The organism is Mycoplasma hafezii (genome assembly GCF_049942695.1).
In the GTDB taxonomy this organism is placed as follows: Bacteria; Bacillota_I; Bacilli_A; order Mycoplasmatales; family Metamycoplasmataceae; genus Mycoplasmopsis; species Mycoplasmopsis hafezii.
The window spans coordinates 749728-807398 of the sequence record NZ_CP187940.1; the positions used below are offsets into that span (position 1 = coordinate 749728).

Genomic DNA, 57671 nt, shown 5'->3' on the forward strand with positions numbered 1-57671 from the left:
TAAAGCTAAAACTTGATTTTTAGTATTCTCGTCGTTGTATTTAGCGTGTCTAAGCATTGTGATTAAAGCATCGTATCAATTAATTAAGTAATCTTGTGCTTCAAGTAATGCTTCTTTACCACTAAGTTGTCTTGGTAAGTAATCTTTAGTTAAGTTTTTAATTTCTGCATCTAATTCTTTACCATTGTATTCTTGAGCTTCTTTAAGTTTTGCTTCAGTTTCTTTTAATTTGTCTTCTACTTTACCTTTAGCAATTTTAAATGAGTCTAAATCAACTTTTAACTTTTCGTTTTCTAATTTAGTTGCTTCACTGTCTTTGATAACATCTTTGTATTTAAAGTTAGCGTTGCTAAGAATGTGAGCAAGTTCTGTTGTTCAGTTGTTAACTAATTTTTTGTGGAAAAGTTGTAATTCGTAGAGTGCACCATATTTATCTGCTGAAGTTTTTGCGTTGTTGTAATGTTTTTCAATTTCATCAGCTGCTTTAGTTCTTTCAACAAAAAAGTCTGGAGCCATTTCTGTTTTATTAATTGTGTCAAGTAAATTTCTAGTATCTGTTAATTGAGCTTTAAAATCTTGATCGTATTTAGCTTCTTGTGCTTTTTGATCATCATTACATGCTACTAACATTGTAGGAGTAAACAATAATCCTGCTGCACTTGTGATTAAAATTTTCTTTTTCATAAGTTTTCCTTCGTTTATATTTTTATTTCTTTTTAATAACTGTGTTATTATATCAAAAAAACCTTATTTTTGAATAAGGCTTTCTGTGGTACTTTAAGTAAGAATTTTAGTGCTCTTCTTCATCTAAAAGCTTTTCAGTTAACTCATAAACAATATAACCACCTTGAGCTATTTCTAGGTTTCAAGAGTGATTTGTTGCTTGGTAACTAAATAGTTCTTTAAAATGAAAATCACGTGAAATTTTGTTAGCAACTATTTTTGTATTTTGATAATTGCAAAAAGCAAATAAAAGATATTTATTTTTTTGTTCATCTTTTCTTAAAATAAACGAAGTTGGATCGGTAGTATCAACTACTAATTCAGGATTTAAAAACGTTGAGCTTTTAGTTTCTTTTAAAAACGGATACTTAATTCTTAAATCAGTTAATGTTTGAATTAACTTATATGTTGAATTAGGTTCATTAATGATATTTTCTACTGTATTTAAATGTCTTGAGTAGGTTTGCAACACATAAGTATAATCAGCATTTGTAGTAGAGTTGCTAAAGAAACAGTTAAATTTTTGATTATTTCATCTTAGCGGCTCTCTTAAGCTTGGATCGCCATACTTTCTAGTTCCGTAATAATTAAGTTCATCACCATAATATAAAATTGGTTGTCCAGGTAAAGCAAATAAACTTAAAAGTGCTATGTGCAAGGCTTCAATTTCTTGTGCAGTAATTTTTTGATTAAGTTTAAAACTACTTAATTTTTCTGCTTGAATGCGATAATTATCAATTCAACGCAACATATCATGATTATCTAAAAATGGCACTCAACCTGATTTTGAATGTACATTTTCATATAATTCAACAATCTTTTTGGTGTCTGAATAATTTACTCTTACATCAGGATTTAAGGCAAAATATTTATATCCATCATAGGTTGTGTTTAAACCATAAGAACCTTTATAAATCAAGTATTTTAGAGCTTTAAGTGGTGAAGAACCAATTCATTCACCAATCATATATACTTCATCTCTTTTTAATTTTTTAGTTAGTTTATTTGATGCTTGACGTAATTCATAGAAGATCTTAGCTTCGTTGTATTTGGTTTTTTCTTCGTTTTCACTTGAGAAGAATTCAGCGATTGCATCATATCTAAATCCATCTACTCCTACAGCAATTCAGTATTGTTGAATAGCAATTAACTGTTCTATTACATCTTTATTATTTAAATTTAAATCTGGCATTCCAGCTCAAAAACGACCAATATATTTTAGATTGCTTGCTGCTTGTTTTTGAATATTTCAAAATCTTTTTCGAACTACTTCACTATCTTGTTTTACATCAGCATCATAGTGTTTAATATCAAATTGGTAAAACTTTTGATAATATTCATCACCATTTAAGGCTGCTTGAAATCATGGGTGTTCATAAGAAGTATGATTAAACACTAAATCTAAATAAACTTTAATTCCTTTATGGTGTGCTGCTTCTAGAAATTCTCTAAAAGCTTCCATTCCACCTAATTGTTTAGCAACTTTTGTATAGTCAATTACACCGTAACCGTGATAACTAGGTGATGGATGTAATGGACTTAATCAGATTTGATCTACACCTAAATTATCAATATAATCTAATTTTTCTTTTAATCCAATAAAATCACCAATTCCGTCATTATTACCATCTGCAAAGCTATATGTTAATACTTGGTAAATTACACCTGTATTTTTAAATTTCGCTTTGTTTAATGGAGCAACACTTTTTACATTCTTATAAAGATTTTTATAATCTAATAAGTACTCATTATAGTTTTGTTTATAAATTTCATTATTCCAATTACCTATTTTATTAAGGTCGTTTGCTCTTAAATATTTTTTATACATCAACTTATCGTATCAACTTAATTTCTTTACTTGCATACTTAAATTTTAGTCTTTTTAGTGTACTTAAACTTAATAATGATGCTCGAGCAAGTAAAATTACACCCATAAAATTAACAATTATGAAATAAATTTCAGTTTTTTGTATCTTTTTTATTGATTTTTTAAAAACACACTAAAATCTCATAAAATATTAATTGATATGTTATAAAAATAATTTAAATTAAATGGAGATTTTTTGTATGAAATATTACATTTATGAACTAAAATATGTATCAATTGCTTCTTTTATAATTACCATTACATTTGTCGCAAATCTAGTGGCATGACCTTTTATTTTGTATGTGCAATGAGGTACAGTGATATTTTTAATATTAGGAATTTTTAGTGCTTGCTTTTCTCTGTTGTTTATAAAAAGCGGAACTAGTTTTCCTATTTATATTTTTGTAAGATTGAGAAAATTGCAAAATCATCCTGAGTTTCCATTTGAATATGAGCAAAATAAATTTTGAATTGGTTTTTGAAAAGTATTTTATGCATATGAATGAATACACGTAGATAGAGGGTTATAATAGCATTATATTGCTAATATGCTATCAAATACAAATAATTTTAATATGTTAGACATTGACAAAACAATTAAAAAGCTTAAAAAAATTTCAATCTGTTCATTGATATTTTCTGTTATTTATCACATAACTATAATCACGGTATTTTTTGTAATTTGAGCTGTCTCAGATCGCGATTCTTGACCGGCATTAATGCTAGCAATCGTGATGTGTTGTATGTCGCCTACTACTTTACCATCGCTTACCAGACTACCAATTTTTATTTTTGTTAGAAAAAATAAACTACATAAGAATTTAGAATTTCCATTTGAATTTGAAAAAAATAAACATTGAATTCGATTTTGAAAATTATTTTACGCAAGGACATATATACAAGTTGAAAGAGGATTATAAAAATGACAACATCTACTATTATTATAATTGTGGTAGTTGCTGCAATTTCATTGTTAATTATTGCATTGCTTTGTTCAGCAATTAAAATTGTGCCACAAACAAATTTCTGAATCGTTCAAAGATTTGGAAAATATCACAAAACATTAAGTACAGGAATTAACTTCATTGTACCCATTGTAGACCGTATTGTTCTTAAAGAAACAACTAAAGAAAAAGTTTTTGACTTTCCACAACAATTAGTTATTACAAAGGATAATGCTACTATTAAAGTTGATACGGTAACATACTTAAAAATTATTGACCCTCAACTTTATGCTTACGGAGCAGAAAGACCTATTTTTGCTATCGAAAACCTTACAGCAACTACCTTAAGAAACCTTTTTGGTGAATTAGAATTAGATCAATCTCTTACATCAAGAGAAATGATTAACACACGTTTAACACATATTTTAGATGAAGCTAGTGACGCATGAGGAATCAAAGTTAACCGTGTTGAAATCCAAAACATTGTACCACCACGTGAAATTCAAGAAGCGATGGTTCGTCAAATGCAAGCCGAAAGGGATAAACGTGCTGCTATTCTTGATGCAGAAGGAATTAAACAATCTCAAATTTTAAAAGCTGAAGGTAATCGTCAAGCTACTATTTTAAATGCAGAAGCAGAAAAAAGCAAAAAAGTGCTTGAAGCTGAAGCTGAGAAAGCTAAACTTATTTTAGAAGCTGAAGGGCAAAAACAAGCTATTGATATTATTAATAGTGCAAACTTAACAAATAACATCTTAAACTTAAAAGCAATTGATAAATTAAGCGACTTAGCAAAAGGGCAATCTACAAAATTATTCATTCCAGGTAGCGTTAAAGATTTTGCTGCACAGGTTGCTGGTGTTGCTGAAATTTTTAATTCAGTTAAAGATGAAAAAAATTCTAATAAGTAAATTAACAAAATGAAAACCACCATATCTAATGGTGGTATTTTTTATGTTTTACTCATTTCAGTAATAGGTTTTTAATTTTTTTAATTTCATAACAATAGCTTCATATAATTTCGGATTAGATTGCTTAATAAATTGTAAGTCGTAAATATAGTCTGATGAATATGATTCATCTTGAATCCCTTTTATTTGATAAATATTCGAATCTAAATAAACAAATTTTAAACTAGGAAAGTCCTGAGAATTAAAATAACTTGTAGCAACATAGAATTTCTTAGTCATAATAGTTGTTTTTTTAACTTTTTTAATCATTAAATTTTGTTTAATATAATCATCTTTTAAAAGATCATCAATTTTTGATTTAATATCCAAACCGATCTCTATTTCTTTATTAGTATCATTACTTTTAGTTAAGATACCATTGCTAATTTCCTTAAAAATTGGATAATAAAGTCTTAAATAATTATCAAACACTTCTCTAAAACTGTTTTGATCGTTTGATGCTGCAAGAAGTTTACTAAATACTATATTACTTGTTAGCTCATTTTTAAGCTCAAACCCTTTAATAAAATGGTCATCGTATTTTAGCTTTAAATTATCTAAATAAGCTTGATGTGCAGTATTTACATCTACTTCAATTTCATAAAGATTTACGTTCCGAATATCATTAAGTTCATTCATTAAATATGAAAATACATCATTTAATTCTTCACGTAATTTTTCAGCATCCACATCTTTTTTACTTTCTCATGAAAACTCACGCGGTTTCATAATTTCTTGAAGAATAGCCATTTGATAAAGATTATCAAAAAAGGTTGAATTATGCTCAGCATATTTTTTAGCAAATTCTTCATTTAAATCAACTCTTTTTACTCTAATTTCTTGAATATCAAAATCATTATCTTTTTTATTAATTAAATTATTTTTGATTTTGTCTGAATCATATTCGTATTCATCATTTCAAAAAAGATCAATTGCATTGTTATCAGAAGGAATTTCATCTTGTACATAATAAGCTAAAAATGGTCAATAAACTTTAAGACCCTTTTTAAAATTATATTCGTTTGAATAATTATTATTGTATTCATAAAGGTTTCTTGCAAAATTACGAAGATCTTCATTTAGATTTTTGTTTGTCTGCAATACTTCTTTTGAACTATCTTTTAAGCTTACTGTTAATACATTTTGATAAGAAAGTGGCTCTAATTCTTCTACTAGAGAATTATCTAAAATTTGATAATAATTGTTGATTTTGCTATTTTGAAAAATTTGTAGTATTCGCTCTTTATCATTAATATTTTTGTATTTATTCGCTAGTTCTGCAATTGTTGAAATTTCTTCATCTTGAGATTTTGAATTCTCTAAAATTGGATAAGGATTACTCATAGTCGAGTCATTATCTACGTATCTATATTGTCTTAATAATACTAGGAAGTTATTAATTATGTTAGCCTGAATTCATTGTTCTTGAATATTTTCATAATTTCAAAAGTCCTGATTAGTTAATAATTGATGCTTTGAAAAAATATAATTTAAAACATCAACATACATTAGTCGATTTTGCTTATATTCTAAAGCTTGTGGGCTAAGTCCGTGGTTTTTATATTCTCCTGCTTTAAAAATTTCAAGAATATATTTTAAACTACTTAAAATATCTTTTAATGGTTCTAATTTGTAAATTGGTAAAGTATCAGTGGTAAATTTGATTTGAAGCTTTTTATCATCATCTAAATATGTATTTACACCATCTATAAAATTATTTATGTTATCTATTTCTGCTTTAGTATATTCTACTGAAGATTTTATTTTATTACTGTATTGTAATTGTTTAGTTTTTATCAACTCAATTAATTCTGTTTGTTGATTTGACTCTTCTTGTTTAACACATGAAATACTAACCAAAGGAGTTGCTACTGTCGCTGCAGTCAGTAAAGCACCAAGCCATTTATATCTCTGTTTTACTTTCATCATTTTATTTCTTCAATAACCCTTTTTCATTAAATAATTTTTCAAACCCTAGATTTTTAATAGATGCAATTTGTTCTTCAGTTATTTTTGTATTGCTAATTAATTGATTAAACAACTCTTGTTGTTTTTCAATAAAATCGGTAATCTCTGTATATTGCGAATCACTTAAAATATCTAATTCAAAATTATTAGTTTGATAAAAAGTCATTAAAATACTTTTACAAATATCTCAGTATGTATTTAAAAATTCTTCCACTGCTTGAATCAATTGTTTTTGTTCGGTATTTAAAGCTTTATTTCCTTTATATAAAGCCACATCTTTACTATAACTTTGTAAAGAATCATACATATTCACGTATAAAAGATTTGGACCACTTAATGAATAACATAATAAATAACCATTTAGTGCTTCTACCGAATTAAAATATACAAACTCTGTCTTTTTATCTAGTCTATCTTGATAATTCGCAGTAATTTTTGTTTTTAATTCATTGGCCACCATCATTACACTTTGAATTCCTGAAGCTAATTTCAAATATTGCAGATCTGAAATATCACCATTATTCACTGCGTGTATTTGAGCATCAATGTTAAGTAGATTTAATTCGTAATTTTTCAGCGAAATAATAATATATTTATACTCACCATTTACCTTAGTATTTTCTTGTTCTAAATTCGTTATAAGTTGTTTTAGATTTTCTTCTTCTTTTTTATATTTAACTTTATTTGGTTGTAAACAAGAAACTGAGACCACAGGAACTAGTGTAAGTGCGGAAACGCTCGCAAAAAGCGTTAAAAAAGTTTTTTTATATTTTTTTAGCATAATAAAATTGTAAACAAAAAAACGCGATTTTTCGCGTTTTTCAAATATTTTCATTATTTAACTTGAGCAACATTTTCAAATGCTGGATCAATTTTTAAATCTTTAGGCAGTTCTGTTTTAACGTAGTTTTTAAGTACTAAATCGTGTTTAATAAAGAAGTTTGAATCAAGAATATCAAGTGGTCTGAATAATCTTCAATCTGATTTATTTTCCGGTTTATCAGATACACAAAATTCAACTCAGTAAGTTGGTTTTGAAACCTTCTTAATTTCTTTTTTAACTTCTTTAGTCTCTTTATCTGAAGCTTCAGCTTTTGCGTCTTTTTCTTCTTTAACTTCTACTTCTTCTTCGGTTTCGATAGTACCTTTAATTATTTGAACGTTGTTTACTCCGACAGAGAATAAAGCTTTTGCATATAATTGGTTTAATGAATATTCATTACTATATGAAGTTGAAATACCTTCATTAACAATTTTAATAATTCTCTCGTAGTCTTGAGTAAGTTCTTTATTTGATTTAACAGTTTTCATAATTTCTGCATAGATTTTATTTAATTCTTTTGTTAAAGTTTCTTTTTCTTGTGCAGAAGTTGATTTTCTGATTTGTTCTCTTTTAGCTTCGACTTCAGCTTGGAAATCAATCATTTTAGCCTTAATAGGTTCAAATTTCTTTTGTTGTCCAATAAGTCAGTTTAACTTATTTCTAGCTTTGTCAACAGCTTGTTTTTTAGCTTTCTTTGGATCTTTTTCATATGCACTAATTGCATTATCTAATGCTTTACGTGCACGTTCAATAGCTAATTCATAAGTAATTACAATACCACCATTTCTGTAAAGTCCCATAAATCATAATCCAGGATTATGTTGAATGAAAGCAATCGGATCTTTAGAGAATTCAGCAATTTCGTAAGTTGGTAATGTATCTAATAAATCATCTTTGTTGAAGATACGGTGAGCATCATCAGGTGTAGATGAAGTAACATAACGGTTTTCTAATAAGTTAAGTGGACCAAATCCAAGAATAGCACCATTTTTTTGTGCTTCTGCAGTATCTTTGTATTTAAATGGATATGTTTGAATAATATTAATAAATTCTTGCAGAATTTCTTCTGGTTTTGGATTGCTTAAAATATATGAACCATATTTTTCACTAAGGTTTTTTAAGAATGAATCATAAACGAATGAAGGAATACCATTAAGTGAAATTTTTTCTGGATCTTTAAATGTAAATGAACCATTTTTTCCTGTGATTCATCATTTTTCATCATTCTCACTTTGATTTTTAATAATGTAATCTGACATAAAAGGAGTGAATTTAATGTAGTTTTCTACAATATTTTGCACTTCTTCTCTAGTTGTTGGTTGTTGACCAGCATAATCTTCATAATCAACGATTAAAGTTGAACGGTAAGCAGCATTTAAGTTAGTTTGAACTGAAATTGTAGGTTCAATTGAACCACGTTGAATATTTCATAAAGTAACTTTTGGTTTACCATCTGGTGATTTCATAAAGATTTTGAAGTTATCTTCAAAAGCTTTTTGAACACGTTGTACAACTGGTCAGGTTTTTTCTGCTTTTTCTTTACCAATTTGTTGGATTAATTCATCTTTAGTCAAGAGTTTATATGTATATTGACCAGTAATTTGAACTACATCTTTAACATACTTAATAGCAAAATCATTGTTTGCGTATAAAGGATCTTGTCCGATGTATAAATCATAAGAAGCGAATGTATAAGACACTTTCTTTGAAGAATATAAATTATCTTGTAAATCTTTTAAGCTTTTATTACCTAAATTTGATAATTTAGGTCTGTTTTGTTCTGTCATTGGATTATTTACTACATATTGTTGTGCATATTTAATATAAACTGAATCATTATATAAACATGACACTGCTGATAACGGAATTGCTGCAGTTGATAAAGCACCTAAGCTGATAAGTAGTCTCTTTTTAAAATTCTTTTTGAAATTCATTTTAATAGAACATTTCTGTATATTTAAGTGATTTAAGTCCTGAATAAGTAATAATAGAACCTAAAATTGTAATTAAACAACAGAATGCTAAACCTCCTATCATGTATGATTCTGTTACATAGTATGCATTAGACACTTCGATTGCAACTGAAACGTCATTAAATAATTTAATATATCCTTGAACTTCGTGAATACCAATTGATAAACCGATAATTCCTACAATACCTAAGATTGTAAAAATAATTCAAGTGTAAACTTTTCTTTTGTAATCTTTCATAATCTATCCTTTAATTGTTGAACCTTGTCTACTAATAGCTCTCATAATGTTCTTTCTGAAGAATAAGTATACAAGGAACATAGGAATAACAGAAATAACAACAGCAGCTAATTTAATGTTAGTTGTTAATGGAATATCAGCAGCACCATCAATTCTACCAGCGTTAAATAATCAAATTGACATAACTTCATATTTTTGACCGTTGATTGTTGAAAGAACACTTGGTCAAAGGTATGAGTTTCAAGATGCAAGAGATGTAAGAATAACAATAGTTAATGTTGTAGGCATAACCATTGGGAATGCAATTTTAAATAAGTATTTAGCTCCACTTGCACCGTCGATTAATGAAACTTCTTTAATTCTTCCAGGGATAGCTTCAAAGGCATTACGATACATGTTTGTATTAAAAATACTTGCTGTGAATGGGAATGCCATAGCTAATAAGAATGTAAATCAGTTAACATATAAGTTTGTTTCCAAAATCATTTTGTATTGTCCACCAAGAAGTGCAACTTCAGGGAGAACAAGAAGTGATAACGCAATAAATCAAGCAAAGTTCTTACCACGTCAGTTTCTAAGTGCAAATGCATATCCCATTAAGAATGTAATTAAAATCTTAAAGAAGACAGAAACTAAAACATTACCAAATGTAATAGCAATTGATAAGAAGTAAGATGTGTTGAATGCTCTTGCATAAGTGTTAGCAACCACTTTGCTTCAAGAAGCAATAATTTGTGAAGGAACACCGTTGCTATTAATTTCAATAGTTGTACCGTTACCAAAGTTTGGTAATAATTGAAATTCTTTTGAAAGAGAAGCAGCTTGCGTATCATCCATAAATGAGATTGAAAGCATTAAGAAGAATGGGAATAAAATAATTACTCCGAAAAATGATAATAATAATATTTTAAGTAAAGATGAAATGATTACTTTACTTACAGATCTTTCATGGACTTGAGAAGAAACACGTTCTTGATTTTTCTTAAGTTTATTTCTTAGAAACTTGTTCTGAATTCTTAACTTTAACTCAAACATTTCTTTCTCCTAAATTATTAAGTGTTAATTGTGCCATGAAGAATCCACCACGTACGATTGATGAATATGTAACCCCAACGATAAATAAGGCAATTGATGCAGCACCAGAAAGTGCTAATTTACCTGTTGTGGTTGTGTAATATACATAAAGCATAAGTGAAGCACCACCATTTTTAAGTGCTAGTGCAGGTTGGTTGTTGAACAATGCAAGAGGGAAAACTTTTAATCCACCGATAATTCCAAATGTGATTAAGAAGTTAATTGTGCTTTTAATTGAAGGAAGTGTAATTGAGAAGAATTGTCTAAATTCACTACATCCATCAATTGAAGCTGAACGGTAAAGGTTCTTATCAACTCCAAGCATTGCTGTTGTATAAATAAGAATGTTAAATGCTAAACCACTTCAAACTCCATTACCAACCATTGGGAATAAAGCGTTAAAAGTGAATTTATCATTTGAGTTTAATCAGTCTGTGTTACCACCAAAAATACCATTAAATAAACCAGCTGGGCTGAATACTTGAATGAAAACAAGTGAGACAGCAACGACGTTGGTAATATAAGGCATAAAGAATACTGATTGTCAAAAACCTTGTGCAGATTTTCTATAAAGTTTCGCGATAACTGATGAAACTGATAATGAGATTGTCATTGTAATAGGTAAAACGAAAATACCATAAATAAATGAGTTTCTTACACCGACTGCAAAGTCTTGGTCAGTGAATACAGTTACGTAGTTACCTAACGTAAAAGAACCTGTAGATGTGGTTAATGAGTTGACTATGTTATATAACATCGGAATGATTGTAAATAAGATAATCAATGTTAACCCAGGTGCTAATAACATTAATGGTTTTCACACTGGAGTTCTTCTATCTAAAATAGAGTGTGATAATGTAAACTTTCTAGAAGCATCTTTTTTAAGTCTTTTTGTGTATAAGAACGGAATCTTGTTAACAATACCATTAAAAATGCCACTAGTTTGCTTCATATTCTACCCTTTCTTCTGTATGGGCGTCAAAAATATGTAATTTACGTGGAGGTAAATCGAAGTAAATTTTATCTCCTACATTGAATTGGAATTTGTTATTTAATAAGAAGTTAATGTTTCCAACACCTTCTAAGTAAACAACTAATTTACTTTCTTTACCAAAGTTTTCTTGAACTACTACATCACCTTCGAACATGTATGGTTGTTCTGCAGTTTTAATGATGTAATCTTCTGAACGCACCCCAACATTAAGTGATGTTCCATTTGGAACTTTTACTTTAATTCCAGGTATTTCTTTACCTGCAACAAATAATTTATCATCAATAAATTGAGATGAAATAAGTCCCATTTCAGGCATACCTAAGAAACGAGCAACGAATTGGTTTTTAGGTTTGTTGTAAAGTTCAATTGGAGAACCAATTTGTTGTACTTTAGCCATAGACATACATACAACAATGTCACTAATAGACATAGCTTCTTCTTGGTCGTGAGTAACGAATACTGTTGTAATACCAAGTGATTGTTGAATTTGTCTAATTCATTGACGTGTAGAAATACGTAATTTAGCGTCAAGGTTTGAAAGTGGTTCGTCCATTAAAAGAATTTCAGGTTTTTTAACAATAGCACGAGCGATTGAAACACGTTGTTGTTGTCCCCCTGATAATCTTGTTGGTTTCTTTTGTAAGATTGGAACAATTTCAACACGTTGAGCAACTTCCATAACTTCGTTGTGGATTGCTTTTTTCATTGAAATGTCATCTTTAGCTCATTTTTTAATTTCTTGTTTTTGTTCATCACTTAAAGTACTATTAGCTTCATTGTTTCTAAGTTCTTTAAGTGCTGCTGTTAATTTATATTTCTTTTCTAAAGAATTTAAAATTGTTCTAAAGTTCTTTTCAGCAACTACTGGTAAACGTTTTGAATCTTCTAATAATTCTTTATATTCAGCGTTTGTTTTAATAGTTTCTTTAAATTCTTTTTTAGTAGCAAGATATTCAGCTTTTAATTGAGGAAGTAATTCACTGTATTTAACTTGAATTGCTGCTCTTTTTAAAGCATGTTTGTATCTAAATTCTGTTTTGATAGCTAATTCTTCAAGTTTAATAATTTTAATTCTGTCTTTTAATGAAACAGTTTTAAAATCGTAACTAATTAACTCAGTTGCAGCTTGTGCTAAGTAATTTAATCTTTCTTGAATTTCTGCTTCAGATTTTAAAGTAACGTATTTTAATGTTTTAGCAGTATATCTATCAAGAATTTCAGCGTGATGTACTTCACCTAATAATCCTAAAGATAATTCTGTTTGATATTTTTCTTTAGCAGTAGCAATTTTTTGCTTTGTATCAGTTCTTAAGTTTTTAAGTACTTTTAAAGTGTTTTTAGCTAAAACTGAGTACTCTGATTGTTCGTGAACTTGAGCTACTTTATAAGCTGTATGAGCTTTTTCTGATTTATCTACTAAATGAGCATATAGTTCATTTAATTTATGTGAATATAATGATGCTGTATCATTTCATAAATTAAAAGCATGCTTAAGTGATTCGATTTCTTCATTTGTAGCATTAAGATTTTTTAATAAAATTGCTTTAATTTCTGTTTGTGCTTTTAAGCGTTTTAAAATAGTTTTAGTTTGTCAGTTTTCATCATTTTTTAAAGGGAAAGCGATATTTGCATAAACACTCATGTGTGGATAAAGTGCATAGTTTTGGAAAACGAAACCAATTTTACGTCTTTGAGGTGTAAAATCTGTAACATCTTTCCCTTTAAATAATATTTTTCCAGATGTAACTGTTAAAAGTCCAGCAATTGCGTTAAGAGTAGTAGTTTTACCACTTCCAGATGGACCAAGTAATGTAACTAATTTTCCTTCAGGAATTTTAAAGTTAGCATTATCTACAGCTAATGTTTCACCAAAGTCGATATTTAAATTTTTTAATTCGATTGCAGGAACTAATTCTTTTTCTGCAGCATCGTAATATTCTTTGGCATACATTTCAATTCTGTTTAAATCTTTTTCAGAAACTTTAACCTTTAAACTTTTGAAATAATGTGTCAAAAGACTTTTTATTTTCATATGTACCTTTCGTTTTATCAACCATAATCTTAATTAGCTTTTTCAAGAAACTTCATAACATTTTCTCCTGAATCTTTTCAGAAAATTTGTCATCCATTGTTCTTTTTACTATTATACAGATAAGTTACAACACTTTGAATATTTAAACCATTACCTATATAGTGGAAAAATCCTCTAGAATTATCGATTGCGATATTAAACGCATCGTAAATGTGTGGATAAACATCGTGTTCGTATGTATTAGGTAAAACAATTAATTTTTTTCATGTTTGACCTGTTTCATATGGATATGTATATCCTGCTTTAGTAATTTCAGTTGCATAAGAAACATCAAATGTTCCTTCTTCAGTTCCATAGAATAAATCACCTACAACTCTTCCGTAAGGGTCTGAATTTGATGAAAGATATACTCTAACATTTCTTCCTTTAGGGAAAGTTTTTTCTGCATATACTGTAGAAAGCATAGCGAATTGATATTCAAATGGAGAAGATTCAACTGATTTTTTAGAATCACCAACTGCTTTTTCAGGTGTATCAATTCCAACTAAACGTAGTTTTAATTTACCTTGATTTAATTGAATACTTCCTTCTTTTACATTGTGATATTTAGTAGGTTCGACAGAAACTGTATCACCATCAGCAACACCAGTTACTACACCATCAATATAAGAAACATTTTCTCAGTCAACTTTAATGTGTGTGTAGTTTGCAGGATCAATTGCTACTTGTTTTCTGAACTCACCTAAAGTTGGATTAACATTAACTTCATGAGAGAATGTTAATTCTGCTGATAAAGGATAAGAAGCTGAAGTTCTAATATTTACAGCTTGATCACCAAAGAAAGCATTATAAAGTAATGTAATTGATGAATTAACTTGTTTTACGTCAGCAAATCCATCGTGAGTTCAGTTTTTATAACCTGCATCTATACTTTCTTTTTCTTTATCTCCGTAAACACCTAAATTTAAATTCTTTCCTAAATTAATTAATTCAACTCTGACAACCATTGGTTGTTCTTCAGAAATCTTTTTACCATATTTAACTTTAGCGGTGAATGCAATATCAATATTTTGAATATCATTTGGAATTTCGTTGGGTTGAATATTTAAAAATAAATTATTTGTATTATTTAAATTAGGAACTGCACTAAGTAATTTTTCTTTGATTTGTGAATTTAAAATTTCATTAATTTGTTTTCTAAATCCAGTATTAAATTTTCTTGATTCTCCAATATTTTGAGCACCTTTGTCATTTCCAGCATACATAACGTATGATGTTTTTTTGGTTTTTGAATCATAGTTTTTTTCAACGATGATGTTAAATTTTTTAGCATCATTTAAGTTTACTGTAATGTCAGCAGGGGTTTTAGGTTGTGGAACTAATAAGTCCACTTTTGCAGGGTCGCAACCTTCTGCAGACACAGGAATAAGAGCGAAAGCACCAATTGCTGGTGCACCTATTGTTAAGAGTTTTTTAAATAATTTCATTTAAACTCCTTTACTCTTTTTTGTTTTTGAATAAAAATATAATTTGTCGAACGACAAATTATATTTATAAAAATTAGTTTTATTGTTCTTGTTTAACTTTAAGATCTTTTGTGAAGTCTTCAAATGTAGGAAGTTTTTCACTACCTGAAGCTGCAGCTTTTTGAAGAGCGTCTAAACCAGCTCTAATTTGGTCTCTGAATGTATCAGATTGTGAGTCTGCAGGTTCTTCGTATAATTTAACATTTGAACCTTCTTTGGCTGTTTCTTTAAATGAGTCAAACGCTGTAAATAAGTATTTGTTTGATCCAAATAATGTTTTTAATGTGTTAGCATCGTAGTTTTCGTAACCTGCAACTGGGAAAATATATCCAAATGCTTTTTCAATGAATTTAACTGGTGTAGTTGTATATTCCATTGTTTTTCCGTTGTATGTGTATGTAAATTTAACATCACCAGATTCAACGATTCATTTAACGAATAATCTAACAGCATTATCTGAATCTTCATTTCCTCTAACACCGATTAATGAAGGTCCTTGTCCAAAGACATCACCAACTTTTGTTTCATCACTTCAGAAGTAAGGTGTAGGTAATGCTCCTAATTCATTTTCTTGTAATCTTCTTGATCCATCGATAAATTCACTTGTAAATCCTAATGATTCCATTGCTGTTTTAAGAGCTGGTGTTACAGTTTCGTTTGAAATTGGTGAAGGAACACCATCTTTAACTACGAATGTTCAGTAAACTGTTTCACCATCACCGATTTTTACATTTCCAGCAAAGTAAGGACTTGATGCAAATTTTTCAACAAGAGCTTTATCTTTTAATAATGTATCGTTTTGAGCAACATCAAATCAGATTGCATTATCACCAGCTTTGCTATATACAGCTTTAAATTTAGCTTCGTCTTCTTGTGTATTAAACACAATAGCAAATTTATCCTTTTTAGGATCTAATTGTGTACCAGCAGGAAGAAGAGGGTTATCGTATCTTCCTACATAAGCAACTGCACCTTCACGTTTTTTATCTTCCTTATCAGGAGTGTTTGCAATTGTTCTGAAAATGTTTCTGTTGTCTTTAATATCATAGTTGAGTTCAAGAACTTTACCGTTTTTGAAAATTCATCCTGTTGAGTTTTTGTCATAGAAGTTGTGTGCATATCCAGCTGTTGAACCTGTTGAGAATGCAAATTTGTGTTGTTTTTGTTCTGTTGATGAGTAAACTCCACCAGGTTGAAGTACTAAACCACCTGATTTAACAGCAGCTGTAATTGCTTCATAAACTTTTTGTGCATTAAGTCTTGCTACAGAAGCTGAACCTGGTAAAAGGTTATCGAAGTTAACTTTTTTAATTCCGTCAACAATTTGCATGTAGCTGAATGTATCTTCCATTTTTCCGTTTGCTAAAGAGAATAAAGCTTGTCCAAATAATGCAGGTGGACCATCAATTCCAAATACGTGTACTCCAGCTTCGGCTGGTTTACCTTCGTTATATGAGTTTTGGAATAATTTTTGCATGAATGAAGAGAATTTTAATAATTCGTCATATTTTGTAAAGTATGATTTACGGAATACAGCAAATGATTTATCTTCACCTTTAGACATTTCTTCAGAAACTAAATCTTTAATATTGTTTACAGGTAATCCTCATTGTGTTTTAACACCATCGAAATCGTCTTTTCCTTCTTTTTCTAAATCAGCGTAGAATGCTTTTGTTTCTTCATCATCAGCGATTTTTCCACCGTTATCTACTAAGTTTTTAAGTAAGTAGTATAAAACAGGTTTGTTAATAGCTGTAACGTTTGTACTTTTAAGCATTGGAAGAACATATGTTGAGTTATTAACAACGTTAGCAATTTCGAAGTTTTGTTGTTGGAATTCTTTTGAGAATTTAGTAATGTCTAAGTTAAATTCAGGTTCTGGTGAGTTGAATGATAACAACATATTATATGCTGCAAGTGTAGCAGCTGTAGGTGGATAGTTAATAATAAGGTTAGGCATTGTTTTTGATGCTTTAGAACTTAAATCACGTCTAATTGAGTCTGAACCTTGTGTATATCCTGAACCTAAACCTTTAAGTTTAAGTTTTTTAAGAGCAGGTTGTGTTGCTTTGTTTTTATCTACATAGTCATTAAAAGCATCACGTAACCCTTTTAATGCAGCACCTTGAATACCATTTTCTGAGAATGTGCTACCTAATGTGATTTCTGCATTGTTTTCTAATGTAAATGAATTAGAAGCTGAAGGGTTTGCACCATCGGCAGCATTAGCGATACGATGAGCTTCTGTTAATCCAGCAGCAGTATCATCTACTTCGCCACCGCCTCCTCCTTCACCTTCTCCTTTGTCCGGTTTACATCCTGCAGATAAAAGAACAAAAGGAACAACTGGCAATAATGAGCTTGCTCCTAAAACTAATTTTTTTCAATTGATTTTCATAGTTTTTTATCTCCTATTTAAAGTTAAATAACTAACTTTAGTTTGCAAAGATATTTATATCTTTGATGTTAATATTCAAAAATTATTTACAGTAATATTATATTTAATATTTTGATGAATGCAAAAAATACGTAATATTAATAAAAAATTTCCATATATTTCCATATTTAATATAAAAACCAGCTTTTTGCTGGTCATTTTTTATTTTTGTAAAACTTTTGAATATAAACCTTCAACAAATTTTTCATATGTTTGTGGTTTTTTACCATTTGTTCCAAGAATTGTGTTTGTAACTGCATCAAAAGCTGCTCTTAATGAGTCACGGAATGTAGTTGAACCACTTGCTGCTGGTTCTTCATATAAAACAACATCTTTGTCTAATGCACCATTTTTAAAAGTATTAAATGATGTGATTAAGAAATTATTTTTTCCGTACATTAATTTGATTTCTTCATCAGTTGTATTTTCATATCCTTTAATTGGAGTGATGTAACTGAAGCTTTTTGCAATAAATTGTTTTGGAGTTAATAATTGGAATTTATCTGGTTTTTTAGGATCGATAATGAATTTAGCTTTTTCGTCAGTGATTAATCATTTAGCAAACGCTTTTGTTGCTAAATCATCAATTTCATTTGATTTAACTCCAATTAATGATGGGCCCTGAGTAAAGATAACTTTTGTTTTATGTTCTCTATCTCATTGTAATGGAGCTGGTAAAGTAATTAATTCATTTTCATTTAATTGGTTTGTTGTGTTTAATAATTGAACTGTATATCCTAAAGATTTAGCAAAATCTAAAATTTCTGGTTTAGCATTACTATTATTTAATTTTTCTGTTTTTGCATTATTAATAATAAATAAGAATGCTTGTTTTTTATCATCACCACCTATTTTTAATGTACCTGCATAATTAGGATGAGATTTCATTTTTTCAATCATCTTTGTGTCTTTTAATAATTCTGAATTTAATTTAAAAGTAAATGTTAAAGCATTGTGAGATTTATCAATTGCTCCCTTAATTTGTTCTTCATCTTTTTCAGATAAAGGTTGTATATCATAAATTCCAATTTTATGTGTTTGATTATTTAATGAATAAATAGGACTTTTGTATTTACCTAAAATTCCTAATTGCCCTTCTGCATCAGTTTTATCTAATGTTCTAAAAGACTGATAATTAGTTGCAATATCATAATTTACATCAAATAAAGTGTTTGTTGGAGAAACAAAACGATATCCTTCATCACCGTTTTTATAGTAGCTGTATTCATATCCAGCTGTTGAACTAAGTGCAAATGCAAACTTGTGTAATTTTTGTTGGTTAGAAGAATATGCACCACCAGGTTGAATAATAATAGCACCATCTTGAGTTGCTTTAACTAAATCGTTATAAATTAAACGTGCATTTTGTGATGCAACGTCATTATTTTGAAGCCCATCAAAAGCAACATCAATTACACCGTTATTTGTATATGAATAACTGTGTGTGTTTTTTAAATCACCCTCTGCAAGTGAAGCCATACTTGCTTCAAATACAGCAGGCATATCATCAATACCAAACATGTGAACAGCTGCTTTATATGGTTCATTTTGGTTGAATGAATTAGCGAATAATTTTTGAGCAAAGCTGCTGAATTTTAATAAGTCTACATAATTTTTGAATATATTTACATCAAAGATAGCTGCTGAATTACTTGATGTTAATTCTTCTGCAATAATATCTTTAATATTTAAGACCGGAATGTCTCATAAGCTTTTAACACCGTCTCAGTCACCTTTACCTTTTTCTTCTAATAATTGATAAAAGTCTTTAGTTTCTTGATTATCTGCTAATTTACCACCGTTATCTAAAATGTTTTTAACGATGTAGTAAAGTACAGGTGCATTAATTGACATAATGTTAGTACTTTTAAATAATGGTAATGAATATGTTGATAAGTTTTCAATATCTGCAATTTGGAAGTTTGCATTTGAAAATTGTTTTGCAAAGTTAGTAATATCAACGTTTAATTGTGGTACTACTGAGTTAAATGATAAGAGCATATTTTTTGCTGCTAATTTTGAAGCAATCGCATTATAGTTAATCGCCATATTAACAAATGTTTTTGTTGATGAAGCTCCTGCATTTAAGTCAAGTTCTAATGTATTTGCTGCATTAGGATATCCTGAACCTAACACTTTAACAACTACTGGTTTTAAAAATGGATTTTCTGCTTTATGTTGTGCTACGTATTCATTGTAAGCACTTACAAGTGCAGCAATTGCTTTACCTTGAAAACCAGATTCAGAAAAACTAGTTCCTAATAAGATAGATTCTCTTTCATCAATCATAAAACCTGAACCTTGAGAATTAGCACCATCCATAGATGCATTAATTCTACTTTTTTCATTTGTCCCAAATAAATCTGTGTGAGCTAAATCTTTTTCAGAATCAAATTCAAAAGCATCTGCATAACTATCATAAAGCTCTGCAACTGTTGTACCAGCTACTTTATGTTCTTGTTTGTTTTCTTGTTTATCGCTTGCTGGTTGTTGATTTTCATCTTTACAACTAGTAGCTACTAAACTAGTTGTAACTCCTAAAGTTCCTGTTAATGTTAATAACCATAAATATCTTTTTTTCATAATTATCTCGTTTCTCCTTACTTCACTTTACAAATTAGCAAGGAAACTTATTATACTCAAAATCAGAAACTTCAAAGCAAATTTTTAAAGTTGTAAAATGTTAAAAATTTGTGCTAAAATAAAGCCTTTAATTTAATAAAAAAAATACATTTGATACGTTTTTACACGTAAAATGTACTTTTTTCTATTAGGTAAAGATTTTGAAAATAAATTAATTTTTTACAAAAAATCTTTTTTCTATTTTTTAGGAAATTATTACCATATTAGTTTTTATTTATTTTTTGGTTTCTTATTAGTTTTAACAAGTCCATAAATTGTTAAGCCAGCTGAAGTTCCTAAAATAGCAAGTACTAATCATCAGTATCACGGTAAACGATCAAGTGGCATTCTATCAGTATTCATTGCTGATTGGAATACTTTTGATAAGTTTTTATAAACTTTTGAACTAGTTAATTTCTTCATTGCTTTTACATCTTCTCAAGAATAATCTTCTTTTGATTTATTTACAATGTTAAAGTAATTACTGTTTTTAAGTTCTTCTTGAAGTTCTTTGTAAATTGGACCTAAATTTTCAACCTGATTAATTGCGTTGTTAAATGCTGTTTCATCATTATTTAATAAAGCATTAACAATATCTTGTAAAGCTCGAGCATTATTCTTAAGTTGATTTACTTTATCGTTATATTGAGTTACTAATGGATTATTTGAATCTGTAGCTGTTAAATCTTTTAATTTGTCTATTGAATTATTAAGCTCAGTAACAACTTTGTCATATTCAGGTTTATCTTGTGCGTCGCTATTTAAGAATTTATCCATATCTAAAGTAGCATCTTTTAAATTATCAAGATTATTTAGAATGTTTGAAGCGTCTTGTAATTTAGTTTGATCAACACCTTGGTTAATTAAATCTTTAATTTTGTTTTGTAATGATTCAATTTCGTTTTGTGAGTAATTACTTGGATTGCTATCTAACAATTCTTTAACTTTTTCATTTACATCATTTGCAGCATTTGTAGCGTTTGTAATTTGTTCTTTGTAATTTTGTAACACTTTATCTGCTTCTTCTTTAGTTTTAGCATTATTTCATGCTGCTTTAATTTCTTCTTTATATTTATCTGAAATATCTTTCATTTCATTTAGAATATGATCGATTTTATGAACTTTTTTACCATCACTAGTAAACTCTTGGTCTGAGAACTTGCTAATTTCATCTTTTAAATCTTTTAATTTATTTAAAAGTTCTTGCAATTTATCAGTTGCACTAGCATCAGTAGCAGTTTCTTGATCCGAAACTATTTTTTGTTGTTCAAGAGCTTCTTTTAAGGTTTTATTATATTCATCTTGTAAAGCTTTAGTTGAGTTATAGAAGCTATTAGAATTCTTAAAGTTTTCAAAGTCTTTAAGTTGATTATCAGCATCAGTCAAAATATCTTGATATTTATCTTTTCCATTTAGAGCTTCTTCAGCAGCTTTAAGATTATTTAATAATTGATTAATTTGGTCAGCTTGGTTAGTTTCGTATACTGGTCCAGTTGCTTTATTTAAAACATTATTAACAGTATCTAATAGTTTTTTAAAGGTTTCTTGTTTATCCGGATCAGCATAAACATAATTAATATTACTAATTGGATTACTTAAGTAGTTTGGATCGAGTTTGTTAATGTAATCTTGAGCTTGTTGCATTGCACTATTTAAAGCATTAGCTTGAGCAATAATTGGTGTAATAGCATTTACATCCTTAGCATTAATAATCGCTTGTTGTAACGCTTCTTTTTGAGCGTTATTTAAGCTATTTAATTTATCTAAATCGTTTAATGCATTAACTTTAGCATTACTTAATAATTGTTTTTGAGTTTGAGCATCAATTTGTTCTTGAGTTGCTTCTGGATTATTAGCAACAGTTTGAGAATCATTGGTTGCTGGTGTGAATCCAGAAACTGGATTAGTTAACTCTGGAGCTTGTTCGATTGCATTATTTAATGCATTAGTATTCATATTGTGTTGTAATACATTAATATTTTTAAGAACATCTTGGTAACTTGGATTATCACCAAGAGCTTCAGCAGTTTTAATTGCATCTTTTAATGCATTTGATTTATCTGGCATTGCTTGAGCTTTTTCCAGAATTTCTTTTAATGCGTCTTTTTGTTTATTTAACTCATCATTTAATTTGTCTAACACATTTTGTAAAGCTTGAGCAGCTTTATCATAATCAGCTTTAGTTAATTCGTGATTATCATTTAATGCATTAGCAGCAGCAATAGCATCAGCCAATTCTTTTGCATGTGTATGATCTGGATTTTTTGGATCTCCAAAGGTTGGCAATAACTTATTAGCTTCTTCTAATGCTTTAGCAAGAGTATTTCGATCAATTCCATTTAATAAATCTTTAGTTTGTTCTTCAATTTGTGCTTGAGTTTTTTGATCAGGATTTGCTAGAGTTTGATTTGCAGCAGCAATTTTGTCTAATAATTCTTGTGAAGGATTAGTAATTGCTTCTGCTTGATTTTTAGCATTATTAAGTTCGTTTAATGCAATTTGTTTATTAAGTTCTTCAGCAACTTTGTTAAAGGTTGCTTCTGGTTCATCTTTGTAATTTCCGTTTGGATCTCGTAGCATTGCTTGAGCTTGTTTAATTACGTTTTGCAATTCAGGTCTTTGTGGATTTTGTTTAAGAGCATTATCATATGCTTCATAAAGTTTTTCTTTTTTAAGTGCTTGAGCTAATTTTTCTTGAGCAGCTACATAATCAGCACGATGAGAATTTGGATTATTTAATGTGGTTGTGATTGGATTAAGAATATCGTTAACAAATGTTTGATTTTGTTTTAATGCATCCGGAATATTTGCCATTGCATTTTGTAAATCATTTTTAGCTTCTAAATCTCTTAATTTAGTAATTTCTTTAACTAAATTAATTGCTTTAGCATTTGGATCCGCTAACATTTCTTCAGCTTCTTTGATTGCATTACTTAAGTAATCTTGCATTGGAGTTACTGTTTTAGCTTTAGCAATTTCAGCTTTTAAAGCATCTTTAATTTGTGAAATTAATTTTTCTGCAACTTGAATTTGTTCATCAAGTTGATCAGCAGCATTTTGATAGTATGGTTGATCTTTAACAGGGGTTTCATTCATTATGTCATTTGCTGCATCAATAGCTTTTTGTAATTCATTCTTACGATCACTAATTGTCATTTCGGTATCTTTTAAGTTATCAGGAATAACAATTGAACCACTATTTAATAATTGCATAACTTCGTTAGCTTGAGCTATTTTTTTAGCAAGCGGTTCACGCACTTCATCGTTTCTTAAATTTTCTGTAGCTTGGTTAACTAATTCATTTGGAGTTAAAGCAGTGTTTTGTAAGCTTGAAGTTTCTAAACTTGGTTGAACTTCTTTAAGTTTGTTAGCAACTTCTTCTGGTGATAATTGTGATTGATCTCCAATTGCATCTAAAATCTTTTTAGCATCATTATAAGCAGTTTGTAATTTAGGAGTTTTATCAGTAATTTTATCTGCTGAGTTAACTGCTTGAGCTAAGTGGAAAATACCACCAGCTAAATCAATATTGCTTGCAGCTTGTTTGACTGCATTAGCGTGTTCTTGAGTAATTGGATCAGTATCTGGAGTTGCAGCTGAAATTTGATTTAAGATTTTTTCAGCTTGAGCTTTCATTTGGTTGTATTGTTCTTGTAATGCTTCTGGTTGATCTTTTGGAATAGCATTAATTTTATCCATTGCTTGATATACTGGCTCAAGATTATTAGCTTTATTTAAAGCATTAGTTTGATTTGCAATTTCATTTTGTAAGTTGTTTGCATCATCTTGGGTAAATGGATTTTCAGCAAGTTTATTTTGCACTTTATTAATTAAATTATTAACATTTTGTAATTCATTATTAAGTGCTGTAGAAGCATTTGGATTAGCTTGTTTAATTTGCTCAGCTCTTTGTTTTAATTCATTTAATTTTAATGCTGTTTCTAATTTGTTAATTTGTTCAACAACTGAATCATTAGAAGCTTTTACATCACTTGCAACTGTTGATGCATTATTAATTAAATCATTCATTCAAGGAGCGTTTTTAGCTTTTGCTTCATTAATTAATTTGTCAAGCTTTTCTTTATTAGCATTTAATGTTTCAGCATCCTCAATTGTTTTTTGTAAGTCTTTTTCTGCTTTAGCAATTTCTTCAGGTGTAGCTTGCATATTATTGTAAATATTTTGAGCATTTTGAATTGCTTGTTGTAATGCATCATTATGTTCACCGTTAGGAATTGCGTTTGCTTGGTTAATTAAATTAGCTAATTTTTCTTTTTTAATAGCGTTATCTAATTTTTCTTTAGCAACAAGATAGTTTTGAGTGTCATTATTTGTTAAAGCATTATTAGCTTCAGTAATAGCATTTTGAAGTTGTGAAGAAGGGTTAGTAATTTTATTTACTTCTGCTACTGAATTTTGTAATTCGTTTCTGTTAATTGCATTTTGTAAGTCTTGCACTGCTTGGTTTACTGCAGCTTCAGTATTGTTGTTAAGTAATGATTGGTTTGCAGCAGCAATTGCTTGTTGTAAATCAGGATTAATTGGATTTTGTTTATTTGCTTCTGCAATTTTTTCATAAAGAGGTTTATTTAACAGTGCATGTTTAATTTCTTCTAATTTATTTTGCAATTCAGTTTCATTGTGTGGTGATTTTAATCACTCATTGGTTTGTGTTTTTAAGTCTTGTAATGCTTGTGGGTCTTGAGTTGTAATTTTTGCTAATTCTTTTTGGATTGCTTGTTTAAGCAATTCGTTTTTAAGATTTTGTAATGCATCTGCAAGTGCTTGAGTTTGATTTGTAACTGTTTGGTTATCTGCATTTACACCTTGAGCACCAGCTTGAGCAGGAGCTGTTGCTTGAGCTTGTTTTAAAGCTTGTTCATATGCTTGTTTTGCTGGATTATCATTTGGAAGCTCATTATATGAATCAGTATTATTTTTTACAAATGTATTTGCATTATTAAGATCGGCTTTAAGTTTGCTCATTGATTCGTTTAATGTTTTAGCTTTTTGTAAAATTGGTGCTAAATCATGAAATTGAGTTACGTCTTTAGAATTAATTTCATTGATTAAGGCTTGTTTTTGAGCTGGGTTTAGCGAATCCATTTGGTTAATTGAATTAACAGCTGCTGCTTTTAATTTACTTAATACATCATTATAAGCAGTTTGTTTTTCGGTTGCATTAATTGTAGCTGGAACTTTTGAAACATCTGTAGCTTTGTTAAACGCTTCTTCACCTAAAGCTGTCTTAATAGCAGGATCAATTTGACTAATTTCTTGTTCAAGTTGAACTTTATAACCGTTTAATTTATCATATTCAGTTTGTAAAGTTTTAACTAATTGCGTTACAGCTTCTGGATTAATATTTGCAAAGTTTTCTACATTAGCACCACTTACTGCATTATAAGCAGCAAGGAATTCAGCTCTATTAGTTGCTAATTTAAGTAATGTGTCTTCATTAGGTTGATTAACATTTAAAGCATTACATTTTGTAAGCAATTCTCTTAATTTTTGATCGGCTTCATTAAGTTTTTGAGCATTGCTTGCAAAATTATTTAAAGTAGTTAAGTGTAAAGTGCGAATATCCTTGTTAAAAATTGGTGGTAATTCATTTTCAGGTTTACTAAAGTCAGAAATTGTTGTATCTGTAAATAAATTAGTATTAAGTGTTTCATCCTTAAGTGCTTGTTTTTGAGCGGTAGTTAAGTATGTAAGTGGATTAGTTGCTGAATTGCTTAAATCATCAATTAATCCTTGTCTGTAAAGATTAATTTGTTCAAGTTCATAAGCAACCCCTCTAACTCTTTGCAATCAATTTGGTTTATTTGGATTAATTTTAACTAATGAGTAGAAATTAATTGAGTCGCTTTCATTCTTTAAGAATGTAAAGGCAGCAGTTTTTTCTGCATCTGAAACATCTTTAAAGTTTTCATTTACAAATGCTTGTAATTTAGGAATAATAAATTCTTGATTAATTTTTGTATAGAATTTTGTATCAGCTTCATTTTCAAAATTAAATGATTGCGGATTCAATTCACCTGAAGTAACCAATGATTGAATGTATTCTTGAGCTTGTTCTTTAGTAAAGAATGCTGTTCCATCAGGAAGCACGCTTCCATAATTTTCTAACACATAAAGTGGATAATCATTTACAGCTTGATAACGTCCATTTAACTGAGTAACTAATTGTTTAATTGAATCAATTACATCAGTTACTTTTGTAGCATCATAGAAGTATTCATTATAAACAGCCGCTTGACTTGGTGTCATTAATTGTAATGCAGCAGGTAAATTAGCAGGTTGTTTAGTTGTATCAGAAAATCCATTTGCTGTATTAGGGAGTGAAATTTGTAAAATGTCTTTTGCTGTAACTAAGAATGCTAATAAAGTTTGAGCTGGTGATGATAATTGAGCAGGTTCTGTATTATTATTTCATTGTTCTGCTTTATCAAAGTTTCCAAGTCCATAAATTTGTCCATTACCAAACACATAAGTATTTGGAGTGTATTTATAATCAACTACAAATGGATTTTGATTATTTGCATCTTGCACTGTTGGTACAAAATATTCATTAAATAATTGTTGTAATTCTTGCATTTTAGCTTTTAAGTTAGTAGCTTCTGTAAATGCATTATTTAATTCGTTTGTTCTATTGTTTTCAGTAGCTGTTGTATCAATTGAATAAATTAAAGCAGCATAGTAATCTATTTGTGCAGCATTTAACCCTGAGTTAGCTTTCGAGGTTTCAGCAAATTTATCACTCATTTCTTTTAACTTATCTAAATCATCAGCAGTATTAGTTGCTTTTGTTTTTCAAGTTTCAAGTAAATTATTAGCATCAGCAATTGATGTAATATTTTGTTCAAGTGCTTTAGTAAAGTCTTCTAGCAATTTATCTTTAGCTTTAAATGGTGTTCAATCAGCAGTTTTTACAAATTGAGTAGTTGCTGTTGGATAAGGTTGATTTTTATTTCTAGCAGCATCTTGTCAGTAGTAGTTTACTGAAGCACTGTCTATTGTTGTGTTTGGAATAATGTAATATTCAATTCCCTCTAATGTTTTAGAAATTAAATCTGGGTGTGAGCCGTTTGGTAAATATACTTGCACACCATCAATGTTTTTAGTTGCACGAGTTTCTACTTGAGTAATAGAGTTAGTATATGGTGTTTGTGCAATTGGTGATTGATAACGATATGTATCATTTAAACTAGTTTTAGTTTGAGCAGTAGTATTTAAGAACTCAGAATATTTAATTAATAATAAAGTAATTTGAATTTTGAGTTCACGTGGTTGGTAATTTTCAAGTAATTTATAATCAGGATTTGTGCTAGTTAAAATATTATTTAAAGCTTTGATTACCACAGCTTTTTGTTCATTACTTACAGCTGTAAATCCTTCTACTTGTGCAATAGCACGTTTGATATCTGCATTTAAACCAGCATAATCTGTTGCAATTATTGGAGTAAGTTCATTTAATTTAGTTAAAAATTCATCTAAACTTGTTTGAGTGTATAAATTACTTTGGTTAGGTACTGCTGGTACATTTTGAGCTACTTGATTTACTAAACCATTTCTTGTTTTAATTAAATTATTTAAACCATCTAAATCAGTTGCAAATTTATTTCAAGGTGTACCTTGAGATAAATTATTTGCATTACTCATATCATCTCAAAGGTTGTTATATTGTGAGTTAGTAATTACTGGTTGATATTTATTAATAACTCCGTATGTATTAGTTAATGCTTGATCGATTTGAGTTAGTGTATTGATGTATTTAATTCATGGTTCTCTAAATTGTTCACCACTAGCAATAGAGTTAGTGATATTTTTAAAGAAGTAGTCTTTTAATTGTGTCTTACCACTTGCTGTAAAGTTTTTAAGATTATCAATTTGTGTTAGTCCTTGTTTGATAAATTCATCAGTAGTTAGTGTTGAACCCTCCGCATACCCTTGACCTTTGTATGCTTTCATTTGGTTAAATAATGCCACAACATTATCTACAAGTTGTTTTCCTTTTTCAGATGATTGCACACTATTTGTAATTGGATTTGTAGAAGTAAATTTAGGTACTTCTAATGTTTTTCATTGTTGTAAATCTAAAATTGCAGTAGCTAATGCTTTTCTTTGGTTTGGATCACCAAACATCATATATGTTTCAAATGATAATGGTAAACTTTGTCCACTAGCACCATCTAATCATTGATTTAATTCAAATGTTAAATCTTGATTATTATTAGTGTTATAAGTGTTAAGTTTAAATTGGTAATTACTATTAGTTTGAGTTAGTTGTGTATTTCAGAATCCAGCACCATTAATTAATGGAGCTCAAATATTTACATCATAATTTGTTTGTTTTAAATCATTAATAAATGTTTTTCAACGAGTTTCTGTATAGTTAGAAACAGTTCAGTCATTAAAAATAGCATTACGTATTGCTTCTATTTGTTCTTGATTTAATTGTTGATTATCAAAATTGTAGCTTCCTTGCGACTTGTAAATACTATTAGAGCTTGCTGCAATAGCACTATGATTTGATGTGTTTAAACTTACATCATTCAATGAAGCTAATTTTTCAAGTCCTACATTTAATTGTGGACTTGAACTTTGATTATCATAGCTTCATTGATCAGCAACTATAAATTTAATTTTACTTTCTAATCTTAATGAGTTTTGGTCTAAATAAATACCACCAACGTTATTATTAATTCAACTATCTGGTCCAGTGGTTAAACTTGAAGTATAACCAACTTGGTTTTTAAAGAATTGTGAAGTTTGTGGATCGTCATAAGTTCTAACTAATTTTAAATTACTACTGTTCATTAAATCATTGTATGTTTTAATTTCAGCAGGTCATTTTGAAATATCAGTATTAAAAATTAAATCAATGTCATAACTTGTTGCACGATCATCGTATGTTTTACCTTTAGCTTGTTGAACTTCTTCTTTTGAAACAGATGCAATTAATGTGTCTTTTCAATATAATTGATATCCATAGTTATTTGGTAAATATGAATTCTTAATATTTCTGCTGTTTGAAGCATAACTTGGCACTGCTTCTTCAACGATATTTAACTTAATTGTTCTGTGATTTGTTCTGTTTTGTGAAATAGAGTGTGTTGCAATAATATCAGTTCAGTTTTGAGATGCCACAAAGTGTGTCCCACGGTATAATGATAAAATACCAGTTACACCAGATGGTGCATTGTTTTGCATAAATGAGTAGCTATTTTGATTATTTTTATCTGTGAATAAGTATTGGTTATCTGTAGTTTCGAATTCAACAACAATAGCAGGTTGTTGTGGATTGTTTACGTTTCATTGACCACCCATTGCTACAGATCCAGCTAATAAACTACCTAAGTTATTTAAGTTTTGATTTAATGCAGAGTCAGCACCCTTAGCGTTAATCACATCTTTAATAAAATCAAATTGTAAGAATTGTGGGTTTGTTTGTGGATAATATCCATTGCTTGAGGCTGCTCTACTATATAAACTTTCTTCAATACTACTTAGTGGATTATTATTGTTGTCAGTTGTTAAGTAGTAAAAACCATTAAGAGCATTAGCGTTTCACATTACTGAATTTCATAGTGGAATTGTTGGCGAAATAGAATTATAGTTTCATCAATTAGTGAAACCACTGGCTGGTATTGTATATTTATTTCCTTGTTGCAACTGTGTACCAACTTTATATGTTGTATATGTATCGTATTTTACATTATTAACATTTGGAACATTTATTTCAGTTGGAAAACTTGGTTTAACTGGAGAACCTTGAGTTTCAAAATTATACGTAATACCATTAAAACCATTTGTTTGATATGGTTGACGGTTTGCACCGTGATAAAGCACAGATACACTTAAGGAGTTGTCAACAATTTGTAAATCACGTGTTAAAAGGATACCAAAACGAACGTTTCCATATACGTCAGATTGAATATAATCTGATGAATTATTCATATTAGGAACACCATTTCAACTTGGTTTAGCATATAAACCATTATTAAAAGTAATTCTTCAACGTCTATTCTTTCCAGAAATGTCATAGTTTGAAGGTGTTTCACCATTTTTATATTCAGTAATGTCTTGAACTAAAACGGCATTACCTCAATATTGATTGATTAATGGTTGAATACTTTCTGGATATACAGTAAAGAAGTTTGGTTGATATTGTTGACCAATTGCAGTTATATCATCAGTGTAAACGTTGTTTCATCAGAATACAGTTCTATTTGCAACTGGTTTACCAACGTATTGATATGGTGAATGACCATCATCATCGCTAAAATCTAAGAATAAATCAGTGTTATTCTGAGAACCAGATTTAATTAATGTGATGTAATCATTGAATGCAGATTCAACTGTAAATTCATCACTATTGGACTGATTTTCATTGCTTCCTGTTCCGGAAACAAGAGCCCATGGTGCAGTAAAAATTGATGCAGCACCAATAATTGGAAAAATATATTTCTTAGTTTTCTTTTTCATAATATTCTCTCTTTTGCAAAATAAATTAATTTTTTACATATAAATTATATACAAATACCACTTACATATCATTTAATGCTAAAAAATGCCAAAAAATGAATAATTCGTTCCGCAAGTCAAATTCGTTTAAATTCAAAATAAAAAAATTTTAAAAATATATAATTTGTCTATGAAAACACTCAAAGAAAAATTATCAGATATTCCTCTTGGATTATCTGGTCTCTCTCTAGGTACTGTAGGACTTGGAGGTGCGTTAAGTGCTTTCGCTTCACAATTTAGTAATTTAAAAAATTCTCAAACAGGAATTTTAGAAACTCAGTTAATTGTGCAAGTTATTACAGTATTTTTATGTTTAATTTATTGCGTATTAGTTTCATTAAAATTCGCACTAAATCATAAACAATTCTTATTAGACCTAAAAACACCAAATGCATCTGGTTTTGTTCCAACATTATTTATGTCAATTTGTTGCATCGCTAATTTTATTGGATGAACCATTGCAAAATACGGTGATGCATCAAGCTATTTGATGTTAATTCCGAACATCTTAATGCAAATTGGATTTTTAGGTCAATTAATCTGTTTAGGTTTCTTCTTTAAACACGTATTTTTAAAACATGATTATAAAGAAGACGAAGCATTTGCTTCATGATTTGTCCCACTTGTAGGAATTGGGATTTGCTGTGGTTTTACTGAAAATCTTGGTAATTTAATCCCAATTATGTACTATCAAATAATTTGAATAGTAGCATTTGCCTTTTATTTATATATTATGCCTGTGGTTCTTTATAAATTCTTATTCAAACCACATAAAGATATGAAGGATATCCCTTCAATGTTAATTTTTGCAGCTCCTCCTAACTTACTTAGTGTGGGCCTTTTAACAAGTTTTAATCCAAATATTTTAAGTAAAGGTATTACACCATCGGTTTTAAACAATGAAAGTTTATATCAAATCTTAGGATTTTTAATGTTACTTTGTTGTGCTGTTGGTGTAGCACTATTCTTATGTATTACACGTAAAGTCCTTAAACAATCAAAATTCTTATTTAGTTGAAGTTGTTTAACATTCCCATGTGCAATTACAACTACAAGTATTTTCAAATATGCTCAATACTTCTTTGTAAGTACTAGAGTTACGAACTTTGCAGCTTTTAGTTATACATTAACTACTTTAGGAGTCATCTTCTTATTATTAGCGACTGCAATTATTGCTTATGTAAACTGAAAATACATTAAACACATCTTTATGGTATTTAAACCTAAACCTGAAAAAGCATAAAAAACACTCTAAACTATAGAAATTAATTCTACACTTTAGAGTGTTTTTTTTGGTGCGCAAAGAGGGACTCGAACCCTCATGCCGTAAAGCACTAGAGCCTAAATCTAGCGTGTCTGCCAATTTCACCATTCGCGCTTGATAAAAGATTAAAAAAAATAAGCTTTTATGCTTAATGGTGCCGTCTATAGGACTCGAACCTACGACCTACTGATTACAAGTCAGTTGCTCTACCAACTGAGCTAAGACGGCATGGTGGAAGATGAGGGGCTCGAACCCACGACCTCCGCCTTGTAAGGGCGATGCTCTCCCAACTGAGCTAATCTTCCGTAAAAATGGCAGTCTGTACGGGGATCGAACCCGTGTATGCATGGATGAAAACCATGTGTGTTAACCGCTTCACCAACAGACCATAATGGCGCCGATTATTGGGATTGAACCAACGACCAACTGGTTAACAGCCAGCTGCTCTACCGCTGAGCTAAATCGGCATTTATTTGCTAATTGCTTATATATTATAGCACAAATATTTTTATTCAAAATATTTTTTTAATAATTTTTTTCTCAGCTAATAGCATCGTTGAATTTGCTTAATTATTATAACAGCAAAATTAAAAATCAAAGAGAAATTTTTATTTTTTTTAATTTTTATTTGAATGAATAATAAGAAACAAAAACGATACAGACAAATAATATGACATATTACTATTAATATAATATGCTCAATTAAAATATTCTATTTTAGAAAGTGAAAAATATTGTATTTGAGAAATAATATAATTATAGTGTAGGAGAATATTATTCTATCTACAAATTAAAAACAAGGAGTAATTATGTTGATAACTCAAAATATAGTTGTTCAAGATTCGCAATCTGTCGAAGCTGAAACACAAAAAATTCTAGAAGAGTTAAAAAAACTAAACAAATCACAATTAGTAGCTCACCTTCAAGGTATAAGAGAAGAGGCAGAGGATAGCTTAGCAGCAGTGACACTTTTAAAAGTTAGATTAAATTCTAAAAGCAGAAGCGCATCATCAGACATGCCGGTAGGTCCATATAACGTTTCTGCTGAGCAATATTTAAAAGAAGTTCAAATTAGTAAATATGTTACTGATAGTGAATGATATTCACTCGAATGACGTTTCCAACTTTTTATAAAAAATGTTAACGACTATGAAGAATGGATTAATAATTTCAGAACTGAACTTTATGATTTTATAGAGGAAATGTCATCCGCAGCAGCAGATATGCTAGACCCAGTATCTCAAACAGAAATTGGTGCATCATTATATGCTGCGTCACAATTATTATTTATTTATTCAAAAATTCAAAAATGAATATACACAGTTTCAACACCAAGTGCAACACGCTTACTTTTCTTTTTAGGAGAATCGATTAGAAATAAAAGGAATGTGTTTGAAACACATAAATATGCAGATGATTATTATAATTATTTGATTAATATGAATTGAAAAGACAAAATTTCTTTAACTTACCTTATTAAAAGGTGAACGAATAATGATATTTGAAACAAAAGCGAACAATATATGAATAATGCAAAAATAAAATATTCAGAAGCCGAAAGAATAAAAGCGGAACAAGAAAGAAGTGAAATTTTATATGGATACAATTAAAAAAGATAAAGCAGAATTTGTTCAAAAAAAAATTAAAGAAATAGCATACTATGAAAGCACAGTCAAAAAAATACTAATTATTATTTTATTTGGAATTATTTTTTTGATCGCAGGAACTAACTTAATTATTTTCACAATCGGTTTCTTTATTCCAAATAACTTCTTTTTAAACAGAGGCAGCAGCCCTATTTCAACATGAAAAATCTTTTTATTTTGATTTGGTACATTGCTAATTTGGCTATTTTCAATTTATTTAATTGTAAAGTCTATTCTTGTCTTAATTTTCAAAAAGAAAGATTGTAAAAGCTTAAGAGCACTAAGAGCTTATTATCTACTTAATTTTCAATTCGCTAAATTTAAAAGCACAAGATTATATTTCTTTAATTTAGATAGTTTTGATAGAAAAATGCTTAAACATTTTTCAAAAGAAAATTATGCCGTTTATGGTTCTGCTGTACCTGATATTTTTTGAAATAAAAACTTTAGAAAAATTAACGACATCGATTTATTTCAGTTCAGCACATTTAAAGCAGACAACAAAATAGAAAAAAACCTAGATAACATTGAATTTAATGATGGTTTATTTCTTTCTGGTTATTTAGGTAAGACTAAGATTGGAATTTCAAATACAAGTTGAGTTCCTAAGAAATTTATTACAAAACACAAAGGAATTTATACTGTTAAACCAGAAATAGCATTATTAGATAAATACGCACAATTAATTAAATATTTAAATTTTAATATCTCTGATGAAAAATCAGTGAATATTATTCGAGATATTAACTTTATGTTAGAACAAAATAATAAGAAAATAAGTAATCTCTTAAATGATAAATTAAAAATAGAAGAAATTTATTCAACAAAACTAATTTGCAATTTATTTACAACTTATTTTGTATCTCAACATGAATTTAAGAATTGAGAACAAATACTAAATAAAGATAATATCAATAGAAAAATTCAAAAAATCATAGCAAAGAACAACTTAATATTGAATTCTAAATTTAATAATATTTTAAATCACATAATAGAATCGAAATTAATTCTTAGGACATACCAAAATACATATGAATTCTTAAAAAATAAACAAAAAGTGACAGAATTGTTTTATGAGTGCAACACTAATAATCAATTCAGCATCTTAGATATTAAGCAAACTTTTGATTCTATAAATTCAGTAAACAAACTAAAAAGTAAATTAAATCTAGAAACTTGTGATGAAAATGTTAAGCAAATATTAAATGCTTTTAATCCTGTTGAAACTAAAGTAGATATTAGATATCTCATTCTAATTACTTACTTGGAGGTAAACAATGTCAAATAGAGATAAAATTAGAATTGCTTTTAACCAAGCGACAGGAATTAAAATATTTTTTAATTTCATTTTAGCTTTAATGTTTTTAGTCTATAGTATTTTATTGTTAAGTGCAGCTGTTTCATTAAAGCCAGATCGTGGATTATTTGCTTCGCTCGGTACAATTTGCTTTCTAATTACATTTTATTTTGGTTCTAAATTCTTTTGTCTTATCATTTTAAAAACTATACCATTTTGTCTTGGAAAGAAATTTCTGATATTGTACAGTATCCTAGAATTTAAAAAATATTAGTTGTAACCCAGGATTTATGCAGACACAATTAATGTGTCTGTTTTTATATTCTTATAATAAAACAAAAAAAGCATCTCAACAATACTAAGATGCTTTTTGATATAAAAATATTATTTAAGGATTGTCTTTAATCTTTCTTTATATAGCTCCACATCTACTTTATCAACTAATAAATGATCAATTTCTCAATCTTTTAATAATTGATGTGTCTTATCTATAATTTCCTTATCATATAATTGCTTTTTATGATGAGTATCTGATTCTAATAAAATTTTGACACCTTTTGCTTTTGCAACTTTTCAAAATTCGTGAATTGGGTATTTATTACGATAAACATTTCCTATTACTCTAGGACCCTTTCAAAATCCATTAATATTAAATCCGAGCGGAAAATCTAACTCTAATGCTAAATCACAAATTTGCTCTGCTAGTTTTTGACAATCTTCATCTCAAACTTCATATGATTTCATATAAAAGTCTGGATGCACCGCATATAAAAACATTCCAGTTCGCATACCTTGGTTAATCGCATCTCAATATCTTTGGAGTTGATATTTATTTGTACAGTTTTTATTGAAGTTATTTTCTGGATCTAAATTTTCAACAGCATGAATTCCTAGAATAAGGTAATCTACATCATCTCTTTTTAATAATTCAGTATATCAATTATGCATAGTTGGAAAGTACTCACTTTCAAAACCTGCATAAATTTTGATCTTATTTCCATTTTTGCTTTGCTGTTCCTTAATTTCGTTTAAATATAATTCCATTTCTTTCAGATACATTCTTGAATTATCTTTTGAATCTAATTCACCAGGATAAGGAATGTGATCTGAAATTCCCATTTCAATAAATCCACGATTAAGATATTCAGCAACTAATTCCGCAACCGAAACATCTGCATGCTTACAGTAAAAAGTATGCATATGATAATCATATTTCATATTTTCTCCTTAAAAACTCATATAATTTTTATATGGTTAATAATATTAAAAAGTCAGAGCTCGTTAAAAGAATTTTAAACTTTGTTTATAAAGACGGAACAACAGGTAATATTGCTCGCACCGTTCTTACTAATATGCACCAAATTGAAAAACTAAATAGTACTGCACTAGCAGAATTATGTTGCACCACACAAAGCAGTATCTCGAAGTTTGTAGCAAAACTAGGATTAGAAAGCTATAGTGATTTTCAAAATCAATTAGCCAACTATCGTGATAAGCATATGTTATTACATTCGCACAAAACTAATCAAGTAACTAATTTACTAAATACTATTAATTGTTTTTCTAAAAATATTGCTGAGTTTGATTTTGGCAAAATTGTCACTGAAATGAAAACTGCAAAGAAAATTTTAATTTACAGTTCTGGTTCATCACTACGAATTGGTTCTGAATTTTATACCGCATTATTAAAACTAGGATATTTTGTGAATATGCCAGTAGATTTTTCTTTAAAGTATGCTACAGCAATATCAGCTGATTCAGAAACCTTAATTATTTGTATCTCACGTAGTGGAATTACTACAGAAACAATTATCCCAACAATCCAAGCACAAAATAAAGGTGCTAAAGTAATATATATTAATGGTTCAAAATTTAAACAAGAAATTCAAGCTGATTTATCGGTTAACTTGCTAGATTACGTTCAAAATCCAGAACTTAACAAATTAGAACCGATTGACTTTAGTAATTGTTTAAATATTTTTCTTTCTATTTTATTACTTCATATTTAAATAACTTCTATTAAATATCTAATAATAACCGCAACGCACACCAATGAACCTAACATAAATGTCCATGGTAAGTATCTACGAAATAAATTAAAAATTTGATCTCGATATTTTAATGAATCACTAGTGTCTATTACGACACTTTTTCTTTTGCGATAAATTATAATCGCAACACCAATACTAAATAAGATAAGAGCACAAAGACTAAAAACTATAATAAAGACATAAGAAATTGACATTATTTTTCTGTTATCCTTTTAATAATATTAATAATTCGAGCATAAACCATCGCTTTAGCTCCATAAACTGATTGAATTTGTTCTCCAGATTCAACCACTGCACGAGCTCCTAATTCAGTTAGTCTAGCTTGATTAACTTTTGTTTTATCTTTCACAGATATTCTAAGACGTGAAATACATGCACCAATTTCAGTCATATTTTCAAAACCACCGTATGCTGAAATTAATTCTTCAGATAACTCGATATCAGCAGTTTTTTCACCTTTAAGTTCTTCATTGTGAAGCAATTCATTAGCGGCTTCTTTTTCTTCAGAACGCTTAGCCATTTGTGATTTAAATTCTTTTTTAGTCATTAATTTAAATTCATTACCATCACGTCCTGGTGTTTTGAGGTTTAATTTAGTAATTAAGAAGTAAAACACTAATAAGTATTCGATAAAGAATACAGGTCCAAGTGCTCAAAGCATTCAAACACGATTTACAATTGCATACGCTGGTGCATTGTAAATAAATCATGTAATAATTCCTTCACCTGTTCCAGCTACCATACCTGCATTAGCTAAATACATAAACATATATGTAAACCCTGTTAGAATAGCGTGCACGATTCATAAAATAGGTGCTGTAAAAATAAAAGTAAATTCAATAGGTTCAGTTACACCTGAAAGTACAGCAGATGAAACAGCTCCAAAAATAATTGGTGCAGCAACTTTACGTTTATCTTTTGGTACAGCTAAAAACATACCAACTGCAGCACCAGGAAGAGCAAAAATATTTGTAGGATATGTTCCATTAGAAATCATAGAGTCACTAGCTGTAATATGCACTCCATATTGTAATTTAGCTAATAAGATATTGTAAAATCCATAGAATGTTTCTTTTTGCCCATCAGCAAGTGTATGAGTTCACTCACCACCAGCAGCTGTATATCTTAAAATAGCATTTGGAACATTGTGTAATCCCATTGGTAAAAGTAAACGGTTAGTAAATCCATAAAGGAATGAACCACCAGCTTTTAAAGAACGAATTGTTTGTCCTAATAAAGCCATTGCTTTATAAATGTAAACTCAAAGATATGTAAGTGGTAAACCTAATAAGAAGCTAATTAGGAAAGTAGCAACTGGTGAGAATTTAGGTCCACCAAAGAAAGCAATAGCAGTAGGGAATTGTAATTTGTATGTGTATTTATGTGTTAAGTATCCTATGTAACCTGCGAAAATTCCACCAAGAGCATTTAAATTAAATCCCTTGCTGTATTTTCCAAAACGATTGATTGTTTCGAGTTTACCAACTAAATCTTTTGGTAAACTTGCTTCAATATTTGAATATGTAAATAAAACGTTTGCTGCAAAATAAATTCCAATAATAGCAGCAATACCACATAGTGCAGCAGAGACTTTTTCTTCTTTAGCAAGTCCAGCAGCTAATCCAACAGCAAATAAAATATCAAGATTATAAATTGGTGCCATACCAATTAACTTAATTGCATTTGCGATAGCTTTAAATGTCGCACTATCTGTAGCTCCTGTTTTATTACCAGCAGAAATCATAATGTAACCAATTGCACCTATCATAGCCATAATAGGTAAAATTGATACTGGTAAAACAAGTGCACGTCCAAATCTTTCAAAACCTGAGCGAACTTTTTTGTTAAAGCTTCGAACTGGTTGAGGTAAATTGATTTTCTTTATATGCATTTTAACCTTTCAAATTATAAATACATCAAAATTTTAAGAAAAAATGCATCTTTTTTTATTCTTTTTAAGAATATAAAAAGCAGATGCTACCGCATCTACTTTAAGATTATAGTTTTGCTTTCGCTTTATAATGTGATAGTTTTAAATCTACTAACATTGCTATTAATAAACCTATAGCAACCAAAAGTGGTGCAAAATATCCAGTAGGAATAAATATCGCATTAGCGAAGAAACTCATTAGATTATATACTCCGTTAGCAAGTGCAGGCAGAATTAACAATGATAAGTATAGACCTAAAAATGTCACACTAAAGCATATTATCAAAATAATATAAGAAATCAATAGTGATTTTTTACTTGAAAATTCATTTTTGAATTCTTTTTTAATATAAAATATCGGAAAAAGAGACTGTAAAATCGAATTACCTTTAAGTTTTAAAATTACGAATTGTGTTATTCACAATCCAACAATAAAAGGAATATAACAAATTATCGAAAAGACACACATCACAATATTAGTAAATGCTGAACCATCACCAGGGGTATAATTTCTCCGTGGTCTTCAATCGACTATATCTGAAATTCCAAAAAATAAAATATTATAAATTCCTACTAAAATTAGTAGCAAAAAGAAAATATTAAAGACCAATATAGCAAAATTATGCATATTCAGTTTTTCTTTTTTCATAAATACCCTTTTCTTTTACGGATTAATAATTACTTTTAATTTATTAAAATAAAAGTCACATTTGCATTAATCTCCATATCTTATCCTGAATAAATACTTGGAAGTTTCCTTCCATCTTAATTATAGTCTTTATAAATATCAATATTTGAATTAGTCTTTAATTGTAATATTATTGTGGAAATAATATTTTTCGTTCCATATCATTCAAGAATCAAAAAAGAAAGCTTTGATTATGCGAGCTTTCTTTTTATTTTTAGAAATTTGGAATAATTATAATTCTTCTACTGAACCACCAGCAGCTTCGATAGCAGCTTTAGCTGATGCACTAACTTTGTGAACTCTAACTGTAAGTTTTTTAGATAATGTTCCTTTACCTAAAACTTTGATTGGTAATGTTCTTTTTACAAGGTTTTTTTCAAATAATGCTTCGATTGTTACTTCATCACCAGCGTTGAAACGAGTTTCTAATTGATCTAAGTTAACAACTTGGAATTCGATGTGGTTAACGTTTGTAAATCCACGTTTACCAATACGTCTGAATCAAGGAGTTTGTCCCCCTTCAAATCCAAGTCTGTGTCCTTTACGTTTGTTTTGTCCTGATTGACCTTTACCAGCTTGTTTACCTTTACCTGCAGCGTGTCCACGACCTTTACGGTGTTTTTCTGGTCTTGAACCTTCTGCAAATTTTAATTCGTTTAATCTAATTCTTTCCATTATTCGAAGTCCTTTACTTTTTTGTCTCTGATTTCAGCAATTTGTTCTACTGTTCTAAGAGTTTTTAAAGCTTCAACTGTAGCTTTAACTGTGTTTGCTTTTGAACGTGAACCATATGTTTTAGTAACAATGTCGGTGTATCCTGCTAATTCAACTACGGCACGAACTGTTCCTGAAGCAATTAACCCTTTTCCTTTTGGAGCAGGTTTTAACATAACTCTAGAAGCTAAGAATTTTGCGTTTGTTTCGTGTGGTACTGTTCCGTTAACTACTGGAACTGATACAAGGTTGTTTTGTGCGTCTTTGATAGCTTTTTTAATTGCATCTGGAACTTCGTTTGCTTTTCCGTGTCCATATCCAACTAAACCTTTTTTGTTACCTACTACAACAAAGGCACTAAAGCTAAATCTTCTTCCACCTTTAACAACTTTTGTAACACGAGCAATATCAACAACTTTTTCACTAAATTCAGATTCTACTTTTGCTCTTCTTGGTCTTCTGTTTTGGTTTTGACGTGGTCTACGGTCTTGGTTTTCTTTAACGTTTTCTTTTGACACTTTTTTAGCTGTAACTTCTTGTGTTCCTGTTGCTACAACTTTTGTTTCTTTTTGGTTTTCCATTAGAATTTAACTCCTTTTTCTCTTACGCTTTCAGCAAATGCTTTAACTCTTCCGTGGTAGATGTAACCAGCACGGTCAAAGACAACTTCTTTGATACCTAAAGCATTAATTTTATCACCCATTTCTAATCCAAGTTTTTTAGCAGCTTCAACATTTCCTCCGTATGTGCCAGAGTTTAATGTTGAAACACTTGCTAATGTAACTCCTTTAGAGTCATCGATTAATTGTGCATAAAAGTTTTGGTGAGATTTAAATACGTTTAAACGTGGTTTTGTAGCTGTACCAGAAATGTGTTGACGTAAACGAACGTGTTTAACTTTTCTAGCTTGATTTCTTGATAATTTTGCCATATTAAATACCTAAGCTCTAAATTATTTAGAAGCTGTTTTCCCTTCTTTACGTCTGATTTGTTCACCTTTGTAAGAAATACCTTTACCTGAGTAAACGTTAGGTTTTCTAACTGCACGAATAACTGATGCAAAGTGTCCAACACTTTGTTTGTCGATTCCTGTAACAGTAACTTCTGTTGGTTTACCAACTGTTACTGTAACATCAGCAGGAATATCTAATACAACTGGGTGTGAGTAACCAGCAGCGATTTCTAATTGGTTTCCTTTAAGAGTTGCTTTGTATCCAACCCCTTTAATTTCTAATTCAATTTTGTAACCTTCACTTACACCTTTAATCATGTTTGAGATGTGTGAGTTTGTTGTTCCGTGTAATTGTTTTGTGTGTTTTTCTTCGTTTGCACGAGTTGTTTTTACTGTGTTATCTTCTACATTAACAGCGATAAGTGGACTAAAAATTCTTTCTAATGTTCCTAATTTACCTTTAACAGTAACTTTAGTTCCATCAACAGTAACTGTTGTTCCTGCAGGAATTGTTAAAATACGGTTTCCAACACGAGACATACTATTACCTATCAAATGTAAGCGATGATTTCACCACCTACATTTTCCTTTCTAGCTTCTTTTCCTGTCATAAGTCCTTTTGATGTAGAAATAATAACTGTTCCATATCCTGAAAGTACTGTAGGCATATCTTCTGATTTTACATATACTCTAAGTCCAGGTTTTGAAACTCTTTTAATCCCAACGATTGCAGCTTGACCTTTTTTGAATTTTAAAGTAACAACTAATTCTTTGTTAACACCTTCACCTTTAACTTCGTAAGATGTAATGTACCCTTCTCTTTCAATTAACTTAACAATAGCTTCTTTTTTCACTGAGTAAGGAATTGAAACTGTTTTGTGTTTTCTAGCGTTAGCGTTTTTAATTCTAACGATTAAATCTGAAATTGGATCTGTAATAAACATAATTATCAACTCGCTTTCTTCATACCTGGAATTTTTCCTTCGTGTGCAAGGTTTCTAAAGCAGATACGACATACTTTATATTTTCTTAAAACAGCGTGTGGACGTCCACATAATTCACAACGTGTGTAAGCACGTGATGAGAATTTTGGTTGACGTTTAGCTTTTTCGATTAATGCTTTTCTAGCCATTATTTAGCTCCTTTTTTATCAAATGGTACACCTAAAAGTTCAAGTAAGCTTTTAGCTTCTTTATCTGTGTTAGCTGTTGTTACGATAAGAACGTCAAGTCCTTTAATACGACGAATTTTGTCGAATTCAATTTCTGGGAAAATAATTTCTTCTTTAATACCTAAAGCGTAGTTTCCTCTACCGTCAAATGCTTTAGGGTTAGCTCCACGGAAATCACGAATACGTGGCATTGCAACATTAATTAATTTTTCTAAAAAGTCTCACATTCTGTCTCTACGAAGTGTAACTTTACCACCCATAGGCATTCCTTCACGAAGTTTTCATGAAGCGTTAGATTTTTTAGCTCTTGTTTGGAAAGGTTTTTGACCTGTAATTTGTGTTAATTCGTTTAAAACTTCTTCAATAGCTTTTGAGTTTGAAACTTCTTTTCCAGCTGTCATGTTAATAACGATTTTTTCAATTCTTGGCACTTCCATGATTGATGAGTAGTTGTATTTTTCTTGTAAAGCAGGTACTACTTTTTCTTTATATGTGTTTTTTAACATAATTAGATTTCCTTCTTAGTTTTTCTTACAACTCTCACTTTTTTACCATCTTTGAATGTGTATCCAAGTTTTGAATATTCGGCTGGAGAGTTTTTTGATGCTTTTTTAACTAAATAAGCAACATTTGAAGCGTGGATTGGAGCTTCTTTTTCAGTTATAGAACCATCTTGGTTTTGTTGAGTAGGTTTGTTGTGTTTTGTAACGATGTTAATGTCTTTAATAACAACTCTGTTTGTTTTGTGTAATACTCTTTCAATTCTTCCAATTTTTCCTTTTTCTTTACCAGCAATAACGATTACTTCATCATCTTTTTTGAATTTCATATGTCTTAACTCCTTCAATGTTTTGACTATAATACCTCTGGTGCAAGAGAAACGATTTTTGGATATTTTTCACGAATTTCACGTGCAACTGGACCAAATACACGTGTTCCACGTGGTGTTCCGTCTTCTTTAAGTATTACAACAGCGTTATCATCAAAACGAATGTATGAACCGTTTCCACGGTGAATTCCGTAACGTGAACGAACTACAACCGCTTTAACTACTTGTCCTTCTTTAACCATACCGTTTGGCATAGCTTTTTTAACTGAACATACAACTACATCACCAATTTTTGCAATTTTCTTTTTAGATCCACCTAAAATACGAATAACACCGATTTCTTTAGCACCTGTGTTATCAGCAACGTTTGCTCTTGAAAGTTCTAAAAGCATTAGTTTGCTCCTTCGATAGCAGCTTGTTTAACTGAAACTAATCTGAAGTGTTTTGTTCTTGAAAGTGGTCTTGTTTCCATGATAACAACAATGTCACCAAGGTTTGCAATTTGGTTTTCATCATGTACTGCGAAACGTTTTGTTGATTTGAAACGTTTTGAGTAAAGAGGGTGTTTTTTGTATGTGTCAACAGCAACGATAATTGTTTTTGCTGATTTACCAGCAGAAACAACTGTACCTACTAAGGTTTTTCTTGTGTTTCTTTCCATAACTATTTAGCTCCTTGTTTTTCGTTTAAAGCTGTAAGAGCTTTTGCGATGTCTTTTCTAATAACTGAAATTTTGTGTGTTTCTTTTAAGTCACCTGTTACATTTCTGTATCTTAAAGTAAATAATTCAGCTTTTAAATCAGCAACTAATTGTTGAAGTTCTTCAACTGATTTGTTTTGTAAATCTTTATAAAGCATTACTTATCTCCTTCTTCTCTTTTAACAATTTTTCATTTAACAGGTAATTTGTGACCAGCTAAACGTAAAGCATCACGTGCAACGTCTTCAGGAACTCCTGCGACTTCGAACATCATTGTGTTTACTTTAACTGCTGTGTATCATAATTCAGGTGTACCCTTACCAGATCCCATACGAACTCCGATAGGTTTTGATGTTTTAGCGAAGTGAGGGAAAATACGAATAATAACTTGCCCTTCACGTCCCATTCTACGTGTAGCAGCGATACGAGCTGATTCGATTTGACGAGCTGTTACTCATGCTGATGTAACTGCTTGTAATCCGAATTCACCAAAAGCAACTGTGTTACCTTTAGTAGCCTTACGTTTGTCGTGTTTAACTAAGAATGGTTTTCTGTATTTTGTTCTTTTTGGTTGAAGCATTATTTATTTTCTCCTTCCAAAATTTCACCTAATGATACTCATACTTTAACTCCGATAGCTCCATATGTTGTTCTAGCTGTTGCTGTAGCATAATCAACATTTTGTCTAAGTGTGTGAAGTTTCATTTCTCCTTCAGAATATCCTTCTGTACGAGCCATATCAACACCGTTTAAACGACCACTAACTGCAGTTTTAATTCCTTTAGCTCCAGCACGCATAGCACTTCTAATAGCGATTTTTTGTGCTGAACGGAAGCTTTCACGGTTTTCTAATTTTGTTGCAATCATCTCTGCAAGTAATTTTGCATTAAGTTCAGGTTTTGCAAGTTCAACAACTTTGATGTTGATGTTTGCGTTTTTGTTTTTTAAGTATTTTTGTAATGAAACAGTTAATTCTTGAACGTTTTTACCTTCTGTTCCTAATACAACACCAGGTTTTGCTGTGTGTAACACTACTGTAATTTTGTTTTGTTGGTTTCTTTTTACTTCAACTTTACCAAGTTCGTATTTACGTACTAATTTATCAAAGAATTTGTAGATTTTTGCATCTTCTACTAAGTATTTACCAAAGTCTGCTTTTTCAGCAAATCATTGTGTGTTGTGTTTTTTAGTAACTCCGTAACGGAATCCATTTGGATTAACCTTTTGACCCATTAGTTTCTCTCCTCTAATACGATTGATAAGTTTGATGTACGTTTTAAGATAGAGTAAGCTCTACCTTGGCTTCTTGGTTGGAATCTTTTAAGTGTAGGACCTTCATTTACATAAACTTCTTTAATAAATAATTTTGATGCGTCCATTCCATGGTTGTTTGTAGCGTTTGCGATAGCTGAGTTTAATAATTTAATGAAAATAGGAGCTGATTTTTTAGATGTGTTGTGTAAGATACCAAGAGCTAAAGAAACATCTTTACCTCTGAATAAGTTAGCAACTAATTTAGCTTTCTTAACACTTACTCTTTGTAATTTAACGTGTGCTTTTGCTTGTTGTGCCATTATTTTTTCTTACCTTTATCTGCACCGTGACCTGAGAATGTTCTTGTAGGTGCGAATTCTCCTAATTTATGACCAACCATATCGTCAGTTACATAAACTTCAATAAATTGTTTCCCATTGTGTACCGCAAATGTTAATCCAACAAAGCTTGGAAAGATTGTTGAACGTCTTGATCAAGTTTTAATTGGTTTTTTAGGTGCTTTACCTTCAACAATAGCATCTACTTTTTTAAGTAAATGGTCGTCAGCAAATGGACCTTTTTTAAGACTACGTGCCATTATTTAGCATCCTTTCTTCTTCTTAAAATAAGTTTATTTGAAGATTTCTTAGTTTTTCTTGTTTTAACTCCAAGAGCTTTTTTACCTCATGGTGTAAGTGGGGCTTTACGTCCAACTGGTTGTTTTCCTTCCCCTCCTCCATGTGGGTGGTCTACAGGGTTCATAACTGATCCACGAACTGTAGGTCTGATTCCTTTGTGTCTGTTAACTCCAGCTTTACCAACGTTTACAAGTAAGTGTTCTTCGTTTCCAACAATACCAATTGTTGCACGACAACGAGCTAAAATTCTACGTGTTTCACCTGATTTAAGTCTTAAAACAACGTATTTCCCGTCTTCGTCTTTCCCTAAAATTTGAGCTGATGTACCAGCACTACGTGCGATGATTCCACCACCTCCAGGTTGCATTTCAATGTTGTGTACAAATGTACCTTCAGGAATGTTTGCAAGAGGTAATGAGTTACCTACAACGATATCAACGTTTGTTCCTGAAATAACTGTTTGTCCTAATTGAATACCTTTTGGAGCAAGAATGTATCTTTTTTCTCCATCTGCGTATGCTAATAAACAAATGTTTGCTGATCTGTTTGGATCATATTCGATTGTTTTAACAATAGCAGGAATGTTATCTTTATTACGTTTGAAATCTACTAATCTGTAGAATCTCTTAACACGTCCTCCGTGATGTCTAACAGTAATCTTACCTTGGTTGTTACGACCTGCATTATTTTTTAGGTTAACTAAAAGTGATTTTGTAGGTTGATGACCTGATAAGTTTTGTTTGTAATCAAGAACAGACATGTTTCTACGACCATTAGTCGTTGGCTTATAGTGTTTAATTGCCATTTGTGTCTTTTCTCCTTTTGCTTAAAAATAGTTGCGGATCTGTCTTTTAAGCAAACATATTTCCGCGTGCAAATAAATAAATGAGTAATAATAGTGCAAATAGTATATTAATAGTTTGTGTCCGTAAAATTCATCGGAGTGTATTATTATTCTCCACCAACTTTACGTCTTGTAACAGCTTGTTTTACTGGTGCTTTAGCAGCTTTTGTAGCTGAAGCTTTTTTAGCAGCTAATTTAGCAGCAACTTTGTTTTCAACTTCGTTTGCTTTAGCAGCTTTTGCTTCTTTTTCTGCTTTAACTTCTTCTGATTCTAATGTTTGTGCATCATCTTCAGGTAAGTAGTTTAAGTTTTCACCTTCAGCGATTCAAACCATAGCTTTTTTGTAACGGTTTGTAAATCCGTGGAAACGTCCAACGTTTTTAGCTTTTTTACCAACTTTGATTGTGTTTACTTTTGTAACTTTAACACCGAAAATTGTTTCAACAGCTTCAGCAATTTGGTGTTTGTTAGCGTGGAAGTCAACTTTAAATGTGTAAACTCCAGCAGCTCTTTGTGCGTCAGTTTTTTCTGTTAAGATAGGAGCTTTAATAACTCTTGTTAATTCCATTATTTAGCTCTCCCTTCTAATAATTTTAAACTTTCGTTTGAAATAATCATAACGTCAGCACCTACAAGTAATTCAACTGAAAGTGAGTTAGCTTTTGATGTAACAACGTTTGGTAAGTTTCTTGCTGATTTGAAAACGTTTGTATCTTCAGTAACGATTAAAACGTGTCTTAAATCGTTAACTTTTAATTCTGTAAGTAATGAAACTAATTTTTTAGTTGAGATTGTGTCTAATGCTAAATCATTGATTGCAACAGCTTTATCGTTAGCTAACATTGTAAGAGCTGATGTGAAAGCAGCAAATCTAACTTTTTTGTTAACTTTAAGTGAGTAGTTTTTGTTTGATTGTGGACCAAATGCTCTACCACCACCTACGAATACTGGTGTACGTAAAGAACTTGTTCTAGCACGACCTGTACCTTTTTGTCTTCATGGTTTTTTACCACTTCCTGAAACTTCGGCACGGTTTTTAACTTGGTGTGTTCCTTGACGTTTTGAAGCTCTATCTGAAAGAATAGTATCGAAAATAGCTTGTTCGTAGATTTTTTCACTTGCGAAAAGTGAAGCTGGTAATTTAGCTTCGAATTCTACTTTAGTAACTTTATCAGCCATTATTTATCTCCTTCTTGAGCTTCAGCATCAGCGATTAATTGTGATAATTCACTTGAGTGCATTCCAACTGTAACTTCAATGTTGTATTTTTTAGCTTTTTCAACTAATTCGTTCATTAACATTACTTCTTGAATATCAACTAATTTTGTAGCTTCGTGACTTGGAAGTCCTTTAACAGCTTCTTTAACTGTAACGAAACCTTTTTTAGGTCCTGGAATTGATCCTTTAATTAAAAGTAAGTTGTTTGCAACATCCACTTTAACAATTTCAAGGTTTTGAACTGTTGTTTTAACATTTCCAAGTTGTCCTGGCATTGTCATACCTTTAACAACTTTGTTCCCTGAAATGTCCCCTAATGACCCAGTTTGACGAACAGGTTGTGAACCTCCTCCTCCACCGTGTGATTTAGGTCCGATGTGTTGGTTGTGTCTTTTAATTGTTCCGGCAAATCCTTTACCTTTTGATGTACCTGTAACATCTACAAGTTCACCAGCAACAAAGATGTCAGCTTTAATTTCTTGTCCAAGTTCGTATCCTGACATATCACGAACTTCTTTTACGTAGCGCTTAGGTGTTGTGTTTGCGTTTTTAAAGTGTCCAAGTTCTGGTTTGTTTGTTCTTGAAGCTTTTTTATCAAAAACTGCAAGTTGTGTAGCAACGTAACCATTCTTGTCTTCTGTTAAAACTTTAGACACAACATTTGGTTGTACTTCGATTACAGTAACTGGAATTCTTAATCCATCTTCACTGTAAATTTGAGTCATACCAACTTTACGTCCTAAGATTCCTTTCATATTTACTCCTTGGGTATTCTTTATTTAACTTTAACTTGAACTTCAACACCTACTGGTAATTCAAGTCTTTTAATTTTGTCTTGTGTATCTGCAGAAAGATCAGAAATAACAACTAATCTTTGGTGTGTTCTGCTTTCGAATTGTTCACGAGATTTTTTGTTAACGTGAACAGATCTTAAAATAGTAATTTCATCTCTAAGTGTAGGTAAAGGAACTGGTCCACTTACTTTAGCGCCTGTTTCTTTAGCTACTGTGTAGATTTTTTTAGCAGCTTCATCAACAAGAGCGTGGTCAAATCCTTTAACTTTGATGTTTAATTTACTCATTTGACTGTTGTCTCCTTTGTTCTTATTTGAACATAGCTCCCTATAAAAACCTAAATTGTCCTCGACAACTAATCTTGGCAATTTAGCAACCTTATAGATCCTAGCTAGTTGCTTCTATATTATAGAGTAAAAGTTTTAAAATCAAAACCGAAATTTTGACAAATTTTTCAACTTTTAAAATTAACAACGCATTTCGGTGTATCACACCTCATACGCATAGTAATTTTATCATTTTTCTCTTATATATAATAAGACATCTATAAATTAAAAGATGCACGCGGCATCTTTGATTAATTTGATAATTTCTTGTTAATTCAATTTTCTAATATTTCACTCGGAATATATTCATATCCTTTTTCAATGATTTCTTGTCCTTGGATTAACATAATAGTAGGTACTCTAAGCACCTTTCATTTAGTATCTACTTTTCTAAATAATTGTGCTTCTTCAGCATCGATTTCAATAAATTTAATATTTGGATTGTTTTTAAATTTTTCTGCAACTTGATTAACAATTGGCTTCATCATTTGACAATCACCACATCAAATAGTTGTAAATTCAGCGAAAATTAATTTCTTTTCAGTGTTTGAATTAATAATTCTTTGTGCTTCTTCTCATAAATATTTTTTCATCTTAATCCTCACTTTCTGGTTTCTCTTCTTTTGGTTGTTGGTTAAATTTAGTTTTAATATCTTTCTTTTCAAAGCTAATTGAAGGATGTCCTTCAATGTTCTTAGAATTTTCTAGAACATATTTAGAGTTTTGTTTTGCTTGAGCTTTTTGATAAGCATCATCTCATAAATCAAACTTATCGTCTCAACTGAGTTGAGCCTCTGGTTTTGGTTTATCTTTATTTTTTTCTGGATTGTTCATTGTATAGTTCCTATTATCTTTATTCTTAAATTTATTAATTTGATAGTTTAGCTCGTTTCCATCCTTTAAACGGCTTAATAAATTATTTAATACTTCAAAGTAATTCATTTGATTGATATTGAAGTTATTTCTACGACTATATCAAAATAAGAAATTAAAAAATTCTTGTGTGCTATCTGTTACTACAAATTGTGTTTTTCCTAATCTAATCATATTAGATAAATTAGAAAAATCTAATTTTTTTATACTTTTTCCTAAAAAATCGAGTTTTTTAGTTTTTATAAAGTTAATGTAATAGATGATAAATACTAAAATAAGTATCACTAAATACAATAAGATCGGAGACATCGAAATTAATACAAGTATATTTAAAACATTATCAACAATAAATCCTAAATGACCATAAATTAATTGTTTCTCTAATAAAAATTTGCCATATCAAGAAGTTAAAAACATAGATTTTACATTTTGAAAATCAAATCAGTTTCCTGTAAAGTTTTGGTGTAATAAAACTATTTTTAAAATAAGAACTACAATCGTAAATCCTAAGATAAAACTTCAAGATAATGTTTTATAAAAACTAATAAAAGGAATTTTAAAAGGTTTACTAAATGTTGATGTTACATATCTTTTTAATTTATGCTTTAAAATTAGCAAAATCAAAAATGAAACAATAGCAATTGGAAATAAATAAACTAATTCACCGAACAATAATCCAAACATATATCCGTAAATTTGATAAGCAATACCAATGTTGCAATTTGTAATTTTTAATACAAAAAAGTACACAGTAGCAAATGTTATTAAACAGAACAGAATTCATTTTGTTCAAGTAATAAATTTGTCTCGTGTGTACTCCATATTTAATGTTTCAACTTTCTCAATTTGTTTTAAATTAAAACTATGAAAAAGTTGTTTTTTAGTGGCCTTAGACATTGCTTAAATTGATGTTAATGTTAAAGCAATCATTGGGTCTTTATCGGTCATTTTAAAGATTTTTTTACGAATAATCTTTCTAAGTTTTTCATTAAGTTCACGCATTGAATTAAATTCACGTGTTTCAAATGTTTCAATCATTATATCTTTAATTAATTCATTTACTTTTTCTTGATCAACTTGATCTATTACACCTACATAGTTAATGTGTAATTTACCAACTATTCTCTTGTTTCTTGGTGAATATAAAGTGTTAATAATAATTACACCTTCACGTCCTAAAGCTTCACGTTCAGCTACAACCTCACTAGAAATATCACCAACACCAAAACCATCGATAATGGTGTCTCCTACTTCTTTTACTTTACCGTTTAAACTAATTAATTTATTATCGCTAAAGTGTGCTATTTTACCATTTAATAAGATTAAAGGTGTAGTTGTTTTTTTAGCTTCTTTGTCGTTTGAAATGTAGTTTGATGAATCAACTAAATATCTATATAAACCTTGTGTAGGAATAAAGTAAGTTGGTTTTAAAGCTAAAACCATTTCTAATAAGTCAACTCTGGTTGGACGAGCTCTAAAGTACTCGTTATCCATAATATCATAAAGTTTGGGAGAGATACGAGCAATTTCATCTAAAGTTAAAGCAGCAACTGATTCAAGTCCATTAACTGGTGGAGCAATCATAATTACAGTATCATCTTTTTGTAGTTTTAAGTAAACATCATTATTGTCACAAATACGTAAGAAACGATGATATAGACGATCGATTGATCCTGTAACTAAAATTACAGCGTTGTTATATTTAGCAATTTGTTTGTGTTCAATAATTTCTGGTAATTGAATTTGAGTATCAATTTTGCTAATTAAATAAAGTAATTGTGCATAAGTTTTTCCATATGCTACAACTGGTCTTTTATATTTAATTGCTAAATCTAAAACTTGTTGTAATGGAGTCATTTCTTCATCGTATGCACCAACAATAATACGTTTATCATTTGGCGTTGTAGCAAACGCATCAACTAATTGAGTAGATTTTTTAAATTTATCTATTGCTCTATCGTTTTCATTACTTTTACCTGCATCAGTAATTAATGCAGTAAGTTCACGGTGTTCAAAAAGTCGTTTTAGTAAATTGATATCAGTTTTACCATATGTTCCTAAATCACCAATTGCGTAGTTAAACATAAATAAGTAATTTGATGTTTTAGTACTAAAGTTAAACGCTAAGTTTCCAGGCATACTTCCTGATAAAGCAATTGGCTCAATAATTAATGATTGGAATTTGATTTTTTGGTTAGCCACAATGATTTTGTAACTATTTTCTGAAATGTTGTATTTATTTAATCTTTCGTGAATTAAAACTTTATTAAAACTTGAAGTAAAGATCTTAAGTCCAGGAATTTTCATTACAAGTCATGGTAGTGCACTAAATGTTTCATTTTTAACATCAGTAATGAAAATACCTTTGATTCTGTTTTTGTTTTTTTCTAAGTATGAAAAATCCGGAATTAATGTATCAACACCATTTTGGGAGTTAATTGGAATTTTAACACCAGCGTTAATTACAAAAATATTATTTTCTAACTCAAAAACATAACAGTTTTTTCCATTTTCGTCTTGTCCACCAAGAGCAAAAATATTAATATTTTCCATAGTGTCCTTTCTAAAAAATTATTATTTGAAATTTGAAAAATGTAATTTATCTATATTATAAAGGAACTTATTATATTTGCTAAATAATGGTATGAGTTTTTAAAAATTATTTTATGAACTGATAACAATAAATAATTGAATTTTTATATTTAGTACAAGTAATTAGATAGTCTTAAAATCTTTTAACCCTATAAAATAATAGTAAAAGTTTTGAGATTATTTTTTTCTCGGAAACTGATTATTAAAATTTAATCTTTCTTCTTATTCGCTTTTAGAATGATATCTGTTAAATGATCATAATCAAAAACTAACAATTCTCTTAAATAGTAATTGTAACGTTGTTTTTCGAGTTCGATAAGTTTAGGTAAATCACCTTGTACGTGTAAATAATTGTGTCTAAATGCATCAAGATTTTCAACTATAAGATTTTGATGTTCTATAGAAATATTAGGGATTAAATATTTGCTAAGTTCTCTAATTCACAAACGTCTTAGTTGATGTCTAGGTGCAACATAATGTAAATTTAAAAATCAGTAGTAAAAATATTTAAGTGTTATTGGATTTTCGTTTCGAGATTTAAGAAGTTTTGAAGCAGAAGACTTAATTTTAAAATCAAAATCTACAATTTGTAATGCTCCAGTAAAGTCATCTAATAATAAAACCGGATCATCATAACTAGAGAAATATAGGTTTTCAACTTCATTTGAATAACCTAATAAAAAAGTTTTACCAGCTGTTAGCACAGGAGTTGTATAAAAATCTTTATAATCTGCTTTAGAAACTAAGTATTTATCTGGTCTTTCGTATTTTATTATTTCATCAACTAATATTGTGTCTTTTTCTGATAAATTATCAAATATTTTCTTACTATATTTGTCAAATTGAATAGTTCTTAATTTTAGCTCTGCTGTTAGCTCTGCTGTTAGCTCTGCTGTTAGCTCTGCTAACATATCTAATATTTCTACAATCTTGTTTTGAATTTCAATTGGTGGTAATGGTACTAAAAATTCTTCATATTCTTTTTTAGTGATTGTTTTAATCACAGCACCACGAGCGTTCTTTTCAGCTTCACCAAAAATCAAATGAAGTTGATAAGCTAAATACTTTAAATTACATTTAGGATTGTAAAATCAAGCAATTGTTCGATCAAAATAAGCATCATATTGAGTGATTGCAACTTTTCCTACACTACCTTGTAAGGTTACAAGCAAGCTTCCTTTAGGTACAAAAACAGATTTATGTTGTGCTAAAGTAGAAATTCATTGTTTGGTCTCTGGATTTAATTGTAATTTCTCATTATCAAAATCACAAACTTGCACAAATGGTAAAGCACCTTCACCACCATATCATTCTTTTCTACCATATGGTTGCGGAAAACTTCCTCTTCTTGATTCTGCTAAATCACCTAACTTAACATACTCTACACCATTAGGACAATACTTATCTAACATTTCCTGTAATAAATGTTTTTTCATTTGTCTCCATTAAGTTTGGAATATTAAAAGTGATAATTAGACATTATCACTTTTGAACATTATTCTAAACCATTTTTGTTTTTGAAATTAATTTGAATTGGACAACCTCTAAAATCAAAAGTTTGTCTAAGTTGATTTTCTAAAAATCTTTGGTATGAAAAGTGAACGAATTTCTTATTGTTAACAAAGAATGTAAAAGTCGGAATTTTTGCTCTTTCTTGACGTACATAGTAAATATTTAAACGTCCACCATTATATGGTTGTGCAGGTTGAATTAATTGTGATTCAAGCACTAAATTAGAAAGTAATGAAGGTTTAATATCTCTTTCAAGGTTAGTTCTAACCATATTAATGGTTTCATAAAGTTTATTAACTCTTTGATTAAATTTAGCTGAAATAAACACAAAAGGAACTCAAGGAACAAAATGGAATTTGTTTCTCATTTTTTTCTCAAATTGAGCCATTGTGTTAGTTTCTTTTTCAACTAAATCTCATTTATTAACTACGATAATAATAGGTTTTTCGTGATCAAGAGCATATCCGATAATACGTGAATCAAAGTGTGAGAATTCTTTTTGTGTTGCATCAATTACCACTAAAGATAAATCAGCTTCAGCTAAAGAGTTCATTGCACGCATTAAAGCATAATGATCAACACTTTCAACTAATTTAGATTTTTTAGTAATACCAGCTGTATCAATAACATTATATTTTTTACCATCAAGTTCAATAATTGATTTAACACTATCACGTGTAGTTCCAGCGATATCTGAAACAATTGATCTATTTTCTTTAGCTAAGTTATTAAGTAATGAGCTTTTACCTGCATTAGGTTTTCCGATAATCGCAAGGTTAAACACTTCTTCTTGTTCTTCATTTTCAAAATCAAGGTATTCAACACATTTATCTAAAACTTCACCAATTCCTTCACCATGTAAAGCACTAATTGGATAAATTTGATCCACACCTAAACGGTATCATCCATAATCAAATTGTTGATTATTTTCAAGTTTATTAGCTACTGCAATAATTGGTTTATGACTTTTTCTTAAAATATTCATTATGAATAAGTCATCATTTGTAATTTCATTATTTCCATCAAATAAGAAAATAATTACATCTGCTTCTTCAATTGCGATTTTAGCTTGAATTTGAATTTGCTCTTGAAATGGACGGTTTTCAATTTCGATACCACCTGTATCGATAATTTTCATCTCATGTCCAGTTCAATTAATTTTTTCATATAAACGGTCACGAGTTACCCCTGGTTCGTCGTGTACGATTGAAACTTTTTTACCAATTAAACGGTTGAAAAAAGTACTTTTTCCAACGTTTGGTTTTCCGATAATTGCTACTGTATTACGCATTTTTTTCCTCGATTGTTTTCTTTACTAAATTAATTATTTCTTCGATAACTTCTTCTTGTGTCATTTGAGTACAGTCAATTAACACAGAATCTTCTGTTTTATGTAGAGGGTCTACTTCACGATTCATATCTTGTGCATCACGTTTTTTTACATCATAAAGTACTTCATTATAATCTGTTTCATAACCTAATTCTTGATTTTGAATTCATCTACGTCTAGCACGTTCTTCTGGTTCGGCTCATAAAAAGATTTTAACTTCAGCGTGTGGCATAAGTTTAAAAGTTGTGTCACGTCCATCGATAATAAATCCTTTATGTTTACGTGTCATATGGTGAATAAAGTCGACAACAAAATCACGAACTTCTTGAATTTTAGCTACATTCGGTGTAACTTGTGAGATATATTCTCTTCGAATGTCTGTTGAAATATCTTTATCATTTAAAAATACTTTATCATTTTCTTCTAAACGAATTGATACACCTTCTAATGATTTAATAATCCCATCTTTATCATTTGATGCAACATCGTGTTGAATTGCATTATAAGCAATAGTGCGATAAACACTACCACTATTAATGAATGTGTACTTTAATCGTTTCGCAACAGCATTAGCTACGGTTGATTTTCCAGCACCTGATGGTCCATCAATAGCAATATTTACTTTTTTCATAAATTCCCCTCTTATCTCGTTTTAAATAAAAAAACACTAAAATTAAATATCAAGCTTGTTGACAATGATTCTAGTGGTTTTTGTCATATCTATTTTATCTGCTTTATTTTCTTTAATAGAGTTTTGGTCAATTAAAGATACCAATCAATTAATTTGATTGCTTTCAAATGAATATTTATCCATAAAACAACCTTTTTGTGAAATAAGATTGTTTTCTAAATCAAGAAAAGCAAGTTGTAGTTCTTCAAGTTGGTGATTCAAAATAATCTCAGCATCAACACCAAGTTTATGTTTTTCAGTTTCAGTCTTTTTATTAGGTAAAAAACTAATATTTGACTTAGTTACTTTGTTAACTCACTCTCATTCGCTGCGAATTTCTTGATTATCTTGTAGGGCTAAATTCTTTAAATCAGCGAAAGTGTTTTTAGGTAAAACTCTTTGCTTATTATTCATACACAAATTTTACTATAAAATAGTAGTTTTTGAGCTTGTTAAACATCTATTTTTTATTTTTATAATAATTATTTAATTAATTAAAACAAGAGAAAGCAAACTGAATTTTTTTGTATTTCAGATTTTGAAGAAGATCGATAATGCACACAGTTTAGTCCATCTCCTCTTTGTAATTAAAATTTGATATTTGCACAAAAAAAGACACATAAGTGCCTTTTCCCCAATTGTACTTTACAGTGCAACACCCTTTTATTAGTAAAATAATATTAGGGTGTTGCTTTTATTCTGCAAAATTTGAATAAGAAAACATCCACTTCACAGCTTAAAGAATAGTGGATGCTTAAATATTATAAATTATGCAGCCAAAATTTAAAACTTTAAAACGTAAGGAAAGAGAAATAATTGACACTTTATACAATATCGAACATAAAAGTATTAGAAACATTGCGAAAATTCTACAACGTTCACCATCAACAATTTCCAGAGAGATTAAAAGGAATCAAATTAATGGAGAATATGAATCGCAAAAAGCTAATGTAAAAGCATATAAAAGATATTCTTGGAAAAAGTCTTTTCCCTTCAGCGATCCTAAATATCAAACATTCATAAATCTATTTAATTTACTTTATAAAAAGCAATATATGAAAATTGAACCTACTATTGAATTCATAAAACATAATTACACAAATATAGCTATACCTAGCACTAAAACTGTTTACAAATGAGTTAATGATAGAAATTGAAATCAAGAAAAATTACAAAAAATTAGACATAAATCATTAACTCCGAAAAGAAGCACCGGAATCAAACGGTTAACACATAATAAATACGTCTTTCCTATTGGTTTACGACCTAAACACATTGATGACAGAAAGGAATTTGGACATTGAGAAATAGATTTAGTTATTGGTTTGAAAAGATCGAACACTGATAATATATTAACTTTCAATGAACGTAAATCAAGGTTTTTTATAGCAAAAAGAGTTCGTTCTAAAAACCCTTTAGAAATCAATAAGGTTCTGAATAGAATAATTACAGATTTGTGAAATTTGCATATACCAGTTTTATCCATTACTTCTGACAATGGTTTTGAATTCAATAAACTACAATTCGTAGCTAAGAAATTTCAACTCAATATTTACAAAGCAGAACCTTATTGTTCTTTTCAACGTGGTAGCAACGAAAACTCAAATGGTTTATTTCGCAGAAGGTATAGAAAAGGTACCGACTTTACTAAAGTTAGTGATAAAGCAATAGAAAAAACA

Annotated in this window: 49 protein-coding genes, 5 tRNA genes and 1 pseudogene (2 of these 55 only partly in view); 7 read left to right on the forward strand and 48 right to left on the reverse strand. The window is 29.6% G+C overall.

Annotation, left to right across the window (positions count from 1 at the left end):
- Together ACPYPZ_RS02840 and ACPYPZ_RS02845 are read right to left on the reverse strand one after the other, a co-directional pair.
- Positions 1-684 carry the 5' portion of a hypothetical protein gene (locus tag ACPYPZ_RS02840; RefSeq protein ID WP_426461066.1) on the reverse strand. 2247 nt of this gene lie to the left of the window's left edge, so the window shows 684 of its 2931 coding nt (coding positions 1-684); the start codon lies at positions 682-684; the stop codon falls past the left edge of the window.
- Between the two features lie 106 nt (positions 685-790).
- Positions 791-2587 (reverse strand): alpha-amylase family glycosyl hydrolase, encoded by a 1797-nt coding sequence (locus tag ACPYPZ_RS02845; protein ID WP_426461067.1) that lies wholly within the window; start codon positions 2585-2587, stop codon positions 791-793.
- 925 nt (positions 2588-3512) lie between these two features.
- Here ACPYPZ_RS02845 and ACPYPZ_RS02850 point away from each other — a divergent pair.
- Positions 3513-4445, forward strand: a complete 933-nt coding sequence (locus ACPYPZ_RS02850; RefSeq protein ID WP_426461068.1) for an SPFH domain-containing protein — start codon at positions 3513-3515, stop codon at positions 4443-4445.
- A 48-nt stretch (positions 4446-4493) separates the two neighbouring features.
- Here the strand turns inward: ACPYPZ_RS02850 and ACPYPZ_RS02855 are convergent, their stop codons facing one another.
- The 11 genes from ACPYPZ_RS02855 to ACPYPZ_RS02905 all read right to left on the reverse strand — a co-directional run bounded on the left by ACPYPZ_RS02855 (position 4494) and on the right by ACPYPZ_RS02905 (position 30659).
- Entirely contained in the window at positions 4494-6440 is a 1947-nt protein-coding gene (locus ACPYPZ_RS02855) for a hypothetical protein (protein WP_426461069.1), read from the reverse strand.
- The gene (locus ACPYPZ_RS02860; RefSeq protein WP_426461070.1) at positions 6415-7233 is read right to left on the reverse strand and encodes a hypothetical protein; all 819 of its coding nucleotides are present in this window, start codon (positions 7231-7233) and stop codon (positions 6415-6417) included. Before ACPYPZ_RS02860 ends, ACPYPZ_RS02855 begins: the two co-directional genes overlap by 26 nt.
- A 53-nt stretch (positions 7234-7286) precedes the next feature.
- Positions 7287-9209, reverse strand: coding sequence for a hypothetical protein (locus ACPYPZ_RS02865; protein ID WP_426461071.1), 1923 nt, complete (start codon positions 9207-9209; stop codon positions 7287-7289).
- Between the two features lies 1 nt (position 9210).
- Positions 9211-9486, reverse strand: coding sequence for a hypothetical protein (locus ACPYPZ_RS02870; protein WP_426461072.1), 276 nt, complete (start codon positions 9484-9486; stop codon positions 9211-9213).
- A 3-nt stretch (positions 9487-9489) separates the two neighbouring features.
- Positions 9490-10521 carry a carbohydrate ABC transporter permease gene (locus ACPYPZ_RS02875; protein WP_426461073.1) on the reverse strand — a complete coding sequence of 344 codons (1032 nt, stop codon included), beginning with the start codon at positions 10519-10521 and terminating at the stop codon, positions 9490-9492.
- Positions 10475-11512: a carbohydrate ABC transporter permease gene (locus ACPYPZ_RS02880; RefSeq protein ID WP_426461074.1), complete on the reverse strand. Its 1038-nt coding sequence runs from the start codon at positions 11510-11512 to the stop codon at positions 10475-10477. The genes ACPYPZ_RS02875 and ACPYPZ_RS02880 overlap by 47 nt, the downstream gene beginning before the upstream one ends.
- Complete coding sequence (locus ACPYPZ_RS02885) at positions 11499-13586, reverse strand: ATP-binding cassette domain-containing protein (protein WP_426461075.1); 2088 nt, start codon at positions 13584-13586, stop codon at positions 11499-11501. Before ACPYPZ_RS02885 ends, ACPYPZ_RS02880 begins: the two co-directional genes overlap by 14 nt.
- A 29-nt stretch (positions 13587-13615) precedes the next feature.
- Positions 13616-15073 carry a thermonuclease family protein gene (locus tag ACPYPZ_RS02890; RefSeq protein WP_426461076.1) on the reverse strand — a complete coding sequence of 486 codons (1458 nt, stop codon included), beginning with the start codon at positions 15071-15073 and terminating at the stop codon, positions 13616-13618.
- A 79-nt stretch (positions 15074-15152) separates the two neighbouring features.
- A complete protein-coding gene (locus ACPYPZ_RS02895; protein ID WP_426461077.1) occupies positions 15153-17510 on the reverse strand; it encodes a P68 family surface lipoprotein in 2358 nt (785 codons plus the stop codon).
- A 201-nt stretch (positions 17511-17711) separates the two neighbouring features.
- On the reverse strand, positions 17712-20132 hold the full coding sequence (locus ACPYPZ_RS02900) for a P68 family surface lipoprotein (RefSeq protein WP_426461078.1): 2421 nt from the start codon (positions 20130-20132) through the stop codon (positions 17712-17714).
- Between the two features lie 270 nt (positions 20133-20402).
- Positions 20403-30659 carry a hypothetical protein gene (locus ACPYPZ_RS02905; RefSeq protein ID WP_426461079.1) on the reverse strand — a complete coding sequence of 3419 codons (10257 nt, stop codon included), beginning with the start codon at positions 30657-30659 and terminating at the stop codon, positions 20403-20405.
- A gap of 169 nt (positions 30660-30828) precedes the next feature.
- Here ACPYPZ_RS02905 and ACPYPZ_RS02910 point away from each other — a divergent pair, with 169 nt between their 5' ends.
- Positions 30829-31941 carry a hypothetical protein gene (locus ACPYPZ_RS02910; protein ID WP_426461080.1) on the forward strand — a complete coding sequence of 371 codons (1113 nt, stop codon included), beginning with the start codon at positions 30829-30831 and terminating at the stop codon, positions 31939-31941.
- 50 nt (positions 31942-31991) lie between these two features.
- On the opposite strand, the gene ACPYPZ_RS02915 is transcribed toward ACPYPZ_RS02910, so the two are convergent.
- From ACPYPZ_RS02915 to ACPYPZ_RS02935, 5 genes are all read right to left on the reverse strand, one after another.
- Positions 31992-32076 (reverse strand) — tRNA-Leu (locus tag ACPYPZ_RS02915).
- Between the two features lie 38 nt (positions 32077-32114).
- A tRNA-Thr gene (locus tag ACPYPZ_RS02920) sits at positions 32115-32190 on the reverse strand.
- A gap of 1 nt (position 32191) precedes the next feature.
- A tRNA-Val gene (locus tag ACPYPZ_RS02925) sits at positions 32192-32267 on the reverse strand.
- A 7-nt stretch (positions 32268-32274) separates the two neighbouring features.
- Positions 32275-32350, reverse strand: a tRNA-Glu gene (locus ACPYPZ_RS02930).
- A gap of 4 nt (positions 32351-32354) precedes the next feature.
- Positions 32355-32429, reverse strand: a tRNA-Asn gene (locus tag ACPYPZ_RS02935).
- Positions 32430-32771: 342 nt separating this feature from the next.
- Between ACPYPZ_RS02935 and ACPYPZ_RS02940 the strand changes: the two genes are divergently transcribed.
- From ACPYPZ_RS02940 to ACPYPZ_RS02950, 3 genes are read left to right on the forward strand one after another with little or no spacing between them, the layout of a single operon-like run.
- Complete coding sequence (locus tag ACPYPZ_RS02940; RefSeq protein WP_426461081.1) at positions 32772-33572, forward strand: hypothetical protein; 801 nt, start codon at positions 32772-32774, stop codon at positions 33570-33572.
- Entirely contained in the window at positions 33559-34896 is a 1338-nt protein-coding gene (locus ACPYPZ_RS02945; RefSeq protein WP_426461082.1) for an MAG4530 family protein, read from the forward strand. Before ACPYPZ_RS02940 ends, ACPYPZ_RS02945 begins: the two co-directional genes overlap by 14 nt.
- Entirely contained in the window at positions 34886-35179 is a 294-nt protein-coding gene (locus ACPYPZ_RS02950; RefSeq protein WP_426461084.1) for a hypothetical protein, read from the forward strand. The genes ACPYPZ_RS02945 and ACPYPZ_RS02950 overlap by 11 nt, the downstream gene beginning before the upstream one ends.
- Positions 35180-35289: 110 nt before the next feature.
- On the opposite strand, the gene ACPYPZ_RS02955 is transcribed toward ACPYPZ_RS02950, so the two are convergent.
- Positions 35290-36123 carry a histidinol-phosphatase gene (locus ACPYPZ_RS02955; protein WP_426461085.1) on the reverse strand — a complete coding sequence of 278 codons (834 nt, stop codon included), beginning with the start codon at positions 36121-36123 and terminating at the stop codon, positions 35290-35292.
- A 32-nt stretch (positions 36124-36155) separates the two neighbouring features.
- Here ACPYPZ_RS02955 and ACPYPZ_RS02960 point away from each other — a divergent pair, with 32 nt between their 5' ends.
- Positions 36156-36914 (forward strand): MurR/RpiR family transcriptional regulator, encoded by a 759-nt coding sequence (locus ACPYPZ_RS02960; protein WP_426461087.1) that lies wholly within the window; start codon positions 36156-36158, stop codon positions 36912-36914.
- A 235-nt stretch (positions 36915-37149) separates the two neighbouring features.
- Here the strand turns inward: ACPYPZ_RS02960 and ACPYPZ_RS02965 are convergent, their stop codons facing one another.
- The 29 genes and pseudogenes from ACPYPZ_RS02965 to ACPYPZ_RS03105 all read right to left on the reverse strand — a co-directional run bounded on the left by ACPYPZ_RS02965 (position 37150) and on the right by ACPYPZ_RS03105 (position 56406).
- The gene (locus ACPYPZ_RS02965; protein ID WP_426461088.1) at positions 37150-38847 is read right to left on the reverse strand and encodes a PTS transporter subunit EIIC; all 1698 of its coding nucleotides are present in this window, start codon (positions 38845-38847) and stop codon (positions 37150-37152) included.
- Positions 38848-38953: 106 nt separating this feature from the next.
- A complete protein-coding gene (locus tag ACPYPZ_RS02970; protein ID WP_426461089.1) occupies positions 38954-39535 on the reverse strand; it encodes a hypothetical protein in 582 nt (193 codons plus the stop codon).
- A gap of 270 nt (positions 39536-39805) precedes the next feature.
- On the reverse strand, positions 39806-40249 hold the full coding sequence (rplO, locus tag ACPYPZ_RS02975) for a 50S ribosomal protein L15 (protein WP_426461091.1): 444 nt from the start codon (positions 40247-40249) through the stop codon (positions 39806-39808).
- Positions 40249-40869, reverse strand: coding sequence for a 30S ribosomal protein S5 (gene rpsE, locus ACPYPZ_RS02980; protein ID WP_426461092.1), 621 nt, complete (start codon positions 40867-40869; stop codon positions 40249-40251). The genes rplO and rpsE overlap by 1 nt, the downstream gene beginning before the upstream one ends.
- A complete protein-coding gene (gene rplR, locus ACPYPZ_RS02985; RefSeq protein ID WP_426461094.1) occupies positions 40869-41219 on the reverse strand; it encodes a 50S ribosomal protein L18 in 351 nt (116 codons plus the stop codon). Before rplR ends, rpsE begins: the two co-directional genes overlap by 1 nt.
- Before the next feature lie 21 nt (positions 41220-41240).
- Positions 41241-41795: a 50S ribosomal protein L6 gene (gene rplF, locus ACPYPZ_RS02990; protein WP_426461095.1), complete on the reverse strand. Its 555-nt coding sequence runs from the start codon at positions 41793-41795 to the stop codon at positions 41241-41243.
- On the reverse strand, positions 41789-42184 hold the full coding sequence (gene rpsH, locus ACPYPZ_RS02995) for a 30S ribosomal protein S8 (protein ID WP_426461097.1): 396 nt from the start codon (positions 42182-42184) through the stop codon (positions 41789-41791). Before rpsH ends, rplF begins: the two co-directional genes overlap by 7 nt.
- A gap of 2 nt (positions 42185-42186) precedes the next feature.
- Positions 42187-42372 (reverse strand): type Z 30S ribosomal protein S14, encoded by a 186-nt coding sequence (locus ACPYPZ_RS03000; RefSeq protein WP_426461098.1) that lies wholly within the window; start codon positions 42370-42372, stop codon positions 42187-42189.
- Complete coding sequence (gene rplE / locus ACPYPZ_RS03005) at positions 42372-42917, reverse strand: 50S ribosomal protein L5 (RefSeq protein WP_426461100.1); 546 nt, start codon at positions 42915-42917, stop codon at positions 42372-42374. Before rplE ends, ACPYPZ_RS03000 begins: the two co-directional genes overlap by 1 nt.
- 2 nt (positions 42918-42919) lie before the next feature.
- Entirely contained in the window at positions 42920-43240 is a 321-nt protein-coding gene (rplX, locus tag ACPYPZ_RS03010) for a 50S ribosomal protein L24 (RefSeq protein ID WP_426461102.1), read from the reverse strand.
- Positions 43241-43266: 26 nt separating this feature from the next.
- Entirely contained in the window at positions 43267-43632 is a 366-nt protein-coding gene (gene rplN, locus ACPYPZ_RS03015) for a 50S ribosomal protein L14 (RefSeq protein WP_426461103.1), read from the reverse strand.
- A complete protein-coding gene (gene rpsQ / locus ACPYPZ_RS03020) occupies positions 43632-43901 on the reverse strand; it encodes a 30S ribosomal protein S17 (protein WP_426461104.1) in 270 nt (89 codons plus the stop codon). Before rpsQ ends, rplN begins: the two co-directional genes overlap by 1 nt.
- A 2-nt stretch (positions 43902-43903) precedes the next feature.
- Positions 43904-44098, reverse strand: a complete 195-nt coding sequence (rpmC, locus tag ACPYPZ_RS03025) for a 50S ribosomal protein L29 (RefSeq protein ID WP_426461105.1) — start codon at positions 44096-44098, stop codon at positions 43904-43906.
- The gene (gene rplP, locus ACPYPZ_RS03030) at positions 44098-44520 is read right to left on the reverse strand and encodes a 50S ribosomal protein L16 (protein ID WP_426461107.1); all 423 of its coding nucleotides are present in this window, start codon (positions 44518-44520) and stop codon (positions 44098-44100) included. Before rplP ends, rpmC begins: the two co-directional genes overlap by 1 nt.
- Positions 44520-45173, reverse strand: coding sequence for a 30S ribosomal protein S3 (gene rpsC, locus ACPYPZ_RS03035; protein ID WP_426461108.1), 654 nt, complete (start codon positions 45171-45173; stop codon positions 44520-44522). The genes rplP and rpsC overlap by 1 nt, the downstream gene beginning before the upstream one ends.
- Positions 45173-45514, reverse strand: coding sequence for a 50S ribosomal protein L22 (gene rplV / locus ACPYPZ_RS03040; protein ID WP_426461109.1), 342 nt, complete (start codon positions 45512-45514; stop codon positions 45173-45175). The genes rpsC and rplV overlap by 1 nt, the downstream gene beginning before the upstream one ends.
- Positions 45514-45792 (reverse strand): 30S ribosomal protein S19, encoded by a 279-nt coding sequence (gene rpsS, locus ACPYPZ_RS03045; RefSeq protein WP_027333556.1) that lies wholly within the window; start codon positions 45790-45792, stop codon positions 45514-45516. Before rpsS ends, rplV begins: the two co-directional genes overlap by 1 nt.
- A complete protein-coding gene (gene rplB, locus ACPYPZ_RS03050) occupies positions 45792-46637 on the reverse strand; it encodes a 50S ribosomal protein L2 (protein WP_426461110.1) in 846 nt (281 codons plus the stop codon). Before rplB ends, rpsS begins: the two co-directional genes overlap by 1 nt.
- Positions 46638-46783: 146 nt before the next feature.
- A complete protein-coding gene (gene rplW, locus ACPYPZ_RS03055) occupies positions 46784-47245 on the reverse strand; it encodes a 50S ribosomal protein L23 (RefSeq protein ID WP_426461112.1) in 462 nt (153 codons plus the stop codon).
- Positions 47245-47856, reverse strand: a complete 612-nt coding sequence (gene rplD, locus ACPYPZ_RS03060) for a 50S ribosomal protein L4 (protein ID WP_426461113.1) — start codon at positions 47854-47856, stop codon at positions 47245-47247. The genes rplW and rplD overlap by 1 nt, the downstream gene beginning before the upstream one ends.
- Before the next feature lie 134 nt (positions 47857-47990).
- A pseudogene (rplC, locus tag ACPYPZ_RS03065) lies at positions 47991-48650 on the reverse strand (50S ribosomal protein L3); the annotation flags it as partial.
- A gap of 20 nt (positions 48651-48670) precedes the next feature.
- Complete coding sequence (rpsJ, locus tag ACPYPZ_RS03070; protein WP_426461114.1) at positions 48671-48976, reverse strand: 30S ribosomal protein S10; 306 nt, start codon at positions 48974-48976, stop codon at positions 48671-48673.
- A gap of 290 nt (positions 48977-49266) precedes the next feature.
- Positions 49267-49608 (reverse strand): thioredoxin family protein, encoded by a 342-nt coding sequence (locus ACPYPZ_RS03075; protein ID WP_426461115.1) that lies wholly within the window; start codon positions 49606-49608, stop codon positions 49267-49269.
- A gap of 1 nt (position 49609) precedes the next feature.
- Positions 49610-50785, reverse strand: a complete 1176-nt coding sequence (locus tag ACPYPZ_RS03080) for a hypothetical protein (RefSeq protein WP_426461116.1) — start codon at positions 50783-50785, stop codon at positions 49610-49612.
- Positions 50786-50788: 3 nt separating this feature from the next.
- Positions 50789-52441 (reverse strand): ribonuclease J, encoded by a 1653-nt coding sequence (locus tag ACPYPZ_RS03085; protein ID WP_426461118.1) that lies wholly within the window; start codon positions 52439-52441, stop codon positions 50789-50791.
- A gap of 248 nt (positions 52442-52689) precedes the next feature.
- The gene (locus tag ACPYPZ_RS03090; RefSeq protein WP_426461119.1) at positions 52690-53916 is read right to left on the reverse strand and encodes a restriction endonuclease subunit S; all 1227 of its coding nucleotides are present in this window, start codon (positions 53914-53916) and stop codon (positions 52690-52692) included.
- Between the two features lie 59 nt (positions 53917-53975).
- Positions 53976-55283: a ribosome biogenesis GTPase Der gene (gene der, locus ACPYPZ_RS03095; protein WP_426461120.1), complete on the reverse strand. Its 1308-nt coding sequence runs from the start codon at positions 55281-55283 to the stop codon at positions 53976-53978.
- Positions 55276-55953 (reverse strand): (d)CMP kinase, encoded by a 678-nt coding sequence (cmk, locus tag ACPYPZ_RS03100; RefSeq protein ID WP_426461121.1) that lies wholly within the window; start codon positions 55951-55953, stop codon positions 55276-55278. Before cmk ends, der begins: the two co-directional genes overlap by 8 nt.
- A 42-nt stretch (positions 55954-55995) precedes the next feature.
- Complete coding sequence (locus ACPYPZ_RS03105; RefSeq protein ID WP_426461122.1) at positions 55996-56406, reverse strand: hypothetical protein; 411 nt, start codon at positions 56404-56406, stop codon at positions 55996-55998.
- A 356-nt stretch (positions 56407-56762) separates the two neighbouring features.
- Between ACPYPZ_RS03105 and ACPYPZ_RS03110 the strand changes: the two genes are divergently transcribed.
- On the forward strand, positions 56763-57671 hold the 5' portion of the coding sequence (locus tag ACPYPZ_RS03110) for an IS30 family transposase (RefSeq protein ID WP_426461124.1). It continues 120 nt past the right edge of the window; 909 of the gene's 1029 nt are visible here — the first part of the coding sequence; the start codon lies at positions 56763-56765; its stop codon lies off the right edge, out of view.